Origin of the sequence: Kribbella sp. NBC_01505, from assembly GCF_045040285.1 — a bacterium.
Lineage (GTDB): Bacteria > Actinomycetota > Actinomycetes > Propionibacteriales > Kribbellaceae > Kribbella.
The window spans coordinates 6,476,193-6,532,975 of sequence record NZ_CP109425.1 but is presented as its reverse complement, the minus strand read 5'-3'; the positions used below and the strand labels follow the sequence as shown (position 1 = coordinate 6,532,975).

At 67.5% G+C, this 56,783-nt stretch carries 53 protein-coding genes (2 of these 53 cut by a window edge); 14 read left to right on the top strand and 39 right to left on the bottom strand.

The window, feature by feature from the left end:
* Positions 1 to 989, bottom strand: partial view of an ATP-binding protein gene (locus OG474_RS31040; RefSeq protein ID WP_405057149.1) — the 5' portion only. It extends 433 nt beyond the left edge of the window; only the first 989 of its 1,422 coding nucleotides appear in the window; it begins with the start codon at positions 987 to 989; its stop codon lies off the left edge, out of view.
* A 119-nt stretch (positions 990 to 1,108) separates the two neighbouring features.
* Between OG474_RS31040 and OG474_RS31035 the strand changes: the two genes are divergently transcribed.
* Positions 1,109 to 2,260 carry an AAA family ATPase gene (locus OG474_RS31035; protein ID WP_405057148.1) on the top strand — a complete coding sequence of 384 codons (1,152 nt, stop codon included), beginning with the start codon at positions 1,109 to 1,111 and terminating at the stop codon, positions 2,258 to 2,260.
* A 49-nt stretch (positions 2,261 to 2,309) separates the two neighbouring features.
* Here OG474_RS31035 and OG474_RS31030 read toward each other — a convergent pair whose 3' ends face one another.
* From OG474_RS31030 to OG474_RS30995, 8 genes are all read right to left on the bottom strand, one after another.
* Positions 2,310 to 2,882, bottom strand: a complete 573-nt coding sequence (locus tag OG474_RS31030; RefSeq protein WP_405057147.1) for a dihydrofolate reductase family protein — start codon at positions 2,880 to 2,882, stop codon at positions 2,310 to 2,312.
* Positions 2,883 to 2,979: 97 nt separating this feature from the next.
* Positions 2,980 to 3,312, bottom strand: a complete 333-nt coding sequence (locus OG474_RS31025; protein WP_405057146.1) for a Dabb family protein — start codon at positions 3,310 to 3,312, stop codon at positions 2,980 to 2,982.
* A gap of 105 nt (positions 3,313 to 3,417) precedes the next feature.
* Entirely contained in the window at positions 3,418 to 4,257 is an 840-nt protein-coding gene (locus tag OG474_RS31020) for a hypothetical protein (RefSeq protein ID WP_405057145.1), read from the bottom strand.
* Between the two features lies 1 nt (position 4,258).
* Positions 4,259 to 4,987, bottom strand: a complete 729-nt coding sequence (locus OG474_RS31015) for a CDP-alcohol phosphatidyltransferase family protein (protein ID WP_405057144.1) — start codon at positions 4,985 to 4,987, stop codon at positions 4,259 to 4,261.
* Between the two features lie 171 nt (positions 4,988 to 5,158).
* Positions 5,159 to 5,596: a nitroreductase family deazaflavin-dependent oxidoreductase gene (locus tag OG474_RS31010; RefSeq protein WP_405057143.1), complete on the bottom strand. Its 438-nt coding sequence runs from the start codon at positions 5,594 to 5,596 to the stop codon at positions 5,159 to 5,161.
* Positions 5,597 to 5,646: 50 nt separating this feature from the next.
* Complete coding sequence (locus OG474_RS31005; protein WP_405064632.1) at positions 5,647 to 6,078, bottom strand: hypothetical protein; 432 nt, start codon at positions 6,076 to 6,078, stop codon at positions 5,647 to 5,649.
* A gap of 41 nt (positions 6,079 to 6,119) precedes the next feature.
* Entirely contained in the window at positions 6,120 to 7,214 is a 1,095-nt protein-coding gene (locus OG474_RS31000; protein ID WP_405057142.1) for a PP2C family protein-serine/threonine phosphatase, read from the bottom strand.
* 62 nt (positions 7,215 to 7,276) lie between these two features.
* A complete protein-coding gene (locus tag OG474_RS30995) occupies positions 7,277 to 8,101 on the bottom strand; it encodes an Fpg/Nei family DNA glycosylase (RefSeq protein ID WP_405057141.1) in 825 nt (274 codons plus the stop codon).
* 10 nt (positions 8,102 to 8,111) lie between these two features.
* On the opposite strand from OG474_RS30995, the gene OG474_RS30990 reads away from it, so the two are divergent.
* Positions 8,112 to 8,327 carry a hypothetical protein gene (locus tag OG474_RS30990; protein ID WP_405057140.1) on the top strand — a complete coding sequence of 72 codons (216 nt, stop codon included), beginning with the start codon at positions 8,112 to 8,114 and terminating at the stop codon, positions 8,325 to 8,327.
* Here the strand turns inward: OG474_RS30990 and OG474_RS30985 are convergent.
* The 3 genes from OG474_RS30985 to OG474_RS30975 all read right to left on the bottom strand — a co-directional run bounded on the left by OG474_RS30985 (position 8,294) and on the right by OG474_RS30975 (position 10,515).
* The gene (locus OG474_RS30985) at positions 8,294 to 8,758 is read right to left on the bottom strand and encodes a ribose-5-phosphate isomerase (RefSeq protein ID WP_405057139.1); all 465 of its coding nucleotides are present in this window, start codon (positions 8,756 to 8,758) and stop codon (positions 8,294 to 8,296) included. The genes OG474_RS30990 and OG474_RS30985 overlap by 34 nt on opposite strands.
* 10 nt (positions 8,759 to 8,768) lie before the next feature.
* Entirely contained in the window at positions 8,769 to 9,803 is a 1,035-nt protein-coding gene (locus OG474_RS30980; protein WP_405057138.1) for a hypothetical protein, read from the bottom strand.
* A 115-nt stretch (positions 9,804 to 9,918) separates the two neighbouring features.
* Positions 9,919 to 10,515, bottom strand: a complete 597-nt coding sequence (locus tag OG474_RS30975; protein ID WP_405057137.1) for a DsbA family protein — start codon at positions 10,513 to 10,515, stop codon at positions 9,919 to 9,921.
* A 111-nt stretch (positions 10,516 to 10,626) separates the two neighbouring features.
* Between OG474_RS30975 and pepN the strand changes: the two genes are divergently transcribed.
* The 3 genes from pepN (at position 10,627) to OG474_RS30960 (ending at position 14,600) form a co-directional block, all read left to right on the top strand.
* Complete coding sequence (gene pepN / locus OG474_RS30970) at positions 10,627 to 13,197, top strand: aminopeptidase N (protein ID WP_405057136.1); 2,571 nt, start codon at positions 10,627 to 10,629, stop codon at positions 13,195 to 13,197.
* Between the two features lie 38 nt (positions 13,198 to 13,235).
* Complete coding sequence (locus OG474_RS30965) at positions 13,236 to 13,766, top strand: hypothetical protein (RefSeq protein ID WP_405057135.1); 531 nt, start codon at positions 13,236 to 13,238, stop codon at positions 13,764 to 13,766.
* Between the two features lie 228 nt (positions 13,767 to 13,994).
* The gene (locus OG474_RS30960; protein WP_405057134.1) at positions 13,995 to 14,600 is read left to right on the top strand and encodes a hypothetical protein; all 606 of its coding nucleotides are present in this window, start codon (positions 13,995 to 13,997) and stop codon (positions 14,598 to 14,600) included.
* Here OG474_RS30960 and OG474_RS30955 read toward each other — a convergent pair.
* From OG474_RS30955 to OG474_RS30925, 7 genes are all read right to left on the bottom strand, one after another.
* Positions 14,582 to 15,157, bottom strand: a complete 576-nt coding sequence (locus OG474_RS30955) for a GNAT family N-acetyltransferase (RefSeq protein WP_405057133.1) — start codon at positions 15,155 to 15,157, stop codon at positions 14,582 to 14,584. The two genes, OG474_RS30960 and OG474_RS30955, sit on opposite strands and share 19 nt — an antisense overlap.
* Positions 15,154 to 15,552, bottom strand: a complete 399-nt coding sequence (locus OG474_RS30950) for a DUF5130 family protein (RefSeq protein ID WP_405057132.1) — start codon at positions 15,550 to 15,552, stop codon at positions 15,154 to 15,156. Before OG474_RS30950 ends, OG474_RS30955 begins: the two co-directional genes overlap by 4 nt.
* Complete coding sequence (locus OG474_RS30945; RefSeq protein WP_405057131.1) at positions 15,539 to 15,820, bottom strand: hypothetical protein; 282 nt, start codon at positions 15,818 to 15,820, stop codon at positions 15,539 to 15,541. The genes OG474_RS30950 and OG474_RS30945 overlap by 14 nt, the downstream gene beginning before the upstream one ends.
* A gap of 65 nt (positions 15,821 to 15,885) precedes the next feature.
* Positions 15,886 to 16,389, bottom strand: coding sequence for a hypothetical protein (locus OG474_RS30940; protein ID WP_405057130.1), 504 nt, complete (start codon positions 16,387 to 16,389; stop codon positions 15,886 to 15,888).
* Positions 16,390 to 16,469: 80 nt separating this feature from the next.
* Positions 16,470 to 17,075 (bottom strand): lytic polysaccharide monooxygenase, encoded by a 606-nt coding sequence (locus tag OG474_RS30935; RefSeq protein WP_405057129.1) that lies wholly within the window; start codon positions 17,073 to 17,075, stop codon positions 16,470 to 16,472.
* Positions 17,076 to 17,203: 128 nt separating this feature from the next.
* A complete protein-coding gene (gene malQ / locus OG474_RS30930; protein WP_405057128.1) occupies positions 17,204 to 19,321 on the bottom strand; it encodes a 4-alpha-glucanotransferase in 2,118 nt (705 codons plus the stop codon).
* Positions 19,322 to 19,536: 215 nt separating this feature from the next.
* Entirely contained in the window at positions 19,537 to 20,529 is a 993-nt protein-coding gene (locus OG474_RS30925) for a hypothetical protein (RefSeq protein ID WP_405057127.1), read from the bottom strand.
* Between the two features lie 107 nt (positions 20,530 to 20,636).
* Here OG474_RS30925 and OG474_RS30920 point away from each other — a divergent pair, with 107 nt between their 5' ends.
* From OG474_RS30920 to OG474_RS30910, 3 genes are all read left to right on the top strand, one after another.
* Positions 20,637 to 21,323 carry a mechanosensitive ion channel family protein gene (locus tag OG474_RS30920; RefSeq protein ID WP_405057126.1) on the top strand — a complete coding sequence of 229 codons (687 nt, stop codon included), beginning with the start codon at positions 20,637 to 20,639 and terminating at the stop codon, positions 21,321 to 21,323.
* Positions 21,324 to 21,435: 112 nt separating this feature from the next.
* Entirely contained in the window at positions 21,436 to 26,802 is a 5,367-nt protein-coding gene (locus OG474_RS30915) for a glycoside hydrolase family 88 protein (protein WP_405057125.1), read from the top strand.
* Positions 26,803 to 26,866: 64 nt separating this feature from the next.
* On the top strand, positions 26,867 to 27,862 hold the full coding sequence (locus tag OG474_RS30910) for a chitinase (RefSeq protein WP_405057124.1): 996 nt from the start codon (positions 26,867 to 26,869) through the stop codon (positions 27,860 to 27,862).
* Between the two features lie 50 nt (positions 27,863 to 27,912).
* Here the strand turns inward: OG474_RS30910 and OG474_RS30905 are convergent, their stop codons facing one another.
* The 4 genes from OG474_RS30905 to OG474_RS30890 form a co-directional block, all read right to left on the bottom strand.
* Entirely contained in the window at positions 27,913 to 28,341 is a 429-nt protein-coding gene (locus OG474_RS30905) for an OsmC family peroxiredoxin (protein ID WP_396374988.1), read from the bottom strand.
* Between the two features lie 19 nt (positions 28,342 to 28,360).
* The gene (locus tag OG474_RS30900; RefSeq protein WP_405057123.1) at positions 28,361 to 28,780 is read right to left on the bottom strand and encodes a globin; all 420 of its coding nucleotides are present in this window, start codon (positions 28,778 to 28,780) and stop codon (positions 28,361 to 28,363) included.
* A gap of 15 nt (positions 28,781 to 28,795) precedes the next feature.
* Entirely contained in the window at positions 28,796 to 29,212 is a 417-nt protein-coding gene (locus tag OG474_RS30895) for an acyl-CoA thioesterase (protein WP_405057122.1), read from the bottom strand.
* A gap of 112 nt (positions 29,213 to 29,324) precedes the next feature.
* Positions 29,325 to 29,744: an acyl-CoA thioesterase gene (locus tag OG474_RS30890; protein WP_405057121.1), complete on the bottom strand. Its 420-nt coding sequence runs from the start codon at positions 29,742 to 29,744 to the stop codon at positions 29,325 to 29,327.
* 129 nt (positions 29,745 to 29,873) lie between these two features.
* Here OG474_RS30890 and OG474_RS30885 point away from each other — a divergent pair, with 129 nt between their 5' ends.
* Both OG474_RS30885 and OG474_RS30880 read left to right on the top strand, forming a co-directional pair.
* Positions 29,874 to 30,629, top strand: coding sequence for an SDR family oxidoreductase (locus OG474_RS30885; protein WP_405057120.1), 756 nt, complete (start codon positions 29,874 to 29,876; stop codon positions 30,627 to 30,629).
* A 13-nt stretch (positions 30,630 to 30,642) separates the two neighbouring features.
* Positions 30,643 to 31,098, top strand: coding sequence for a MaoC family dehydratase (locus OG474_RS30880; protein WP_405057119.1), 456 nt, complete (start codon positions 30,643 to 30,645; stop codon positions 31,096 to 31,098).
* On the opposite strand, the gene OG474_RS30875 is transcribed toward OG474_RS30880, so the two are convergent.
* From OG474_RS30875 to OG474_RS30860, 4 genes are all read right to left on the bottom strand, one after another.
* Positions 31,095 to 31,979, bottom strand: coding sequence for a GNAT family N-acetyltransferase (locus OG474_RS30875; protein ID WP_405057118.1), 885 nt, complete (start codon positions 31,977 to 31,979; stop codon positions 31,095 to 31,097). The two genes, OG474_RS30880 and OG474_RS30875, sit on opposite strands and share 4 nt — an antisense overlap.
* Positions 31,980 to 32,048: 69 nt before the next feature.
* Positions 32,049 to 32,951 (bottom strand): GNAT family N-acetyltransferase, encoded by a 903-nt coding sequence (locus OG474_RS30870; protein WP_405057117.1) that lies wholly within the window; start codon positions 32,949 to 32,951, stop codon positions 32,049 to 32,051.
* A gap of 3 nt (positions 32,952 to 32,954) precedes the next feature.
* Positions 32,955 to 33,857, bottom strand: a complete 903-nt coding sequence (locus tag OG474_RS30865; RefSeq protein ID WP_405057116.1) for a GNAT family N-acetyltransferase — start codon at positions 33,855 to 33,857, stop codon at positions 32,955 to 32,957.
* 384 nt (positions 33,858 to 34,241) lie between these two features.
* Positions 34,242 to 35,219 (bottom strand): helix-turn-helix transcriptional regulator, encoded by a 978-nt coding sequence (locus OG474_RS30860; RefSeq protein ID WP_405057115.1) that lies wholly within the window; start codon positions 35,217 to 35,219, stop codon positions 34,242 to 34,244.
* Between the two features lie 53 nt (positions 35,220 to 35,272).
* On the opposite strand from OG474_RS30860, the gene OG474_RS30855 reads away from it, so the two are divergent.
* Positions 35,273 to 35,839, top strand: coding sequence for a TIGR03086 family metal-binding protein (locus OG474_RS30855; protein ID WP_405057114.1), 567 nt, complete (start codon positions 35,273 to 35,275; stop codon positions 35,837 to 35,839).
* On the opposite strand, the gene OG474_RS30850 is transcribed toward OG474_RS30855, so the two are convergent.
* The 3 genes from OG474_RS30850 to OG474_RS30840 are packed head-to-tail and all read right to left on the bottom strand — an operon-like array spanning position 35,836 to position 38,990.
* On the bottom strand, positions 35,836 to 36,591 hold the full coding sequence (locus tag OG474_RS30850) for an SDR family oxidoreductase (RefSeq protein ID WP_405057113.1): 756 nt from the start codon (positions 36,589 to 36,591) through the stop codon (positions 35,836 to 35,838). The two genes, OG474_RS30855 and OG474_RS30850, sit on opposite strands and share 4 nt — an antisense overlap.
* Positions 36,591 to 37,811, bottom strand: coding sequence for an acetyl-CoA C-acetyltransferase (locus OG474_RS30845; protein WP_405057112.1), 1,221 nt, complete (start codon positions 37,809 to 37,811; stop codon positions 36,591 to 36,593). The genes OG474_RS30850 and OG474_RS30845 overlap by 1 nt, the downstream gene beginning before the upstream one ends.
* A gap of 33 nt (positions 37,812 to 37,844) precedes the next feature.
* Positions 37,845 to 38,990: an acyl-CoA dehydrogenase family protein gene (locus OG474_RS30840; protein WP_405057111.1), complete on the bottom strand. Its 1,146-nt coding sequence runs from the start codon at positions 38,988 to 38,990 to the stop codon at positions 37,845 to 37,847.
* A gap of 73 nt (positions 38,991 to 39,063) precedes the next feature.
* On the opposite strand from OG474_RS30840, the gene OG474_RS30835 reads away from it, so the two are divergent.
* Positions 39,064 to 39,663, top strand: a complete 600-nt coding sequence (locus tag OG474_RS30835) for a TetR/AcrR family transcriptional regulator (RefSeq protein ID WP_405057110.1) — start codon at positions 39,064 to 39,066, stop codon at positions 39,661 to 39,663.
* Between the two features lie 58 nt (positions 39,664 to 39,721).
* On the opposite strand, the gene OG474_RS30830 is transcribed toward OG474_RS30835, so the two are convergent.
* Positions 39,722 to 40,288: a YceI family protein gene (locus OG474_RS30830; protein WP_405057109.1), complete on the bottom strand. Its 567-nt coding sequence runs from the start codon at positions 40,286 to 40,288 to the stop codon at positions 39,722 to 39,724.
* Positions 40,289 to 40,423: 135 nt separating this feature from the next.
* Here OG474_RS30830 and OG474_RS30825 point away from each other — a divergent pair, with 135 nt between their 5' ends.
* Positions 40,424 to 40,891, top strand: coding sequence for a MarR family winged helix-turn-helix transcriptional regulator (locus OG474_RS30825; protein WP_405057108.1), 468 nt, complete (start codon positions 40,424 to 40,426; stop codon positions 40,889 to 40,891).
* Here the strand turns inward: OG474_RS30825 and OG474_RS30820 are convergent, their stop codons facing one another.
* Entirely contained in the window at positions 40,892 to 42,238 is a 1,347-nt protein-coding gene (locus tag OG474_RS30820; protein WP_405057107.1) for an FAD-dependent oxidoreductase, read from the bottom strand.
* A gap of 97 nt (positions 42,239 to 42,335) precedes the next feature.
* On the opposite strand from OG474_RS30820, the gene OG474_RS30815 reads away from it, so the two are divergent.
* Positions 42,336 to 42,770, top strand: a complete 435-nt coding sequence (locus OG474_RS30815) for a MarR family winged helix-turn-helix transcriptional regulator (protein WP_405057106.1) — start codon at positions 42,336 to 42,338, stop codon at positions 42,768 to 42,770.
* Between the two features lie 147 nt (positions 42,771 to 42,917).
* On the opposite strand, the gene OG474_RS30810 is transcribed toward OG474_RS30815, so the two are convergent.
* The 7 genes in view from OG474_RS30810 to OG474_RS30780 are tightly spaced (at most 59 nt apart) and all read right to left on the bottom strand, a layout consistent with a single transcriptional unit that may run on beyond the window.
* Positions 42,918 to 43,388, bottom strand: a complete 471-nt coding sequence (locus OG474_RS30810) for an SRPBCC domain-containing protein (protein WP_405057105.1) — start codon at positions 43,386 to 43,388, stop codon at positions 42,918 to 42,920.
* Positions 43,388 to 43,723, bottom strand: coding sequence for an ArsR/SmtB family transcription factor (locus tag OG474_RS30805; protein WP_405057104.1), 336 nt, complete (start codon positions 43,721 to 43,723; stop codon positions 43,388 to 43,390). Before OG474_RS30805 ends, OG474_RS30810 begins: the two co-directional genes overlap by 1 nt.
* 59 nt (positions 43,724 to 43,782) lie before the next feature.
* Positions 43,783 to 45,648 (bottom strand): hypothetical protein, encoded by a 1,866-nt coding sequence (locus tag OG474_RS30800; RefSeq protein ID WP_405057103.1) that lies wholly within the window; start codon positions 45,646 to 45,648, stop codon positions 43,783 to 43,785.
* Positions 45,641 to 50,791, bottom strand: coding sequence for a hypothetical protein (locus OG474_RS30795; protein ID WP_405057102.1), 5,151 nt, complete (start codon positions 50,789 to 50,791; stop codon positions 45,641 to 45,643). The genes OG474_RS30800 and OG474_RS30795 overlap by 8 nt, the downstream gene beginning before the upstream one ends.
* Entirely contained in the window at positions 50,788 to 54,093 is a 3,306-nt protein-coding gene (locus tag OG474_RS30790; protein WP_405057101.1) for a hypothetical protein, read from the bottom strand. Before OG474_RS30790 ends, OG474_RS30795 begins: the two co-directional genes overlap by 4 nt.
* On the bottom strand, positions 54,093 to 55,304 hold the full coding sequence (locus OG474_RS30785) for a Kelch repeat-containing protein (protein ID WP_405057100.1): 1,212 nt from the start codon (positions 55,302 to 55,304) through the stop codon (positions 54,093 to 54,095). Before OG474_RS30785 ends, OG474_RS30790 begins: the two co-directional genes overlap by 1 nt.
* 36 nt (positions 55,305 to 55,340) lie before the next feature.
* Positions 55,341 to 56,783, bottom strand: partial view of a DUF6603 domain-containing protein gene (locus tag OG474_RS30780; protein WP_405057099.1) — the 3' end only. The gene runs 3,252 nt beyond the window's last position; 1,443 of the gene's 4,695 nt are visible here — the last part of the coding sequence; the start codon falls outside the window, past its right edge; it ends in the stop codon at positions 55,341 to 55,343.

The window sequence follows — 56,783 nt, the reverse complement described above, 5'->3', positions numbered from 1 at the left end:
CCGACGAAGCTGAGCCAGAAGCGCAGGTAGGAGTCGTCGACGCGGTAGCGGGTTTCCTTGCTCGGTTTCGTCGACAGGGGCCGCTCTGCCGCGACCACACGGCGGCTGGTGAGCTCCTCGAGAGAGCGCTGCAAGGACGTGGCATGCAGGCCACCGGCGGCCCGGCCGATAGAGCCGAAGGTTCGCTCACCACATCCGATGGCCTGCAACACCTTCTGGGGCTGGGCCGCGGCGGGGAACTCCGCCGACAGCACCCGCTCACCGCTGACGAGCAATGCCGAGGTCGGGCTTCGCAGCGCGTGGTCGAGGTAGTCCCAGAGCCCGGCGCCACGTGGCCATTCTTCGAGGATCAGCGGGAGTCCGCCGGTCACCAGGAAGGCGTCGAAGGCATCAGCGGCCGGTAGGTCGAGCATGGCGGCGACGTCGGCCGGGCTGAGCGGGGGCACGACCAGCTCCGTGCCGCGCTGATAGAACGGCCTGCCGTAGGTGTTGAGCCGCTCCATCATGGCGACGTCGGACCCGATCAGGATCAGGAGGACCGGGAGCTTCGACAGCGTCCGGTCGAACGCCTTCTGCAGCGCACCCTCAACGGTCTCGTCCTCGCGGACGAGATACGGCAGTTCGTCGATGACCACCACACTGGGGCGATCGGCCGGCAACGCGGCAGCCAGCACCCCGAACGCCGCATCCCACGTCTGCGGCTCGGCGAAGCCGGCTACCTGGGCGGCCTCGGGGAGCGACGAGACCGCGACCTCGTGGACGAACCCGCTCAGGTCGTTCGCCATCGATGAACCGACCGCGGTGAAGTACACATGCGGTACGTCGGCCCGCTCGAGGAACTCTTCGACCAGCCGCGACTTACCGACGCGGCGACGACCCCGGACCGAGACCGCCCGCCCGGGGCGGCCTACTCGCCCACCCTCACGGACAGCCGCCAGCAGTTGCTCGAGAACGCCGAGCTCAATCCGTCGCCCAACAAAACCGTCCACGAAACCCACCCGATCAAAGACTATCTCCCATAAGACTAACACCAAAGATAGTATCCTTCGTGATACTAATCAGTCCAGTCGAGCCGAGGAGTGTCTGCGGGGGTCTGTACGTTGGCGGGATGTTGACGACGTTGGCGGTGGAGAACTATCGGTCGTTGCGGCGGGTGGTGATGCCTCTGCGGGGGTTGAACGTGGTGACGGGGGCCAACGGGACGGGGAAGTCGAGTTTGTACCGCGCTCTGCGGTTGCTGGCTGATGCTTCGCGGAACGGGGCGGTGGCGGCGCTGGCCAAGGAGGGTGGGCTGGGGTCGACGTTGTGGGCGGGGCCGGAGTTCGTGCGGAAGGGCCGGGCGGCGCAGGGGACGACGCGGAGCGGGCCGGTGACGTTGCGGATGGGGTTCGCGTCGGACGACTACGGCTATCTGATGGATCTCGGGTTGCCGATCCCGACGGGCGGAATGTTCGGGCGGGATCCGGAGATCAAGCGGGAGGCGTTGTGGGCCGGGCCGTTCCTGCGGCCGGCGGCGTTGCTGGTTGAGCGGGGCAACAGTCAGGTGCGGATCCGGGCCGAGAGCGGTGGATGGGAGCGCGGCGGGCCGGAGCTGCAGACGTTCGACAGCATGCTGAGTCAGTTCGCGGATCCGCAGCGGGCGCCGGAGCTGTTGCAGGTGCGGGAGCGGATGCGGTCGTGGCGGTTCTACGACCATCTGCGGACCGATGCCGATGCGCCGGCGCGGCAGGCGCAGATCGGTACGCGGACGCCGGTGCTCGGGCCGGAGGGCGCCGACCTGGCTGCGGCGTTGCAGACGATCCTGGAGATCGGGCCGTCGGGCGCGGTGGCCGAGGCTGTCGATCAGGCGTTTCCGGGGAGCAGTGTCGAGATCCACGAGAACGCGGGCCGCTTCGAGATCGCCTTTCGGCAATACGGATTGCTGCGACCGCTACAAGGAGCAGAGCTGTCGGACGGAACGCTCAGGTATCTGCTCTGGGTGGCCGCGTTGCTGTCACCGCGACCGCCGGAGCTGCTGGTGCTCAACGAGCCCGAGACCAGCCTGCATCCGGATCTCTTGCCCGCGTTGGCGAATCTCGTCGTCACCGCGGCGAAGGAGACGCAGGTGATCGTGGTGACACACTCGCGGCCCTTCGAGGTCTCGATGGGTGCCTTGGTCGACGACCTGCACACCATCGAGCTGGTCAAGGAGCAGGGCGCCACCTCGATCGCCGGCCAGCGTCCGCTCGACGAGCCGCCCTGGCAGTGGCCCAAACGCTAGGGCCCAAACGCTAGGGCCCAAACGCTAGGGGCCACCACCCAGGCGGGGTTCAGCGGATGACGTCGTACACGAGCTTCTGGATGCCGTTCGAGTAGGAGGCCTGGTCGACGAGCTCGAGGCTCTGCTTGTCCTTGTCGCTCCCGCTGAACAGCCGCTTGCCGGCGCCGAGCAGGACCGGGAAGACCAGCAGGCTGTACTGGTCGATCAGCCCGGCGTCGGCGAGGTTCTGGTTCAGCGTCGAGCTGCCGTGGATGGTGATGGGCCCACCCTCGGTCTCCTTCAGCGCGGCGACGTCGTCCAGCGACCGCAGGATGGTGGTGTCACCCCAGTTGGTGGCGAGCTCGTCGTCCTTCAGGCTGGTCGAGACGACGTACTTCGGCATCGCGTTGTACTTCGGGAACTCGGGGTGGCTCGGCCAGGCCGCGGAGAACGCCTGGTAGCTGACCCGGCCGAGCATCATCGCGCTGGACTCTTCCTGCTCGCGTCCCTTGAGCTCGTAGGCCGCCTCGTCGAACTCGATGTCCTTGAAGGTCCAGCCGGAGTTCCGGTAGCCCGGCTCGCCACCGGGCGAGTCGACGACGCCGTCGAGGGACACGAACGCGGCGGTGATCAGAGTGCGCATGAGAGGTGCTCCTTCAAGTATTTGCTGCTGACATCACTGCGTCGACCAGCCTCTCCCGAATACGACACAGCCCGTCAGAAGCTCAGTGTGACCCCGGTCACACGCTCCCGAAAAGCTCGGCGTAGATCGCGGCGAGCTCGTCAGCGACGGCCGGATCCGCGTCGTCGACCAGGTCGAACCCGACCTCCCGCTCGATCAGCGGGCGCGCGAACTGCTCCCCCTCGTGCAGGGCCGGCGCAGCGAGGAGCTCCCGGAACCCGGCGACATCCTTGAGCACGAACTGCGCGGACATGTCGAAGTCCGCGCCGACATCGCGCCCCACCGCGCAGCTCTGCACGGCCGGCACCTCCGCCCCGATCCGCCGCATGCCGTCCGCAACGCGCTGCCGATCGGCCGCCGACACATCGTCCTTGAAGGCAAACCGAACCATGTGGTGAATCATCAGTCTTCGCTCCGTCATTGAGTTGGGTTCCTAACCCGACCCACACTGCCGCAGCACCAACGCTCCCCGCGTCGGTGAAAACTACGTAGTTGCCTACTTCACCGATTCGAAGCGGACCAGGATGACGGAGCCGGCGGCCGAGAGAGCGAAGCCGAGCAGAGCCAGCGGCCACCAGCCGGCGCGGACGGCGTCGGACAGTACGACGACGCCAACGACTGCCGGGGTGATGGTCTGGAGCGCGATCATCGGGGTGGTGGCGAGGGTGACCGAGCCGCGCTGGAGGGCCAGCGAGTAGAGGATGAAGGCCAGGGCACCACTCAAAGGCAGCGTGTACGCCGTGGGGCTGCGGAGCAGTTCGCCGATCGAACCGTCTTGCAGCAGACGCGCGGAGATCGCGACACCGGCGTACCCAAGTCCTGCAAGCATGCCCAGCATCGCGGTGGCGAGGCCGTGCTGGGAGCGACTGGCGAGCGCGCCGAGGACGGCGATCGCGATCAGACCGACGACGACTCCGATGGTCAGGCCGTGGTGCTGCACGTTCGGGCCGGCGTCGCCAGCCGACACCGCCAACAGGCCGAGCCCGACGACCACTCCGATCACCGCGGACCACTCCGCGAGGCTCAGATGATCCGACATCAACCGGGTGGCGAGCAGGGCGGTGACGACCAGGCTGACCGCGATCCCGGCCTGGGCCAGGTAGAGCGGCAGCAACCGAAGCGCGACGAAGTGCAGCCCGAAGCCGGCCAGCTGGAGCGCCAGCGCGCCGAGGAAGGTGGGCTGCCGCAGCAAGGCGACCACGAAGGCGCCGAAGCGTCGCGGGTCGAACTCGGACTCCGTCGGCACCTTGCGGGAGCCGACGGCCTGCAGGATCGACGCGATACCGAACAGGACGGCGGCGGCGAGGGCCGCACCGAGACCGAGACCGAGCGTCAAGTCAGCCGGCCTTGCGGCGCGGCACCCAGAACGTCAGGTACAGACTGAGCGCCCCGTAGTACAGCAGGTAGGCCAGCGAGATCGCGACCACGATCGGGTTCGGGTTCGGCATCTGGGCCAGCAGGACGGCGTACGACGCCATCCAGATCGCGGTCGTGAGCAGGTTCAGCGACCGGAACACCTTGGTCCGCGACGGGTAGACGTACTTGACCGGGACGAAGACCAGGATCGAGCAGATCACCAGGATCAGGCCGGTGGTGGTCGGGCTGAGGCCGAGGATCACCACGTAGAAGGCGACCACGTTCCAGTAGCTCGGGAACCCGAGGAAGAAGTGGTCGTCGGTCTTCGCGTCGGTGCGGCAGAACTGGTAGCTCGACGCGAGCAACGGCAGGGCGGCCAGTACGGCGCCCCAGCCGCCGCCGGGCAGGTAGTGCCCGGTCCACAGCAGCACGATCGGCGCGAACGCATACGTCAGGTAGTCGACGATGTTGTCGAGCATCGCGCCGTCGAACCACGGGATCGTCTCCTTGACCCGCAGCCGGCGCGCGAGCATCCCGTCGGTGCCGTCGATGAAGAGCGCGGCCAGCCCGAGCCAGAGGGCCCGGACGGCGTCGCCGTCGATCGCCGCGATGACGATCAGCAGCGCGAGCACGGTTCCGCTCGCGGTATAGGCGTGCAGCGCGAATCCGGCCAGACGCAACCGCGTCGACCCGACGAACGGCTCCCGCACCGCGTCGTGTGTGGTCAGGACGACTCCCAGAATTCGGACGGCCCAAAAGTCGGCGCAGTGCGCCGGACCGGGTCGATACGACCCGGCCGCCGCCAGCGTCTCACAGTGCAGGTCCTGACCTTGTCACCGGCTGTGCACACACGCCGGTGACCACCCGGTGAACGCGGTGAACTACGCGACCGGCTCGAGCAGGAACAGCGGGATCTTCCGGTCGGTCTTGGTCTGGTACTCCTCGTACGGCGGGTAGGCGGCGACCGAGCGCACCCACCACTCGTCGTACTCCGCGCCCTCGATCTCGCGGGCCACGTAGTCCTTGGCGACGTCACCGTCGAGCAGGTTCACGTTCGGGTCGGCCTTGAGGTTGTAGTACCAGACCGGGTTCTTCGGGGCGCCGCCGAGCGAGGCGACCGCGGCGTACACACCGTCGTGCTCGACCCGCATCACCGGGGTCTTGCGGATCTTGCCGGACTTGGCGCCGGTCATCGTCAGCACGACGACCTTGAGGCCCATCACGTCGGCGACGTCGGTGCTGCCGGCCTCGAGGATCTGCTCGACGTGGCCGCGCGCGAAGTCTGAGGTGCTCGGGACGTATTCGTCATTGGTGGTCATAGCACCCATGCTAATGGTGACACATCAACATCCACAATCACGGTACGACGTCAGGGCGCACACGACTGTAGTTGCGTCGCCGTGGCGATCGTCGCCTCGATCCAGCGGCGGCGCAGGAAATGCGCCTTCAGCAGGCGGTGCACGCCGTCCAGCACGACCAGGCGGCCGCGGTAGGCGACCAGATTGATCGGGAAGTCGAGGTCCGCGTCCATCACCCGCTGGTAGTGCGGGCGGTAGTTCATCGGCGTCTCGGCGACCTGGTTCGGCGTCACCTTGAAGCGTTCCCCGTCGAGCTGCCACAGCGGCAGCTCGAACATCCAGACCAGGTCGGCGACCTCGACCGGCTCGACCTTGAGGTCGAGGGCCCACAGCTTCTCGAGCTGCCACCTGGCCGGCGGGAAGGCCTCCCGCAGCTCGTCCGGCATCATCGCGACCAGGTCGTCGAACGAGACGTCCGGCGCACTCCGATCAGCAGCATCCATCACGACGGAGCAGGCTACGCCATACCGGGCCCGAAACCGGGCTAGGAGTGCTCGAGGCGGTGGATGATCACGATCGCCGAGTCGTCGCCCGGTCCGCCGGCCGCGGCGACCAGCTCGGCCGCACCGCCCTGGAAGCCCTGTGCCACCAGGCGTTCCGCGGCTCCGGCGAGCCGGTCGGTACCGCGCCCGATGTCTCGGCGCGGCGTCTCGACCATGCCGTCGCTGTAGAGGAACAGCGCGTCGCCCGGCTTCAGTACGCCGTGGTTCGGCGCGAACTCCGGCGTCTCCATCAACCCGAGCAACGGCCCGTCCGCATCCCGGGTCCCCCACCGCCCCGACCACGCGTCGAACTGGATCGCCGGCGGATGCCCGGCCGTCCGGACACAGAACTCCCCGGACCCCAGTTGGACCGCGACATGGACGACGGTCGCGAAGTCGTCCTCCCAGTTCTGCCGCCGCAGATACCGATTGGCCGCCGGCAGGAAGTCCTCGACCGGTACGACGCCGAGCAGCCCGCCGAACGCACCGGACAGCAGCAGGGCCCGGGTCCCGGCGTCGACGCCCTTGCCCGAGACGTCGACCAGAGCGACCTCGAGAACGTTGTCACGTTCGGTCGAGACCACGAAGTCTCCGGAGAACTTCGACTTGCCTGCCGAGCGGATCGCCACCTCGGCCCGCCAGCCGCCCGGCAGCGGCGGCAGCTCGCCCTGGGCGGTCAACGTGTCGCGCAGCTCCATCAGCATCGACTCGCCGCGCGTGCCCGGCACCCCGAGCTGGTTGCGAACCTTCGCACCCGCGATGACGATCCAGCCGATCGTGCCGAGTACCAGCACGAACCCGGTCGTCGGTGTCGGTTGCTGCCGCGCGACGAGCACGAACGACGCGATCATCAAGGTCAGCAACGTGAGCACAACCAGTTGCCGGAAGCCCAGCACAAGCCCACCCAGCAGCAGCGGTATGACGACGCCGGAGGTCGGAACATACGTCGGCCAGGCCGCACTTGCCGACGCGATCAGGATGGTCAGCGACAGCAACGCGACTGCTGCCAGCGGGTGCAAACGACGGGCGCGTCTGACCAACGCGACGACCAGGCGGCCGACTCGTCGTATTACAGCGCGTCCGCCGCTTCTGATCATGCTGTGAAGAAGATAACGGCACTCATAGGTCCGTGCACCAAAAAACTTGATAACTGTTCAGACTATCTGCGGGTGAGGCCGGTGCGCTGGCACTTGGGGCACCAGAAAAGGTTGCGCTGGGCCAGGATCTCGGTGCGGATCACCGAGTGGCAGACATGGCAGCGCTGGCCCTGCCGGCGGTAGACGTAGACCTCGCCACCGTGGTCGTCCTGACGTGGGTCGCGGCCCATCGCCTCCGGAGTGTGGTCGTCGGCAACGGTGTCGATCCGGCCGGTCTCGACGCCGTACTTCATCAGCTCGAGCAGGTCGTCCCACATGCCTTGCCACTCACGCTTCTTGACCACCTGGCCGCGGGTCAGCGGGTGCAGCTTGGCGCGGAACAGCACCTCGGCGCGGTAGACGTTGCCGACACCGCTCAGCACCTCCTGGTCCATCAGCAGTTGCCCGATCGGCAGCTTGCTGCGATGGATCCGCTTCCACGCGAGCTCCGGGTCGGCGTCATCGCGCAGTGGGTCCGGACCGAGCCGTCCGATCAGCACCTCGCGTTCGCCGTCGGTCATCACCTCGCAGACGGTCGCACCGCGCAGATCGGCGTACGCCGTCTCGTTCTGAAGCCGCAGGCGAACCTGTCCGACCGGTAGCGGCACCGGCGCCGTACCGAAGCCGACCTTGCCGATCAGACCGAGGTGGATGTGCAGCCAGCCCGCTCCCTCGAAGTCGGCGAGGAAGTGCTTGCCGTGGGCCTCGGTGTGCCGCAGTACGCGACCGTCGAGCAGTGCGGCACCGTCGACGAACCGCCCCTGCGGACTGCTCGCTCGGACCGGCCGACCGCCGAACGCATCCCAGACGTCGTTCGCCAGCCGGTGCAGAGTGTGGCCTTCAGGCATGATTCCTCTTATGGGGATTGCAGGTGGTACGCCGAAAGGCCGGTCCGGACCGTCCACACCGGCCGTGGTGGGCGTCGGCCGGTCGATGCGGGCCCGCGACGTCTCCCGGCCGCGTGAGCCGTTCAAACGCCGCGGAGCACAGCCGCCGGAGAATCGGCCGCCGGCAGCGCCCGCCAACGATCAGACCGGCGATCAGACCGGCGGGAGCTCGCCCGTCGACTCGTAGGCACTCACCATGTCGAGCCGGCGGGTGTGCCGCTCCTCGCCGGAGTAGTCGGTGGCCAGGAACGTCTCCACGAACCCGGTCGCCTCTTCGGTCGAGTGCATCCGCGCCCCGACACTGATGACGTTCGCGTTGTTGTGCTCGCGCCCCAGCTTGGCGGTGTCGGTGCTCCAGGCCAGTACCGCCCGGACACCCTTCACCTTGTTCGCCGCGATCTGCTCCCCGTTGCCGGAGCCACCGATCACGATGCCCAGGCTGCCCGGGTCGCCGACGACCCCGACACCGGCACGCAGACAGTACGGCGGGTAGTCGTCCACCGCGTCGTACACGGCCGGACCGTGGTCGACGACGTCGTGTCCGGCAGCAGTGAGGTGCTGCACCAGGTGATTCTTGAGCTCGAAGCCGGCATGGTCAGAGCCGATGTGCACTCGCATGGACTGCAATCTACTGATACACCGGAACGCCAGGCAGCTTGGGTGCACCCGACCCGACGTACACGGTGGTCACATAGCCGCCGTACTTGGGCAGATAGGCCCACCAGTCGCTGGAGCGCGGCGGTGCGTCGATGAGCTCGCCCTGCTTCTGCCCACTGACCAGAACCTCGACTCCGGCCGGCAGCATGCCCAGCACTCCGCAGGAGGTGTTCGGAGCCGTCCGGACCCGCACTCCCTCGCCGGTGGTGACCAGCCAGCTCCCACTGGTCCGCACTCCACCCGGAACGATCAGCGACCGGGTCAGCCGGGTCACATCGGTGTACGCCTTCCCGTACCGCGTGCCGCGCGGATGCAACGTGTAGACGGACACGATGCACCGGTCGTCCTTCCCGACGGTCCCGGTGGTGTGCAGTGCGTCACTGACCAGATCCAGGGTATCCACCGGCTTAGACCGGTCGCTTCCGTAGCCGCTCGAACCGAAGAATCCGGACCAGCCCTGCTTGATGCTGAAATCAGGATCGAAGACGGACGCGATCCCGAAGTACTGGTCGAAGCCGTCGGTTCCGTACCGCGTCGGCTCGTGCAGCAGGTCCATCACGTAGCGGCGGACCGGCGACGGTGCGTGATCGAGTATGTATCGATAGATCCGGACCGTGTCGGCGGCGGTGATCGCCACGTAGCCCCAGAACCCCGGGTGCGTGGCCGGCGGGCCGTCCGTGTGCGTCAGGCCCAGCCGCCGCACCATCCGCTCGACGATGGCCGCGCCCCCGTTGTGGTCCCAGTAGTGACTCGCCGCGTCGTCGTCGCTACTGCGCAGCATCACCTCGAGCCGGGCCCGGTCCGCGGGCTCGACGGTGTACGTCGGGCCGCGGTCCCAGAGCAGGTCGAGGACGATCAGCAGCTTCACCACCGAGGCGGAGCGAAACCGGTGATCGGCGTTGGACTGCTGCACGAACAGCCCGGCCTGGCGGTCGAACACGGCGATACCGGCGGTCACACCGGCGGGGACGACATCGAGCTCGGTGCGCTCGTCACGTAACGTCATGTGATACCTACTCACCACTTGAAGAATTCCCGTTGGTGAGCAACCTTCACCGCCAGGGCACGCTCAGTTCAAGCCTTGAACCACAGACCGAATCATCTTTTCGGGCACCGGGCAATCATTCGAAGATCGGCTCGCGGTCACGGCTGCGCTTGATTTCGAAGAAGCCGTCGGTGCCGGCGACGAGCAGGACGCCGTCCCAGAGCTTGCCCGCGGCCTCACCTTTCGGCGCAGGTGTAACAACCGGCCCGAAGAACGCGGTGCCCGCGACCGAGATGACCGGCGTACCGACCTCCATCCCGACCTGGTCCATCCCGGCGTGGTGCGACTTGCGCAGCGCCTCGTCGTACCGGTCGTCGCCGAAGGCTTCGAGCAGCGAGGCCGGCAGACCGGCCTCGGTCAGCGCCTCGGGCAGGATCTGCTCGTCCTTGGTGCCGCGACCCTCGTTGTGGATCCGGCGGCCGAGCGCGGTGTACAGCGGCAGCAGCACCTCGTTGCCGTGCGCCTGCTCGGCGGCGATCAGCACCCGGACATAGCCGAGTTTGCGGTGCCAGTTGGCGTCGTGAACGTCTCGTTCTTCGTTCAGGACGGCGAGGCTCATCACGTGCCAGGTCGTCGTCACGTCGCGGACCTGCTCGACCTCGAGCATCCAGCGGGACGTCATCCAGGCCCAGGGGCAGGCCGGGTCGAACCAGAAATCGGCGGAGGCAGTCATGTTCTCGATCATACAAAATTGAAAGAACAGAGGTACCGGCTTGGTATCCATCGATGGATGTCGCGGGGAAACCCGCATCCAAGGCGGCGGTCAGGTGCATAGGATGCCGATATGCCTGGAACCAACCTGACGCGCGATGAGGCGCGTACCCGTGCCGGTGTGGTCAGCGATGTCAGCTACGCCATCGAGCTGGATCTGACCAACGCCCCGAGTGGAACGCCGACGTATCCGTCCGTGACCACGCTCACCTTCACGGCCACCGACGGCGCGAGCACGTTCGCCGATCTGATCGCGGACAAGGTCCGCGAGATCACGCTGAACGGCCGGTCGCTCGACCCCGACACGGTGTACGACGGCGCCCGCATCCAGCTGGACGGTCTGGCCGCCGGCAACGTTCTGCGCGTGGTCGCGGACTGTCTGTACTCGCGCACCGGTGAGGGACTGCACCGCTCGGTCGACCCGGCCGACAAGGAGACCTACCTCTACACGCAGTTCGAGGTGCCGGACGCCCGCCGGGTGTTCACCACCTTCGAGCAGCCGGACCTCAAGGCCGCTTTCACTTTCACCGTCTCCGCGCCGGCCCGCTGGGTCGTCATCTCGAACTCCCCCACGCCCGAGCCGACGACGTTCGCCGGTCCGAGCGGCGAGGAGTTCGCGCGCTGGGAGTTCGCGCCGACCGAGCGGATGTCGACGTACATCACCGCTGTGGTGGCCGGTCCGTACCACGTGGTGACCGACTCCTACGAGGGTCCGAACGGGACGTACCCGCTGTCGCTGCTCTGCCGTCCGTCGCTCAAGGACGCGCTGGACGCCGATGACCTGTTCGAGGTCACCAAGCAGGGCTTCGAGCTGTTCGAGAAGGCCTTCGGGGTTCCGTACCCGTTCCACAAGTACGACCAGGCGTTCGTGCCGGAGTACAACATGGGCGCGATGGAGAACGCCGGCTGTGTGACGATCCGGGACGAGTACATCTACCGCAGCCGCACCACGCACGCGGAGCTCGAGAGCCGCGCCAACACCGTGCTGCACGAGCTGGCGCACATGTGGTTCGGCGACCTGGTCACGATGACCTGGTGGGACGACCTGTGGCTGAACGAGTCCTTCGCCGAGTGGGCCTCGCACTGGGCGCAGGCGACGGCCACCACGAAGTACGCCGGTGCCTGGACGACGTTCTGCAACGCCCGGAAGAACTGGGCCTACCGGCAGGACCAGCTGCCCTCTACGCACCCGATCGCGGCCGACATGGTCGACTTCCACGCGGTCGAGGTGAACTTCGACGGCATCACCTACGCCAAGGGCGCATCCACGCTGCGGCAGCTGGTGGCGTTCGTCGGTGAGGACACCTTCATCACCGCACTGAAGGAGTACTTCGCCGATCACGCGTTCGGCAACACCGAGCTGACCGATCTGCTCAAGCCGCTCGAGAAGGCCTCCGGCCGCGACCTCGACGACTGGACCGAGCGCTGGCTGCGCACCGCTGGTGTGAACACGCTGCGGGCGGACTTCGCGGTGGACACCGACGGCAAGTTCACGTCGTTCGCGATAGAGCAGACTGCGATCGAGGCGTTCCCTGTACTGCGTCCGCACCGGCTGGCCGTCGGCCTGTACAGCCGGACCGACGAGGGCCTGGTCCGCACGGACCGGTTCGAGGTGGACATCGACGGCGCCCGGACCGAGCTGTCCGAGCTTGTCGGCGCGACGCAGCCGGATCTCGTGCTGCTGAACGACGACGACCTCACCTACGCGAAGATCCGGCTGGACGAGCGCTCCCGCGCCACTCTGGTCGAGTCGATCGACCAGCTGTCCGAGTCGCTGCCGCGTGCGCTCGCCTGGGGTGCGGCCTGGGACATGACCCGGGACGCCGAGATGCCGGCCAGCCAGTACGTCGACATGGTGCTGCGCGGGATCCGCACCGAGAGCGACCTGACCGGTGTGCGCTCGCTGCTGTCCCAGGTAACCAGTGCGATCAACCTGTACGCGGCTCCGGAGAAGCGGACCGCGCTGCGGGGCCAGTTCGAGGAGGCGCTCGCGAGCCTGGTCGATGGTGCCGAGGCGGGTAGCGACCACCAGCTCGCCTTCGTTCGGGCCTACACCAGTGCGGTCTTCTCCGACGCCGGTGCGGATCGGCTGGCCGCGTGGCTGGACGGGCGCGAGCTGCCCGCCGATCTGGCCGTCGACACCGACCTGCGCTGGACTCTGATCGTCGCACTCGCCCGGCTGGGCCGGATCGGTGCCGACGAGATCGAGGACGAGCTCACCCGCGACACCACCATCACCGGTGGCGAGCGGGCCGCTCAGGCCCGCGCGGCGCGGCCGACGGCGGAGGCCAAGGAAGAGGCCTGGCAGATCGCGGTCGAGTCCGGGGACACCCCGAACGAGACGCAGTTCCGGACCATCCTCGGCTTCCAGCAGCCCGGCCAGGAGGACCTGCTCCGCCCGTACGTCGAGAAGTACCTGACCGCGGCCAAGGACGTCTACACCCGGCTCGGTTCGTCGATGGGCGAGAACGTGCTGGTTTACCTGTCCCCGCGCAACCTGGCGGAGCAGCCGGCCCTGGACGCTCTCACCGACTGGCTGGCCGCGGAGTCGACGACCGTCGACGCCCCGACCCGCCGCTACGTCTCCGAGGCCCAGGCCGACCTGACCCGCGCCATCGCCGCACAGGTCCGCGACGCAAGCTAGGGCGACAAGCTGCACCCGGCCGGGGTAGAACAGAGCAGATGCCTGCTTCTGACCCCGCCCTGGCCGGTGCAGCCGCTGTAGCGCTGACTGGACTCGCTGAGGCGTACCGCCCACGTCCTGTCACCCCACTACTCCCCTGGCGTGATCCACATCGGCTGGTGAAGCCGTACATCGTCACGGCGCGCGGTCGGCAGTGGGACGACCAGATGGTCGGATTCGCTCGCACCGCAGCGAGCAGGCAGCTCGACTTCGATGATGCGATGGGTTCAGTCGGCCTGGCGGTCGCCGTACTGCATCTGAGCGACGACGGCGCCTACCTGGTGGTGCACAGCTGGACGAAGGACTACCAGTCCCGGCTGAGCAGGTTCAGCGGTCTCGACGTGGACGACCTGCGTCCGGTGCCCACCGGCGTCGCGCCTTCCGTGTGGGAGTTGGAGGTCCTCGGCCACGAACAGACGGCGTACGTCACGCACATTCTGAGCGGTGGCGTCGATGTGGACGCCTGGCTGGAGGACGCGCTCGACACACGCCCGCAGCCGAACCCCAACGGGATCCCTAGCGGCACCTGACATCGTCGTCCCCACCATCGCCCCAACCATCGCCCGCGGACCCGGACAGTGGTAGCGCGAACGCGACCCGTAGCCATCAAACGATTGCTGGTCGGCACACGGTGAACAGGCATGCGCGGACTGCGATTCCCTTGTCCAGAAGGAGATTCTCGCCACCTGAAGAACACTCATTTCCGGCCGGGATCGGTTTAGGCTCACGCACAGAGACCTGGGGAGGGGTCCTTTACCGTGACATCACATCGCCGGAAGCGACAGCCGCAGCGTTCGCGCAGCGCGGTCGGTGCCGCCATTGTGGCGACCGCCGCGATCGCCACCGTGTCCGCCTTCATCCTGACCAAGGGCGGATCCGAGCCCACGGGCGACGACACCGTCCGGGCGGCCGCCGTACCGGACAGCCCGGCGTCCACGCCGACGCCGAGCGCGCACCCGTCGGTCGCGTCGAAGGCCGATCGGAAGCCGCCGGCCAGTCGGTCGGCCGCGAAGCCGACAACCACGGCACCCGCTGACACCGGTCCGTCCTCACCCACCTTCAAGAACGGGCAGTGGATCGCGGTGCTCGAGAGGTACACCTCCGACAGCGGACTGGACGCGGGAGGGGCGGCGAAGGCCACAGCGGCCAAGATCGCCGCCGCAGGCGTCCCTGCGAAGGCCATGCTGGTCGACGGCCAGTACCCAGGCATTGCCAACAGCTCAGGCGAGGCGCTGCTCGGCACCTGGATCGTTTACCTCGGCCCCGGGGTGTCATCCGCCGAGATGCTCAACCTGTGCGCGGCGCCGCGGACGCAGCGCGCCTACAGCAGCCCGGCCTGCCCGACCTACGAACCAGCAGGCTGATCGGTCGCCAGCCGCGCGTGCAGGTGGGAGTCGTGCCGCTTGCCGCTCAGCTCGACGTAGTAGTCGCGCATGACGCCTTCGAGCTGGAAGCCTGCCCGGACGGCGACCCGGCAGGACCCCTCGTTGATCAGTGAATGGTCGAGGGAGATGCGGTGCAGCCCCAGACCGTCCGGTTCGAAGGCCCAGCGGGCCGCTGCGTCCAGCGCCCGAGCTCCGAGCGCTCGGCCCCGGGCAGCCGGGTGGACCCAGTACGCGGCGACAGCCTGGTCCGGGATCCGGTGCACATCCCGCAGGGCGACATTGCCGACCACTCGATCAGTCACCCGGTCCGCTACGGCAAACACTGCGTTGCCGTGCGCCCAGGCGTTCAGGCGCGGCTCCAGCCAGCGCTGGGCCCGCTGATCCGCCGGGGAGCCGATCACCGCACCCCCCGCGGTCCAGCGCAGGACACCAGGGTCCCGCAGCGCTTCAGCCACCGCCTCCTCGTCGGAGGGAACGAACGGACGCAGTACGAAGTCGTCCAGCTCCAGGCGCTGCGGCTGAAGGGCCCGGGTCACTGCTTGTGCGGCTCGTTGGCGTGCAGCAGGGGTGCCTGGTGCGCGTTCGAGCCCAGCTGCTGTACGCCGGTCACCAGACCGCCGGTGAGGTCACCGGTGGCGAACGACGTCTGCATCGTCAGCGCCGCCAGCCCGGCCGCGGTGTCCGACAGCTGCCGCTTGGCCTGCTCGCCGGTGACGATCTCCAGCCGGCGGCCGGCGGGATCGACGTACACCAGGACGGTGTGGTCCGGGTCCTCGAGCTCGTTCAGCAGCTCGATGGCGAACGGACGGGTCTCGGAGTCCGCACCGCCGACGTACACGGAGAAGTGCAGGCCGGACGCCTCCTCGGCGTGCCGGACCGCGCGCTCGATGTCGTAGAGCTGGTCGGGCGTGAACGCGTCACCAACTGGCACTTGCGCCTCCGGTCGAACGGGCGACGCCGGCACCGGCGGTCGCGAGGGTCCCCGGCGCGGCGGGCAGCTCGGGCAGGTTGGCAGGGTCGGGCTTCGTCGCGGTCGGTCCGTTGATCCAGACCGGCGGCGCCCACCAGGACAACCCCGGCCGGTACCGCGGCCCGCTCGCGATCGACGACGCGAACACCAGCAGCGCCAGCACCGCGACCACCAACAGAGGAATGCCGACGAACACCAAGACCGTGTGGCCGGACAGCTCAGCAATCACACCCGCAGCCTAGTACTCCACCGGCCGTGCCCGTCCCGGGGCCTCACCCGGGACGGGCGCGAGTCTCAGCAGCCGCCGCAGTTGTAGTAGGTGATGTCCCAGTGGTTGCCCTCGTTGGCGTAGATGTTGCCCGCACCGGAGCGCCACTGCTGAGCGCCGTCACCGCGGTCGGCGATCCGCGTGAAGGTGTTGCGGATGTAGTTGCTGACGCAGGTGTAGACCGAGATGTCGACCTTGTAGCCGTTGCGGTGGCTGTAGGTCCCGCCGGCGTGGCCGACCTCGGTACCGCCGGTGATGTTCACGGCACAGCCACTCGACTGCTTGAGCGTGCGAACGCCGTACACGGTGGTGTCGTTGATGTTGGTGAACGACGTGCAGCTGCCGTTGTTCCAGTCCGAGCAGTTGCCGGTGGACGACCAGGTGAGCCCGGCCGCGCTGAAGATGCCGGCGGCCTGGGAATGCGTCATCTTGGTCACCGCGGACGCCTGCTCGACCACCACGACGGCGGGCAGCAGACCGGCCACGACAGCGACCACGGGAACGAGGACACGACGGAGTAAAGCCTTCATGGGGACACTCCTTGAAATAGGGGCGGTTATTTCAAGGAGTGCAATGCCCAGGAAAGTTATTTACCAAACCTCAACTTGAATTAGAAACGAACATCCGAACACTGGTAGAAGGCGTTCGCCGTGTCCGCGATGGTCCAGACCGCCAGGATCATGTGCGGTCCGGAGCGGCTCGGCAGGCGGCCCGAGTGCGAGAGCGAACTGGGCGGCCGCTGGTTGTTGTAAGGGACGGTCAGGAACGGCGTCAACTCGAGGTCGCCCCGCGTGAGGGCGTGACTCCCGTTCCAGCCCGCCTTCGTCATGTAGTACTTGAAGTCGGTGGTCGCATGCGAGGCCGTGAAGGTCCAGCTGAAGGTGAAGTTGGCACCCATCGTCAGCTGGGTCGAGGGCCAGGCCTGCCCGTTCGGCTGCCTGGTCGCGTTCAGCTGGTCGAACTGCTGCAGGCCTGCCGAGCAGAGTTTCCCGTCCGCCGGGCCGGCGGACGGGAATCCCTTCGGGCCCTCGACGCTCTGCGGCTCCCACTGGATCTGGCCGCAGTTCTGCACGACGCCGCTCTGGCAGTTCTTCGCGCGACTGATCGGGGACGTCGTGTAGCCGTGACCGTAGGCCACCGGAACCATCGTGGTGCAGGTGAGGGCCAGGGCGCCGACGGCGATCCCGGCCATGCTGACTTTGCGTGATCGGAGCATGAAAAACTCCTTCAACTGTGGGGGCGGTGACAGTGAAGGAAGGCGCCTTCGTGGTGACCAATAGAAAACAACTCTTCAAATCTATTGTCAACAACTCGTGACCACAGAATCACGGAAAGGCAGAAAAGTTAGATTGTCAGAGCACCGATCAGCCGGCGCAGGCGGAGATTGTTCGGTAGGTCCTCAACGAGAACTGGTTCGCCGTCCGGGCCACCCAGCGGGACCCGCCAGTTCGGGTACTCGTCGGTGGTGCCCGGCTGGTTCTGGGTACGCCGCTCACCCACGGCATCGGTGAGCGCGACACCGACCAGCTTCGACGGGGTGTGCGCGACGTACTGGTGGAGCGCCTCCACGATGCGTTCGACGTCACCATCGGTGTAGCGGAGCAGGTGCCGCTCGCGCAGTGCGGTCAGCCAGGCATCCCGGTCCGCCTCGTCCACGGCCAGCTCTTCAGCGACCGGACGAGTCAGTAGACCGAGTCGGTTGCGCAGCTCGACGTGGTCACCGGCCAGGTAGCCGGCGGTCGGCGGCAGGTCGTGTGTGGTGACCGTGGCCAGGCACAGCTCGCGCCAGCGCTCAGGGGCGAGCGGCTTGCCATCTGCATCGCGCTCGAACCACAGCACCGACGTACCGAGGACTCCGCGTTCGGTGAGGTAGTCACGCACCCAGGGCTCGACTGTCCCCAGGTCCTCCCCCACCACCGTCACACCGGCCCGGGTGGCCTCCAGCACGAGGATGCCGATCAGCGCTTCGTGGTCATAGCGCACGTAGGTACCCTCGGTCGGCCGCTCCGGCGATGTCACCCACCAGAGGCGGAACATGCCGAGGATGTGGTCGATCCGGAGTCCACCGCCGTGGCGCATGACTGCTCGGACGAGGTCCCGCCACGCGGCGTACCCAGTCTCGGCCAGTGCGTCCGGCCGCCAAGGCGGCTGCGACCAGTCCTGACCCTGCTGGTTGAACGCGTCCGGCGGTGCGCCGACGTGGATGCCCTGCGCCAGCACGTGTTGCAGCGCCCAGGCGTCCGCACCATCCGGATGCACGCCGACTGCGAGGTCATGCACGATGCCCAGCGACATGCCTGCTGCTTTGGCTCTGGCCTGGGTCTGCGCGAGCTGATCGTCCATCTGCCACTGCAGCCAGCAGTGGAACTCCACAGCGTCCGGATTCTCGTTCCGGAACTCCGTGACGGCCGGACTGGTCGGGTCCTGCAGCTCCTCCGGCCACTTGCTGCACTCGGGCCCGTGAACGTCAGAGATCGCCGCCCAGGTCGCGAAGTCGACCAGACCCTGGTTCTCCCGGTCGCAGTAGGCGCCGTACTCCGCGATGCGCCCTATCGACGGCCGCACTCCGAACAGGAGCTGCAAGGCCTCCCGCTTGGCCGCCCAGACCGTGTCACGATCCAGAGCGTTCGCATCCTCACTCAAAGCCCGCGCCTGCAGGCTGAGCGTCCGGACGCGGTCCCGCTCCGCCGGTGCCAGATCGCCGTACTCGTCGATGTCCTCGATGCGCAGGTAGATCGGGTTCCCGAACCGCCGCGAGGCCGGCAGGTACGGCGAGGGCTCCATCCGCCCGGCCAGCTCTGCCGCATGCAGGGGGTTGATCAGCACGAACCCTGCACCCAGGTCGTTGGCGGACCAGGCAGCCAGGTCCGCGAGGTCGTGCAGGTCCCCGATGCCCCAGGAGCGCCGCGAGCGGACGGAGTACAACTGCAGCACCCAACCCCAGGTGCGGTTCAGCTTCTCCGGCTCCAGCTTGCTCGGCGTGACGATCAGAGTGCCGACCGAGATCTCCGGACTGCTACCGATCCGCGCACACAACCGGTGGTAGCCGAGCGGCAGATCACCAGGCAGCTGGTACGTCGCCTCGCCGGTCTGCACGCCGTCGACCCACTCCGGCTCGACCCAGTGCTCCTGCTGCGGGATGTCCCGGCGCTGGCCACCGTCCTCCAGGTCCACCCACACCTCGGCCGTGGACCCGTGCGGCAGGTGCACGGCGAACCATGGCGTCCAGCCCGCGCGCATCACCACAGTCCCCGGCAACGTACGACGCCAGCGCGCCAGCTGGTGCTCATCCAGCGCCTCGGCCGCCTTCTCCGGAGTGGACGCATCCACACCGAGCGCGGCGAGCACAGTGGAGACAATCTCGCTGGAGACGATCACATGCTCGCCTTGCCAGTTCCAGTACTCCGTCGCCACACCATGGGCAACCGCTAGCTCGACAAGGGCCGGGGTGGGAGCAGTCACCTCAGCGAGTCTGCCGCATCAAGGCCGCTGGTGCGTAACGCAGCGCCGTAGAGGGGGTCTGGGGGGTCCGCGCCGTAGCGAGCATGTGCTTGGTGCGGTAGCTCGGCGTGCTGGGGCGAGGTCCTCGATGCGGGGTTCATCGTGGACTTTGTGCCAGTGCGGCGAGGTGCCGTGCCAAGTGCAGCGCAGTAGGTGCGGAGCCCCCAGACCCCCTCCTAGCTAGCTGGTCGTCGTCTGCTCAGGAGGAGCACGGCGAAGAGGAGCGCCACACTGGCCACCACCAGCCCGATTGCCACCCCTGCGACGTTGTCGGTCAGTTGGTAGAGCGCGGTCGGCCAGATGACCAGCAGGATGGCGCATCCGACCACCGCGTACACCGAGGTGCGCCGACGGCCGTAGGCGACCAGCAATGCGGCCGGACCGGCGGTTCCGACGGCCAGCGCCATGATCTCGCCGCGTTCCTGGATCAGCCAGCAGATCGACGAGCTGAACATCGCCGCCCCGGCCAGCGACCAGGCAGTCGGCTGATCGCGGACCAGTCCGAGCATCGCCAGCGCGAAGGCGACCAGGATGAACCCGGTCCCGGCGATCCCGGCCGAGTTCGTGGCCGAGCCGTCATCCGGGGTCAGGACGTCGGCGGTGAGCACCAGGACACCCACGGCCAGGATGCCGAACGTTGCCACCAGCAACGACGACCCCGCCAGCCACCACAGTCCGAGACCGGCCAGCGTGAGCGCGACAGCCACCCCGACGACTCGACCCGTCTCACCCTCGATCGCGACGTACGTGGCAAAACCGGCCACACAACAGCCGAGCGAGGCCAAGGCGGAGGCGAGCTGGTCCCGGCGCCGGAAGAGCTTCAGCAGGACGGCTGAGCCGAGCAGGACGACCGCAGCGACGCTCCCGGTGCTGATTCGGGCCGCTCGGCCCATCTCGCCCCAGTTGGCGAGCGTGAGCAACGCCACGGCACCGAGCAGCAGCGCGCCACCGACGTACCCGAGCACTTCGACCAAGGCATTCGAGTGCGGCGCGGCCGGCGGGGTGCGGGGTTTCGGCGGCGGCGCAGGCTCCGGTTGACTCCGCTCCTGGGCGGCGACGGCCGCGTCGACCTCGGCGTCGGCCGCCGAACGGAGCGCTTCCGCCTGGTACTGGCGCAGCACGCCCGCGCTCACGAGCCGGAGCAGCTCGTCGTCCAAGCGGCTGGGCATGCGATCGTCTCTCCCTTGTCAGCGGTCACTATGATCGGGCGGCGATGATGCTTATTCTGACCAGTTACCTTACGTCCGCAGTCAGTCACCCCCTGCATGCCGTTCCGATGGAGCTCCCCACGTTCTTCCGCTGGGGCAACGACGGCAAACTCGAAGTGACCGACGAGATCATCACGGTCCCGGCGCGGATCATCGCGCTGGTCATCGGTTTCTTCGTGCTGCGCTGGATCCTGCACAAGGCCATCCGGCGGTTCGCCCGCCGGACCGGCAACGGCACGGTCGCCGGCGTGCTGTCGAAGTCGAAGCTCGGCCAGGACTTCGTCGAGAACAACCTCGCCACCGAGCGCCGGGCTCAGCGCGCCGAAACGATCGCTTCACTGCTGAGCAGCGTGGTGACGATCGTGCTCACCGCGGTCCTCGTGGTGATGCTGCTGGCCGAGCTCGGCTTCGACATCCTGCCGGTGCTCGCCACCGGCAGCATCCTCGGCGTCGCGCTCGGCTTCGGCGCCCAGACGCTGATCAAGGACTTCCTGGCCGGTGTCTTCATGATCTTCGAGGACCAGTACGGCGTCGGCGACCTGATCGACATGGAGAAGGCGACCGGCACCGTGCTGGCGGTCGGCCTGCGGATCACCACGCTGCGCGGCGAGGACGGCACCACCTGGTACGTCCGGAACGGCGAGGTGCTGCGGATCGGCAACCTGACCACCCGCGACCCGGGCTCCGCCGCGCCGTCAGGTGTCGGCAGCGCTACCGAGAAGGCCGAGGAAGACACTCACCTTCCGACGGAATAGAACATATTTCGCCATCACGCATCTTGACCGCACCACCACCGAGGGTCATCATCAGTGGTGATTAGGAAACCTTCCTAACCAAATCCGACCGCCCCCGGTTTTGGAGCTCGAGATGCGTGCACAGGTACTGCGCCGCGCCCTGGCGGCATTCCTTTCCCTCTTCGTCCTCATCACCTCACTGGTCGCGCTCCCTGCGGCCAACGCCGAGGTGCAGCACCCCCGGCAGCAGTTCCTCCGCGACTCGGTCGGCGGGCTGTTCCTGCACTGGGGGATGCGAACCTCCCCCGGCTACACCAGTTGCAGCGCCTGGGAGAGCGCCGTGAAATCCGGCGGCTGGGACCCGGCGTACTGGGTCCGCGAAGCCCAGAAGCTGCACACGCAGTACCTGGTACTGGCCACCTTCCACAGCCGGCTCGGCTACGCACGACCGTGGCCGAGCAACATCCCCGGCAGCTGCCACACCGGCCGCGACCTCGTCCGCGAGACCATCGACGCCGCGTCCGCGAAGGGCCTGAAGGTCGTCCTCTACATGACCGACGACCCGCAATGGCATGCCGAGGGACTACCCGCGGGCAAGGACTGGCTCGATTCCGCCGCCTATTCGAAGTACAAGGGTCACTCCGTCGACCTGACCACGCGGGACGGCTTCGGCGAGTTCAGCTACGACAACTTCGTCGAGGTGATGCAGCGCTACCCCGACCTCGGCGGCTTCTGGATCGACAACGACAACGCGTACTGGGAACGCAACGGCCTGTACGAGCGGATCCGGCGCGAGCGGCCGTCGTACACGCTGAGCAACAACAACGAGGACACGCCGATCATGGACATGATCAGCAACGAGCAGAAGACCGGCATGTCCCCGGACTACGACTATCCGCAGGCCGTCTACACCGCGGCGCCGCGGCTGATCGAGGCCGACTTCAAGCTCCCGTCGACCGGAGCCTGGTGGTACGGCGGCTCCGACCCGGCCGTCGATCCGAAGCTGACGATCGGCCGGCTGGTCAGCAACGCCGGGTCGTCAATCAAGGCGCTGATGGCCGAGACGGCGATGGTCAACGGCCGCTTTCCCCCTCGACAGGAGAGTTTTAACAACCTTCTTGACAAATTTCTGCAGCCGATTTGGCCGGCCCTCAACGGCACCGAAGGCGGCGGTTACGCGTACGGCGGTCTGCAGCCCGGCTTCTGGAACGACGGCGCGCACGGCGTCACCACGATCAGCCGCACCAACCCCGACGAGCAGTACATCCACGTCCTCACCCGGCCGTCGACGAACACCCTGCGGATCCGCGACAACGGCTACCGGGTCGCTCGGGTGACCGATCTCCGGACGGGTGCGGTGATCCCGCACACGCAGGCATCCGGTGTCCTCACCCTGACCGGCATCGCCAACTGGAACCCGTACGACACCGTCTTCAAGGTGGAGACCGATGGCCGCGAAGGCACCCTCCGGGCGACGACGAGCGCACCTGCCGCGGCGGACGGCAGCTATCTGACCTTCTGGTACACCAACAAGACCACTCCGGTCTCGCTGCGCTACGACCTCGGCTCAGCCAAGCCAGTGCGGTACCTCGGGATCAACCAGCGCGAGGACTCCGTCGCCTACGCGCGTTCGGCGACCGAACAGTCCGCACGTATCAAGGACTACCGCGTCTACGCCAGCACGGACGGCACAAACTGGGGATCGCCGATCAAGACCGGCACTCTGCCCAGCCGCCGCGGAGTCGCGTTCATCGACCTCCCCGCGACCACTACGCGCTACCTCCGGCTGGAGGTGCGCAACACCCACGCCGCCTCCAGCGACACCACCCGGTACAAGCGCCTGCGCATCGACGAGACCTGGGTCGGTACGTCGTACCCCCAATCCGCTCGGCCAGCAGCCGTTGCCGAGTTCAACGTGAAGAACTACGGAGCCAAGGGCGATGGCAACGCCAACGACACTGCGGCGATCAACAAGGCCATCACCGCGGCGGCCAATGCAGGTGGCGGCACGGTCCGCTTCCCGTCCGGCACCTACAAGAGCGCCAACTCGATCCATCTGAAGAGCAAGATCACCTACCAGCTCGACTCCGGCGCGACCATCCTCGGCGCGAGCAACGACACCTACGACGCGGCCGAGCCGAATCCGAACGACGACTACCAGGACTACGGGCACAGCCACTTCCACAACGCGATGCTGTGGGGTGACCAGCTCACCGACATCGCCTTCACGGGCACCGGCACGATCGACGGCGGCGGGCACCTGATCACCGGCAACCCCAAAGCCGGCGAGGCGGACAAGATCATCTCGCTCACCCGCTGCACCGGACTCCGGGTGGACGGCATCCGGCTGCGCCGCGGCGGACACTTCGCGATGCTCACCAACGGCTGCGACAACATCAGCTCGGACAACCTGCGGATCGAGACCGCCGACAACCGCGACGGCTGGAACGTGATCAACGCGAAGAACGTGACGATCACGCACGCGAAGATCGCCGCGAACGACGACGCGCTCTCCTTCAAGAGCGACTGGGCACTGGGCCGCACGATCGACAACGGCCACGTCCGGGTCTCCGACTCCGAGCTGTCGGCCGGCTGCTGCAACGCACTGATGTTCGGCTCGGAGACCTGCGGCGACTTCACCGACTACGCCTTCGAGCGGATCAAGATCACCGGTGCGAGCAAGTCCGGCCTCGGACTGGTCTCGATGGACGGCAGCAACATCTCCGACGTGCACTACCGCGACATCACCATGACCGGCACCCGCGGGCACATCATGCAGAAGGTCGGCACCCGGAAACGCTGCGGCGACAACCCGGGGGTCGGTTCGATCAGCAACATCACCTACCAGAACGTCACCGGCTCGTACGACGGCTCCCGGGGTACGGCGTACAGCCCGACGCTGTGGGGCGAGTCAGGGCACCGGATCCGCGATATCACCTTCGACAACGTGCACCTGACCGTTCCGGGCGGCAACGGGACCATGAGTACCGGCGTACCGACCAATGACCCCGGCAACTACAACCCGAACAGCATCGGCACCAGACCGTCGTACGGGTGGTATGCGCGCCAGGTGGAGGGCGTTCACTTCACCAACAGCTCAGTGCGGTTCAGCAAGAACGACGGTCGGCCCGCAGTGATCGCCAACAACTCCGCTGACGTCGGACTGACCGACTTCGACGCACAGCGCGGTACGGCGAGTCCGTTCGACCTGGGCTTCCAGACTGTGGCCGGGTACTGCGCACCCGGCGACCTGCGAGTGAAGGCGACGGACTCCTCGTCGAACTGCCCGAAACCCTTACTGGACAACGGTCTGGCGCTGACGCCTCCGATGGGCTTCAACAACTGGAACTCGACCAAGTGCTCCACCACGTTCAACGAGGCGATGATCAAGAGCATCGCCGACCTGTTCGTCAGCCACGGCCTCAAGGACGCCGGCTACCAGTACGTCAACATCGACGACTGCTGGGCGCTCCCCCAGCGCAACGCCCAAGGCAACCTGGTCCCGGACCCGGCGCGCTTTCCGAACGGCATCAAGAGCCTCGCGGACTACGTGCACGGCAAGGGGCTCAAGTTCGGCATCTACACCAGCGCCGGGACCAAGACCTGCAACACCGCAGGCTTCCCCGGCGGACTCGGGCACGAGCAGCAGGACGCGAACCTGTTCGCCTCCTGGGGTGTCGACTACCTCAAGTACGACAACTGCAACAACCAGGGTGTGGACGCTCAGCAGCGCTACAAGGCCATGCGGGACGCACTGCTCAACACTGGCCGCCCGATCACCTACTCGATCTGCGAGTGGGGCCGCACCGGTCCGCCGCGGGTGTGGCAGTGGGGCAAGGACGTGGGCAACCTGTGGCGCACCACGGGTGACATCAGCGACAACTGGAACAGCATGATCGGCAAGGCTCAGGCCAATCGCGTCCTGGCCGAGTACGCCGGACCGGGGCACTGGAACGACCCGGACATGCTCGAAGTCGGCAATGGCGGCATGACAGCGACCGAGTACCGCACGCACCTGAGCCTGTGGGCGATGATGTCCGCTCCCCTGCTGATCGGCACCGATCTGCGCAAGGCCTCGGCCGAGACCTTCGACATCCTGACCAACCACGACGTGATCGCGATCGACCAGGACACGCTGGGCCGCCAGGCCACTGTGGTCAGCTCGTCAGGCGGATTGGTTGTCTACGGCAAGACTCTGGCCAACGGCGACCGCGCAGTCGCCCTGTCCAACGAGACGACGTCCGCCGCCACCATCTCGACCACTGCGGCAGCACTCGGCCTCGGTGGATCTTCGTCGTACACGCTGAAAGACCTGTGGAGCAAGGCAAGCCGGACGACCTCAGGTGCGATCAGCGCCTCAGTCCCAGCACACGGCACTGTGCTGTACCGCGTCACACCGCCGGACTGGTCGGTGGCGATGGTCGACTCGACCATGTCGCGCTACAAGCCGACGACGATCGGTGGCTGGTCCTATCCGGTCGGCCTCTACCTCTACGGGCAGTACCTGGTCTACCAACGGACGCATGACCCGAAGTACCTGGCCTACATCAAGTCCTGGGTCGACAGGTTCGTGGACTCCAACGGCAATATCAACAACAGCTTCAACAACCTCGACAGCATGCTCTCCGGCCGCCTGCTCGTTCTGCTGCACCATGAGACCGGCGACAACCGCTACCAGGTAGCGGCGACCAAGATCCGCACCCGGCTCAACAGCTACCCGCGCACGGCCGACGGCGGCTTCTGGCACGCCACTAGCCGGCAACACCAGCTCTGGGGCGACGGCGTGTTCATGGTCGACCCGTTCCTCGCGGAGTACGGCCGCGAGTTCGGCGACTCGACGTACACGAGTAAGGAGACAGTTGATCAGCTGCTGACCTACGCGAGCCACCTGCAACGCCCCAACGGCCTACTAAGGCACGCGTACGACGAGGCGCGCGCCCAGACCTGGGCGGATCCGAAGACCGGGCTGGCGCCGGAGGTCTGGTGCCGGGCCGAGGGCTGGTACGGGATGGCGGTCATCGACGTACTCGAAGCCGTTCCGGCGAACCAGCCGCGGCGGGCCGAGCTGATCGACGTACTGCGGAAGCTGGTGGCCGGGTACGCGCAGTATCAGGACCCCAAGACCGGACGGTGGTTCCAGGTCGTCGACAAGGGCAGCCGGGCCGACAACTGGACCGAGACCTCCTGCTCGTCGATGTACACCTTCGTCATCTCCCGGGCGGTGCAGCGCGGGTATGTCGCCGCGTCGTACAAGGCAGTCGCTGATCAGGGCTATCAAGGCGTGCTGGCCAAGATCTCGCTCGGCAGCGACGGGCGGACCAATCTGAAGGACATCAGCATCGGGACCAACGTCGGCGACTACAAGTACTACATCGACCGGGAGCGGGCCACGAACGACTTCCACGGCCTCGGCGCCTTCCTGGTCATGAGCGAGCAGCTAAAAACATCGGTCACCGATATTGACCAGCCGCGGACCGCGCGTCATGATCATCCGCAATGATTAGGAAACTTTCCTAACTTTAGTTCGGCTGCACTCTTGCCCGCCCCCAGGATTGGAGTTCGAGATGCGCTCCCGCACGCTCAAAATCGCCGCCTCCGTGGTCGCCACCGGGTCCCTGCTGCTCGGTGCCACCGCTGCCGCCCAGGCCGCGCCCCACGCCGTCCAGGCCGACCCCGGCTCGATCGGCGCGGCGCCGTACCTGTACCTCGGCTGGGGTAGTCCGCAGAAGGCGACCGACATCATGAAGGCCGCCGGCAACCAGTGGTTCACGATGGCCTTCGTGCTGTCCGACGGCGGCTGCAACCCGAAGTGGGACGGCAGCCGCAACCTGACCGGCGGCAACGACCAGTCGGTGATCAACAGCATCCGCGGCGCCGGCGGCGACATCATCCCGTCGTTCGGCGGCTGGGACGGCAACAAGCTCGGCGTCAAGTGCACCTCGGCCTCCGCCCTGGCCGGCGCGTACCAGAAGGTGATCAACGCCTTCGGCCTGAAGGCGATCGACATCGACATCGAGAACACCGAGTTCCAGAACAACACCGTTCAGCAGCGGGTCGTGGACGCGCTGAAGATCATCCGCACCAACAACTCCGGCGTGAAGATCTACATCACGATGGGCACCGAGAAGACCGGCCCGGACACCTGGGGCAGCGGTCTGATCACCAAGGCGAAGAACTCCGGCTTCACCCCGGACGGCTGGGTCCTGATGCCGTTCGACTTCGGCGGCGGCTCGGCCAACATGGCCACGCTGACCCAGCAGGCCTCCGAGGGCCTGAAGGGCAAGCTGAAGAGCGCCTACGGCTGGAGCGACGACACGGCGTACCGGCACATGGGTATCTCGTCGATGAACGGCAAGACCGACGACGGTGAGACCGTGACGGTCGCCAACTACCAGGCGATGCTGAGTTACGCACAGCAGCACCACCTGGCGCGGTTCACCTACTGGGCCATCAACCGGGACCGGCAGTGTGGCGGCGGCGGTGACGCGGGCTCCGACTGCAGTGGGATCTCGCAGAGCGCCTACGCCTTCACGAAGATCGCCGCCCAGTTCCACGGCTGAGCAAACAGCGGCGCCCCAGGCTGGTCCTGGGGCGCCGCTGCACGAATGGCTCAGGCAGTGAAGGTGACGTCCAGCGTGATCGTCGTACCGGCCAGGGCCTTGGAGACCGGGCAGTTCTCCTTCGCGCCCTGCGCGAACTCCGCGAACTCGTCGGCGGTCAGGCCCGGCACCTTGCCGTTGACCGACAGCACGATCCCAGTGATGCCCTCACCCGGCTGGAAGGTGACGTCGGCCTTGGTGTCCAGGGCCTCCGGCGCGTTGCCGCCCTCGGTCAGGGCGTGCGACAGCGCCATCGAGAAGCAGGCCGAGTGCGCGGCCGCGATCAGCTCTTCCGGGCTGGTCTTGCCGTTGGCGTCGTTGGCGCGCGACGCCCACGAGACATCGAAGGTGCCGACGCCGGAGGACTCCAGGGCGACCTGCCCGGCGCCCTCGATCAGCGAGCCTTCCCAGTGCGTCTTGGCCGTACGAACGGTTGCCATGGTTCTCCTTGCGAGACTCTTAGTTCCCGGACACGTCGATCGCGCCCGGGTAGTTCGGTTCGTCGGTGTTCACCATGCTCTGCGCGGCCATCACCATGTACCGCCAGATCTCCTCGTCCCGTTCCGGGTCGAGGGCGATCTCGTCCAGGGCGGCCCGCATGTGCCGGAGCCAGTTGTCCCGCTGGCGGGGAGTGACCGCGAACGGCATGTGCCGCATCCGCAGCCGCGGATGCCCCCGCTCCTCGGAGTAGGTGCGCGGTCCGCCCCAGTACTGCTCCAGGAACATCCGGAACCGCACCTCGGCCGGACCGAGGTCCTCCTCCGGGTACATCGGCCGTAGCTCGGGATCGGCGGCGACACCGCGGTAGAAGGCCGCCACCAGCCGGTGGAAAGTGTCCGCCCCACCGACGGCGTCGTAGAAGCTCTCTGCGTCACTCATTCTGGGACCAGTGTCTCAAGTCGTCCTGAGCTGCTGTTCGAGGGCTGCCCGTTCGGGGCCGAAGAGCTCCCGCTTGGCGTGGGTGACACCGTCCACAGCGACCAGCACCGACACTGCCTTCGCGTACACGTCCTCGGTCTCACCGCTGCGGTCGACGATCCGCGAGCCGATCGTGTACGACGTCGTACCGACTGCCTCGATCCACACGTCCACGTCGTACGGCGGGTGCCGGAGCAGGATCGGCCGGAGGTAGTCGACCGTCTGACTGACCAGGACGACCGGGTACTGCCCGAAGTAGTCGCGGGAGTCGGCCACGTGGCTCAGGAACGCGATCCGGGCTTCCTGCAGGTAGTCGAAGTACCGGACGTTGTTGACGTGGTCGTAGGAGTCGATGTCCGACCAGCGCACCAGGACAGGGTGGGTGAAGGTCATGGGGCCTCCTGACCTGGACTGAGGAGCGGAGGGAGCGAAGCGACTGGAGTGACGAGGGAAGGGCTGGAGTTGAAGCCCCATGGCCGCCGCGCGGAGCGTGGCATATAGAGAGTCATGCGCCCACCAGCCTCTCCAGTACGACGCGTTCCTCCGGAGTGATCCGGCGCAGCCGATTGGCCGCGAAGTCGAACGGGACGAGCTTGGTCCGCGCCTCGACGTACGTCTTCCTGGTCGGCTCCGGATCGAAGATCTCGTAGTCGACGGTGAACTGGGCCGCCCTGATCTCACTGATCCACAGCTCGATCCGCACCGGCTCCGGGCGGAAGTGCAACGGCGCGCGGTACTGGACCTCGTGCCGGGCCACCAGCAGACCGGTCTCGAGCGCGTCCGCGCCCAGGTCGGCGGCGGTCCGGAACAGGAAGTCGACCCGGGCGTCCTGGAGGTAGTCGACGTACTTCCCGTTGTTCACGTGACCGAACGCATCCATGTCGCCCCACCGCAGCGGACACTCGTACACATGTCTGTTGCTCATACTTTTCCCACCCCACCACCCCGGTCTGTGATGATCCACACGGCGATCATCGCATCCTGGGTGGTCCGGCTGTGACACACCGTGGGTAATGTCATCCTCGGCAGTAATACCTACCGGTAGGGAGCGGCGATGACGCAGCAGCGAGTGGCGATCGTGACCGGGGCAGCCCGGGGAATCGGCGCGGCTGTCGCGCTCCGGCTGGCCAACGACGGGAACGCGGTCGCGGTCCTCGACCTGGACGAGGGCGCCTGCGCGGGCACCGTCAAGACGATCACCGACGCCGGCGGCAAGGCCGTCGCGATCGGCTGCGACGTGAGCAAGGCCGACCAGGTCGCGACCGCGATCGAGCGCGTGGTCGCCGAGCTGGGCGCCCCGACGATCCTGGTGAACAACGCGGGCGTGCTGCGCGACAACCTGCTCTTCAAGATGTCCGAGGACGACTGGGACACCGTGATGTCGGTGCACCTCAAGGGCAGCTTCCTGATGTCGAAGGCCGTCCAGTCCCACATGGTCGAGGCCAAGTACGGCCGGATGGTCTTCCTCTCGTCGACCTCGGCGCTCGGCAACCGCGGCCAGGCGAACTACGCCTCCGCCAAGGCCGGTCTGCAGGGTCTCGCGAAGACGCTGGCCTTCGAGCTGGGCAAGTTCGGCGTCACCGCGAACGCGATCGCCCCGGGGTTCATCGAGACCGACATGACGGCTGCCACCGCGGCCCGGGTCGGCGTGGACTTCGAGGAGTTCAAGAAGGCGACCGCGGCCTCGATCCCGGTGCAGCGCACCGGCACCCCCGAGGACATCGCCGCCGCTGCCTCCTTCTTCTGCGCCGAGGAGAACGGCTTCGTCTCCGGCCAGGTCCTGTACGTCGCCGGCGGACCCCGGAACTGAGGCGGAGCAGATCATGGCGCAGTCCTTCACCGGTGTCGACGAGGTCGTGCACGCGGTCGGTACGTCGCTGGGCGAGACCGAATGGCTCGAGATCACCCAGGAGCAGGTGAACCAGTTCGCCGAGGCGACCGGTGACCACCAGTGGATCCACGTCGACGTCGAGCGGGCGAGCAAGGGCCCGTACGGCGGCACGATCGCGCACGGCTATCTCACCCTCAGCCTGATCGCCCGCTTCGGCGACGAGCTGTTCTCGGTCTCGGGAGTGACGGCCAAGCTGAACTACGGCGTGAACAAGGTCCGCTTCCCCACGCCGGTCCCGGTCGGCGCCCGAGTCCGGGCAGGTGCCTCGATCGCGAACACCGCCGAGACCGCGGCCGGCGTCCAGGTGTCGCTGAACTGGGTGATCGAGCTGGAGAACTCCACAAAGCCGGCTTGCGTCGCGGAGACCGTCGTACTGCTCGTTCCTTAAAGCGGGCAGACCAGCACTGAGTGTGTGGCGACGCGGTAGTAGCCGAGCCACTCGTTCACGGCGAGCATCGGCGCGTTGCCGTCGTAGTTGGCGGTGTAGCAGTTCTGCACCCCGGCCGCGGCGGCACGGTGCAGGGCGGCCGCTTTGATCAGCTTGGCCAGCCCACGCCCCCGGTACTCCGGCATCGTCGCGGTCATCTTCGACCAGATCCGGGTCCGGTCACCGATACCGAGCGTGAAGCCGACGACCTCGTCGTCGAGCACGGCGGCCACACTCAGGTCCAGCACCGTCGTCGGCGAGGCCCAGACCTCCTGCACCCATTCCTCGTAGGGCTGCGAGGCGATCTTGGCATCGCCCGGTTTGGTGCGCTGGGCAACCTCGTTGGCAGCGTGGAGCTTGCGCGGGTCCGCCTGGTTCATCGCCACCAGCTCGACCCCGGTCGGCACGCCGGGAAGGTCGGGCGCCTTGCGCGGATCGATGCCCGCGTAGTGCACCTGCCTGGTCTGCGCGTATCCCCAGCGCGCTGCCCAGACAGCCGACGACGGCTCGGCGAACACCCGCACACTGGTCGCACCGGCACTACGCAGCTCCGCGTGCGCCGCATCGAGCAGCTGCGTCCCCAACCCGCGCCCGCGCCAATCGGGCCGCACCAAAATCCGCAGCTCACCTGCCAGTGGATCGGAGCCGGAAGTCAGCGCCGTACTCCCCCAGCCCACGACCTCGTCGCCGTCCACCGCCGCGAACGTGGCCTGTCCCGAGCTCGGCGGTCCCGTCAACCGTCCGCTCAGATTGGCCCGGGTGACCACGAGGTACGGCGCGAGCGCGTCGTGGAATGCGAGCGCGCTCTCGAGGTCCCGCACTTCAGCAGCCCTGATCTCCATGAGAACTCCTTCACCGAAGTTCCCCGGAAGATAACCTGATCCGCGCCCGATAGCGCAGACATTGTCACGTTACAGGTCGGTATCACCACGCCAGGTAATCGTTGTACCGGTCGCCGCGAGGCTGTAGCCGAACCAGTCGTTCACCGCCAGCATCGGCGCGTTCTGCGCGCTGTTCGCCGTGTAGGCCATCGTGCATCCGGCCTCGGCCGCCCTGGCGAGCGAAGACCACTTGACCAGCTTGGCCAGCCCCCGCCCACGGTGCGAGGTCGAGGTGGCGGTCAGATTGGTCCACAGGCTCTCGTCACCGCGCATCACCAAGGTCATCGCCGCGACCGTGTCGTCGACCAGCGCAGCCACCCCCAGGTCAAGGCAGTTGCCGGTGCCCACCTCCCAGGTGCTGGTCAGGAACGAGTCGTACGAGACGTCGCTCTGCTCGAACCCGGGAATCTGACGGAGCGTCTCCGCGAACACCGGATATGCGTCGCGAGGATCCACCTCGGTCAGCGGAACAACCGACGTGCCGGCCGGTACGGCGGGTTGCGGCGGAAGGGCATCGAGCCGCAGCCCGGCCACGCGGGTCACATCGCCCGCAACACCGCCCAGGAAGGCCGCGAAGGCCAGGCCGTCGCCCTCGGCAACGGCCTGGACGCGCCGCACCTCACGGCCGGCGAGGTGCTGTCTGATCAGATCGACCAGTGCAGCGCCGATGCCCTGCCGACGATGATCGGGGTGGACGCTCACTGACACGGAGTACTCGCCCGGATCGGCCTGATGCCGAGCAGGAGCTACCCGCGCCCACCCGACCACCTCTCCGTCGCTCTCCGCCACCCAGTCCGCGGCGCGGTCGTCGGCCAGGACCTTCTCCAGCCGGCTCCGGGTGGCGCCCGGCGGCATCACGACGTACGGGCGCAGGGTCTGCAGGAAGGCACCGATCTGGTCGGCATCGGCGAGCTCGCTCGGGCGGATCAGCATGTCTCAGAGCGTACGCAGCAGGCCCAGCTCGGTCTGGACGCGGCGGTAGCCGAGCCAGTTGTTGATGGCAAGCATCGGGCCGTTCTCGTCGTCGTTCGACGTGTAGGCCGCGGTGACGCCGGCGGCGGCGCAGCGACGGAGCGCGACCGACTTCACCAGCTTGGCGAGACCACGTCCCCGGTACGCCGGGATGGTGCCGGTCGATCCCGACCAGGACCGATCGCCGTCGACCTCGACCGCGGTGAAACAGACCACCTCGTCACCGACCATCGCCGCGACGCTGAGCGACTTGTCCAGACCGGGTGCCGTCCAGATCTCGTCCAGCCACTCGTCGTAGTCGGCGGCATCCATCGGAACATCACTCGGCTCGTCGAGCGAGGTGGCCGAGTCGGCGATGAAGACCGGGCGCGGATCGAGGGTGTCCATCGTGACCAGCACGATGTCCTCCGGCGTCGGCGGCTGCGGCGGCAGTGCGCCGGTGTCGACACCGGCGAAGTGCATCTGCCGGCTGCCGTCGTACCCACGGTTGCGGGCGAACTCCAGACCGTCGGGCTGGGCGAACGTGCGCACCTTGGTCGCACCGACCTCGGTCAGGTGCTGGTGCAGCCGGTCGGCGAGTGCGCTGCCGATGCCCTGCTTGCGGTGCTCCGGATGCACGTAGATCGAGATGTTGCTCTGGCCTTCTTCACTGGTCCAGTTGTTCAGCCCGGCCGAGCCCCAGCCGACCAGCTGACCGTCCACCTCGGCCACCAGCGCCAGGAACCGCTCGGCCGGCGAGAAGACCGTGATCATGTGATGTGCCGCCTCCGGCGACATGACCTTGTAGCTGTAGACAGCCCGGCGCAGAGCCGACACCGCCTCCGCGTCATCGCCGGTCGCCGGCCGGATCCGCACCTCTGTCGTCATGCCCGGACCATAGCCAGCGGCACGCGCGCCACGCCACGGAATTAGGGGGTGGCGCGTTGCTCCGCGCCGTAGCGAGCATGTGCTCGGTGCGGTAGCTCGGTGTGCGGGAGCGGAGGGTTAGATGCGGAGCATCTTGCCCTTTGCGCCCGTGCGGCGAGATGCCGTGCCGAGTGCAGCGCAGTAGGCGGGGAGCGACGCGCCACCCCCTAGGCTTCCGTACCCAACAGCAATGTGATCGCAACCAGTGCGAGCCGACTGTGATTCGGTCGTGTAGCCCCGAAGCATTAGAGTTACCCGGTGCTGTTGGACTGAACGCCCCGACCGCCGGAAGCGCCATCGTGCTGGGACACGACGTGGTCACCGGCGGCGGGGAGTCCGCAGGAACTAGCTGTAGAGCTCGACGGCGCCTCTCGCCAGCTCCAGCATCTGGTCTCGCAGGTCACTCGGCCCGAGCACCTCTACCCCAGCTCCAAGGCCGAGCAGCATGCCGCACGCAGCCTCCCGGACCCGGAAGTCCAGACGCAGATGCGGCCAGTCGTCGTCGCTAGGAATCTCTTGGGCGACTGCACCTTTGGCCAGGAACGGTGAGACCACCCGGCGCAGCATGTCGACGCGATCGGGATGCACCCGCACCTCGGCCTGTACGCCGATCGGTCCGCCACCAGGCTGTTCCAGATTGGCGCGTAGCCGCTCCCACTCCGCCCGCACATCCAGACCGGCCGGTCGGTCCGCCGCCTCTTCCAGTACGTCGACCTGCTCGATCCGCGACACCCTGTACATCCGCGGCGCTCCACGGTGTGCCGCCACCAGGTACCAGCGCCCCGCCTGCTCGACCAGCCCCCACGGATCGACGGTACGGCGTTGCAGCCCGCTGCTCGCTGATGCGTACCGCAGTCGCACTCGCCGCTCGGCCACCACGGCCTGACGCAGTACCGGCAAGGCGCCGTGGTCCTCGGCCTCGGCGAACCAGCGTCGGCGATCCACCACGATCGCCCCGGACAAGGCGGTGGCGTCACTCTGCAGCTCTACCGGCAGAGTCGCCGACAGCTTGCCCATAGCCGACTTGAGACTCCCCCGCAGTCCCAGCTCGTCCGACAGCTCGGACCGGCCGGACCACGCGAACAGCGCCTGCGCCTCCCGCGGTGTCAGCGCACTCACGTCGGCGCGATACCCCGGTAGCAACACGCAGCCACCGTTGCGCCCGCGCTCGGCGTACACCGGGACGCCCGCTGTCGACAGCGCCTCCATGTCCCGCAGCACCGTGCGCTTCGACACCTCGAGCCGCTCGGCCAGCTCCCGCGTACTCAGCCGCGCATGCCTTTGCAGCAACAGAATGATCTGCAACAACCGGTCGGCTCGCATCTCCCCAGAATAGGCGACAGCAGATGTCACCTATAGAGCCCGAGGCTAGGGCTATGACAAACACAGACCCACGACCGCTGTTCATCCGCGCACTCGACCAGACCCAAGGCCTCATCGACACCATCGGCCCCGACGAACTCTCACGGCCGACGCCGTGCCCGGAGTACGACGTCCGCACGCTGCAGGCGCACCTGCTGTCGGTCGTCGCCCGCATCAACCTCGCTCTGACCGGAGGTGATCCGCTGAGCATCCCGAAGGTGACCGACAGCCCCGACATCGCCGGCACCTGGAAAGAGCACCGGACAGCGCTCGACGTGACGCTGGCCGACGACTCCATCCTCGGCCGGATCTGCAAGCTACCGTTCGGCACCTTGCCGGGCGCGGCCGCGATCGGCGCCTACACCGGTGAGCTCACCACGCACTCGTGGGATCTCGCGAAGGCGACCGGGCGGCTCGACCAGCTCGACGACGAGCTGGCGAACCAGGTGCTGCCGATGGTCAGCCAGTTCCTTCCGGCTGAACCGCGGGGCGGCGACATCCCGTTCGGCCCGGTCGTACCGGTCGCCGACGACGCGTCGCCGTACGACCGGCTTGCCGCTTGGCAAGGGCGTCAGCCCTAGCCGACCATGCCGCCCTTGAGGGTGAGGCCGCCGTCGATGGTGATGGTCTGACCGGTGATCCAGGACGCCTCGTCGGACAGCAGGAACCACACCAGCGAGGCGACATCCTCCGGGCGGCCGAGGCGGGCCATCGGGTACGTCCCGGCGACCTCTTCCTCACGCCCCTCGTAGAGGGCTCCGGCGAACTTGGTCTTCACCACCGCCGGAGCCACGGCGTTGACCCGGATCTCGGGCGAGAGCTCCAGCGCGAGCTCGGCCGTGACCCGGGACAGCATCGCCTTGGTCGCGCCGTACCAGCCGATCCCCGGCGACGGCGAGAGCGCCGCCAGCGAGGACACGTTCACCACCGCGCCGCCGTGGTTGCCCATCCACGCGTCCCGGCAGGCCTTCACCCAGGAGATCGTCGCCAGCACGTTGGTGTCGACCATCTTGGCGGCGACACCGGCCTCGATGTCGAGCAGGTCGCCGTAGATCGGATTGATCCCGGTGTTGTTCACCAGCAGGTCGAGCGATCCGTACGTCGCCACCGCGGCAGCCACCACCGCGCCGCGATGAGCGCCGTCCGCGGCGTTCCCGGCCAGGCCGAGGGCGTGCTCGCGCCCACCCAGCAGCTTGACGGCCTCGTCGAGAGCTTCCTGCTTGCGCCCGGTGATGACGACGCGCGCACCATCGGCGACCAGGCGCTGGGCGATCGCCAGTCCGATGCCCCGTGAGGCTCCGGTGACGATCGCCGTACGGTTGTCGAGACTCATCAGCTGAGCCGCTCCAGGACGATGGCCATGCCCTGGCCGCCGCCGACACACATCGTCTCCAAGCCGAACTGCTTGTCCTCGAACTGCAGACCGTTCACCAGCGTGGTCATGATGCGCGCACCGGTCGAGCCGAACGGGTGGCCGAGCGCGATCGCGCCGCCGTGCACGTTCAGCCGGTCCTCGGCGATGCCGAGCTCACGGGCCGAACCGATCACCTGGACCGCGAAGGCCTCGTTGATCTCGACCAGGTCGATGTCGTTGATGCTCATCCCGGCCCGGGCCAGCGCCTGCTTCGACGCCTCGACCGGACCGAGGCCCATGATCTCCGGCGACAGACCGCTCACGCCGGTGGAGACGATCCGCGCCAGCGGGGTCAGTCCGAGCTCGCGAGCCTTGGTGTCGCTCATGATCACGACCGCGGCCGCGCCGTCGTTCAGGGGGCAGCAGTTGCCGGCCGTGACGGTGCCGTCGGGACGGAAGACCGGCTTCAGGCCGCTGACGCCTTCCAGCGTCGTACCGGCTCGCGGGCCGTCGTCCTTGCTGACCACAGTGCCGTCCGGCAGCGTCACCGGCACGATCTCGCGCTCGAAGAAGCCGTTGTTGATCGCCTTCTCGGCCAGGTTCTGCGAGCGGACCCCGAAGGCGTCCTGGTCGGCGCGGGTGATCCCCTTGAGCGTCGCCACGTTCTCCGCGGTCTGGCCCATCGAGATGTAGATGTCCGGCAGGTAGCCGTCCACGCGCGGGTCGTGCCAGGTCTCGTTGGTCTCCGCGTACTTCGCCGTCCGGGCGACCGCGTCGGTGAACTGCTCGTTGAACGAGCTCGGGTCGCCCACCCCGGCGGAGCCGAAGTTCTTGTACCGCGACACGCACTCGACGCCGGCGCTGACGAAGATGTCGCCCTCACCGGACTTGATCGCGTGGAACGCCATCCGCGCGGTCTGGGTCGACGACGCGCAGAACCGGTTGACCGTGGTCGCCGGCGCGTTGTCCCAGCCGAGCTGCACCGCGACCCGGCGGGCCATGTTGCCGCCGTGCTCGTCGTGCGGCTCCGCGCACCCGAGCATCAGGTCCTCGATCTGATCACCGGTCAGACCGATCTTGTCGGTCGCCGCCTTGATCATCTGTACGGCGAGGTCGTCGGGCCGGATGGTGGTCAGCGACCCCTTGTTCGCCCGCCCGATCGGCGAACGCGCCGTGGACACGATGACTGCTTCAGGCATTTCGCAGATCCCCTATCGCTGAGAACGACACAGTCAGAGGCCGAGGTCGCGGCCGATGAGTTCCTTCATGATCTCGTTCGAGCCGGCCCAGATCTTGGTGACGCGCGCGTCGCGCCAGGCGCGGGCGACGCGGTACTCGTTCATGTAGCCGTAGCCGCCGTGCAGCTGCACGCAGGCGTCCAGGACCTCGTTCTGCACGTGGGCGCTCCACCACTTGGTCTTGGCGGCGTCGACGGCGGTCAGCCGGTCCTCGTCGTGCGCGACCACGCCGTTGTCGACGTACGCCTGGGTGACCTCGACCTTGGTGACCAGCTCGGCGATCAGGAACTTGTTGTACTGGAACGATCCGACCGCCTGACCGAAGGCCTTACGCTGCTTCACGTACTCGATCGTCTCTTCCAGGATCTGGGTGGCATGCGCGATGTTCGACACCGCGGCGCCGATCCGCTCCTGGGCCAGCCGCTCCATCATGTGGATGAAGCCGCGGTCCAGCTCACCGAGAACGTTGTCATCAGCAACGAAGAGGTCCTCGAAGAAGAGCTCCGAGGTACCGGACTCGGTCTGGCCGACCTTGTCCAGCTTGCGCCCGCGGGCGAAGCCCTCCATGCCTTCCTCGACGACGAACAGCGTGATGCCCTTCGCGCCCTTCTCCGGCGTCGTCCGGGCAGCCACGATGACGAGGTCGGCCATGTCGCCGTTGGTGATGAAGGTCTTGGAGCCGTTCAGCACCCAGCCGCCGTCGGCCTTCTTCGCGGTCGTCTTCAGCGCGGCCAGGTCGGACCCGCCGGACGGCTCGGTCATCCCGATCGCGGCGACGTACTCACCGGAGCAGAACTTCGGCAGCCAGCGCTGCTTCTGCTCCTCGGTGCCGAGGTCGACGAAGTACGGCGCGGCGCAGTCGTAGTGGATCCCGAAGCAGCTCGACAGCGCGGCGGAGACCTTCGAGACCTCCTCGGCGAACACCTGGTTGAACCGGTAGTCGCCGACGCTGGAACCGCCGTACTGCTCGGGGACGTCGAGCCCGAGGAAGCCCTGCTTGCCGGCCTCGAGCCAAGCGGCCCGCTCGATCGTCTTCTCCTCGAGGAACTGCTCCATCCGCGGCACCAGCGAGCGGTCGCAGTACTCCTTGGCACTGGCCCGGAAGGCGTGGTGATCCTCGTTGAAGATGACGCGGTCCATCGTGCGGCCTCCCACTGTGAGATTGCTGGCTAAGCGCTTGCTTAGCTTCACGCTTTTGGTGCAGGGTGTCAACGTGTCCGCAGTCACCGATTCCCTCGAATGGGAGCACGTCGAGCCCGCCGCCGCCCGCCGGCTGCTCCGCGGCGCCATCGACGCGTTCGCCGAGCGCGGCTTCCAGGCCACGACCACGCGGGACATCGCCTCGCGGGCCGGGATGAGCCCGGCGGCGCTGTACGTGCACTACCCGTCGAAGGAGCGGCTGCTCTTCGAGATCAGCCTGCACGGCCACAACGCGGCTCTTGAGGTACTGCGCTCCGCTGACCAGGACGGTGCCCCGGCGGACCGGTTGCGCGCACTGGTCGCGGCCTTCACCGCTTGGCACGCCCGCCACCACACCATCGCGCACGTGGTGCAGTACGAGCTGGGCGCACTCGCTCCGGAGCACCTGGCCGAGGTCGCGACGATCCGCCGGGCCATTTCCACGCAGATCGAGCAGGTGCTGGCCGACGGCGTACAGGATGGTTCGTTCGCCGTACCGGACCTGCCTGGCACGACGCTCGCCGTACTGTCACTGGCTATCGATGTGGCGCGCTGGTACACGCCGCATCGCGGGGATCCGGACGCGCTGGGCAAGCTCTACGCGGACCTGGCGCACCGGATGGTCCAGGCATGAGAAGGCCCCGCATCCCACCTGGATGCGGGGCCTCTTTCAGAAGCTCAGTCGCAGCAGATCAGGCCTGCAGTGCGGCCTGGACGTCGAGGTGGATCTCCACCTTGTCACCGATCAGGAGCTTGCCGCCCTCGAGCGGGATGTTGAAGTCGATGCCCCAGTCCTTGCGGCTGATCGAGGCGGAGGCCTCGAAGCCGATGATGGTCTGGCCGTAGGCGTTCTGGTCGACACCCAGGAACTCGAAGGCGAGCTCGATCGGCTTGCTGACGTCCTTGATGGTCAGCTCGCCGGCCAGGATGTAGTCCTCGCCCTCCGCCTTCAGCGCGGTGCTGGTGAAGGTCATCTTCGGGGTGTTCTCGGCGTCGAAGAAGTCGCCGGAGCGCAGGTGCCCGTCGCGCTGGTCGTTGCGGGTGTGGACCGAGGCCAGCTCGACCGTGACGTTCGCGGTGGAGTCCTCGAGGGAGTCCTTGACGACGATCTCGCCGCTGAACTCGCGGAAGGTGCCGCGCACCTTGGTCATCAGGTGGCGGACCGTGAAGCCGATCTCGGTGTGCGCCGTGTCGAGGGAGTAGGTCCCCGAAACCAGGCCGGGGATGCTGGTGGTCGGGGTGCTGACGGTCTCAGTCATGAGGTCCTCTCAGGGAAGTGCAGGTCTGTATCGGGGGGCGCCTGGTCAGGCTCAGGTTGTTGTGTCAACCTGTTGACCACGACGCTACGGACCAACGGTTTAAAAGTCAATTACATTCCCGGTACACTGGTTCACGTGACGACGACGAAGACTGAGACGCACTGGCTGAACGCAGAGCAGCAGGTGGCGTGGCGCGCGTATCTGCTGGGCACGGCGCGCCTGATGGCGAAGCTGGACGACGAGCTCCGGCGCTTCGGCATCGGTATCAACGACTACGAGATCCTGGTCCGCCTGTCGGAGTCGCCCGATCGGCGACTGCGGATGGCGGATCTGGCCGACCGGCTGCACCAGAGCCGCTCCCGGCTGACGCACACGATCGGCCGGCTGGAAGCGGCCGAGCTGGTACGGCGGACGTCGTGCACGAGCGACAAGCGTGGCGTCTGGGCCGAGCTGACCGAGGCGGGCCACAACCTGCTGGTCGAGGCGGCGCCGACCCATGTGGAGAGCGTCCGGGAGAATCTGGTCGGCCTGGCGAGCCCCGAGGACTTCGCGGCGATCGGGCGGGTCTTCGACGCCGTCGCCGAGCACGTGGGTCAGCACTGATCAGAGATTGAGCTCCAGCTCTTCACGGTCGGCACCGCGGTAGGCCAGCATCGAGTCGCGCATGCGGCGCTTCAGTGGCGGCACGTTGTTGACCGTCCGCATCACCGTGCGCATGCCGGCCAGCGCGACCCGGCCGATGACCGGCTTGTGCGCCGGGTCGTCGGAGGTCATCTGGGCACGCGACTTGAGCACCGCGTCGAAGCCGTAGTCGATCATCTTCGCCTCGTACTCGCGCACCGCCGGGATGAGCTCACTGCGACCGTCCCGGACCTCAACGAGCTGGCGACAGAGGTTCACCGCATCCCGTAGCGCCGTGTTCGCGCCCACTCCACGACCCGGGGTCATGGTGTGGATCGCATCGCCGATCAGCGTGACATTGGTGGTTTCCCACGGCTCGAGAGGCACCGAGGTCCGGATGTTCACCGGGAAGCACGTGCCCGGATCGGTCAGCTCGAACAGCCGGCGCAGATTCTGATGCCAGCCCGGCGTCAGCTCGAGTGCCGCATCCATCAGGTCGCGGCCGGTCAGCTCCATGATGTTGGCCGGAATCTTCTCCTTGGTCGCCGACAGACCCCAGTTGATGTAGTCGCGGGTGTTGTCGAACTGCAGACCGGGCCACTGCCGGATCAGCTCCTCGGTGTTCCCGCCGATGCCACTCTTCAGGTGCCCGTCGCGATCCCACTGGAACTCCATCACGTGCACGATGCAGCCCACGCCCCGCGGAGCCTGAATCAGGCTGATCCCCTCGAACACCTTCGGCGGAACGAGGGCAGTGCTCTCGGCGGTGATCGGTAGCTTCCCGGCGATCGCGATGATCCCGGTCTCCTCCATCTTCGCCTGTGGGAGGTATTGCCGCCGTACCCGGGAACCCGCCCCGTCGGCGGCAACGAGCAGGTCGCCGGTGGCCGTCGTACCGTCGGCGAAGTAGGCCGTCACCTCGTCGCCGCGCTGCTCGAAGCGGGTGAACTCCTTGCCATAGCGCACGACGTCGTCCAGCCCGGTCAGCAGCACCTGTCGCATCGTCATCCGGCTGATCGACTTCTCACTCGCGATCGGGTCGGTGACCGGCGGCAGCTCCATCGACAGGACCTCCTTGAGGTCCTCGGTGAGCATGTTGAAGTACTTCGGATCGCGAGCCCGGGTCGCCACGAACGTGTCGTACAGCTCCGTCGGCAGCAGCGCGTGCAGCGCCCGGCTCCCGTCGGGATCGATGCCGACCCGATAGCCGTGCAGACCGTCCGTGCGCAGCGCGTCGCGCTCGAACACCGCGACCTCGATCCCCGCCCGCAGCAGTCCGTGCGCCAGGGCGAGCCCGCCGGTCCCGCCGCCGATCACCAGCACCTTCATGATCCTTCTCCTCATATCTCAGATCTTCAAGTATCTTGTTAATCCGAGTATCTTGGAGATCCGAGATAAAAGCAAGCCCGATAAGGTGAGGCGGACCATGACCAATGCCAGCGAAGAGCTCGCCGCGGGGATCCAGCAGCAGATGATCCGGTTCATCGCGGACGTGATCCTGTTCAACCACTCCGTCTCCGCCAAGCTCGGGCTCGGCGCCAGCGACTCGCAGTTCATGACGCTGCTGCAGACCCACGGCCCGCTCACGCCGCGGCAGCTCGCGGACTACAGCGGCCTGACATCGGGCACGGTCACCGGCGTGATCGATCGGCTCGAGTCCCACGGCTTCGTGACCCGCCGGGCCGACCCCTCCGATCGCCGCAAGGTGGTCGTGTCGCCGTCGTTCGAGGCGATCCAGAACACCTTCACGCCCCTGTACGCCGAGCAGGGCGCCCGGATGCAGGCGGTGCTGGCGACCCGCACCGCCGAAGAGCTGCGGACGATCCTCGCGTTCCTCACCGACTCTTTGGCCACCGACTAAACCGTTAGCCCGGTTTGCCTCACCCCGGGGGCGTGAACAGGAACCGGTGGGCGTGAACAAGGTATTCCCTGTTCGCAGCCCCCACCAGGTGTGCGGGCCCTCGGGTTGCGGCCGGCGCGCCGACGTCGACGACCGTCCGCACGAGCTTCATCGCGCCGCCTCCACCAGCTCGGCGAGCTGCCTCGTCACAGTCCCCCAGCCATCCGCGAACCCCAGTTCCGCATGGCGTTTCCGCGACGCCGGATCGGCATGCCGGACGACAGCCCGGTACACCGTTCCGTCCGCATGATCGGCCAACGTGATCTCGGCCGCCATCGTGATCGGCTCGGGATTCGCCGGCCGCCAGGCACTGTCGATCGCATTCGTGAACACGATCCGCTCGAGCTCGTCGACGACCAGGAAGGTCGCGTCGAGCTGCGGCGCGAAGTCCACCCCGTCCTCACTCATCCGCGTCACCAGCGCACCACCGGGCCGCGCCTCGAAGCGCTCGACGCGGCAGACCATCGGCGCGGGGACCCACCACTTGGCGAACTTGGCCGGATCGGTCCACGCACTCCACACCGCCGAGCGGGGCGCGCGGATGATCCGCTCCAGGGTCAGGTCCAGATCGGGATTCATTACTGCTCCTCCATCGATTCGGTGACGAACTGCTCGAGCCGATCGGTGCGGTCCTCCCAGATCCGCCGCTGCTCGGCGAGCCAGCCGTCCACGAGCGCCAACCGCTCGCGATTGAGCACACAGGTCCGCACCCGGCCGGTCTTGACCGTCCGGATCAGCCCGTTCGACTCCAGCGTCCGGACATGCTTCATGAACGAGGGCAGCGTCATCGGAAACTCCGCCGCCAACTCCCCCACACTGGTCGGCCCGCGACCCAGCCGCCGGATCACATCCCGCCGCGTCGGGTCCGCGAGCGCGACGAAGACCCCGTCGACCTCGAGCGAATACTGTGCCATGAGGCTAAGTATTACCCCGGCCCGACACTTAGCGCAAGGGCTAAGTATTGGTCGCCGGGTCAGGCCGTGGGCTTCTTCTCCGAGGCGTCGACGAGATGGTCGAACGCCAGGCCGCTGGAGCCCTCACCCCGGCCGCTGCTGCGCTTCGCGCTCAACCAGACCACCGCTCTGCCGTCGCGCCAGCGCGTCCGGTTGTAGGCGACGGTGAGCCGCGTCCCGGCCTGTGTCACCTCTTCCTCGTTGATGAAATAGGTCCGCTTCGGACCGTCCAGGTTCTCCCGCAGCAGATCGGTCTGTGGTTCCGCATTACCACCGGCCAGGCTGGTCATGACCGCACGCTGCAACCGGATCGCCCGGTCCTCGTTCGGCACGTGCACCGCGATGAACGGGATCCAGTTCTCCGGCACCGTGCTCATCACCTCGTACACGACCGGCGCCGTCGGCACCGGTTCGTCCGTCGGGTCGCCCAGAAGGTTCAGCCGATAGGTGAGGCGTTCGGACACGACCTCGCTGCCCCGCCGGCTGTCACCGGTCGCGAGCGCGATGGTCTTCTCGATTCCCCAGACCATGTTGGCGTTCTCGTCGCGGATCAGCGCGACCTCCTCCAGGGCCGGTCCCTCCGCGACCTTCGGCACACTCGACGGCAGGAACAGATCCGTGTCCGCCGGGACGTGCTCGTTGCCAATCGTGTCCAGGGTGAACATCGCCCAGCGCTGCCAGTCCTCATCGTCCCCGCTTCCGGCTGGTGCGATCGTCTGCTGGATGCCGAACACATCCGTGACGACCAGCGACTGCACCGACGCCAGCGTGCCGGCCGGTAGATCACACGGCACCTGGAACCAGTCGTTGCTGTAGACCAGCGCGAACTCCAGAAAGATCAGCCGGGCGAGGTCGGTACTGTCCGGACGCACGGCGGCGAAGTTCGTCTTACCGTCCTCGACCGCCCACCACCGCGGCAGCGGCATCCCGGAGAACCGCACCGGCGCCGGGAAAACGGTCCGGTTCCGCGGCGCCGGGATGGTCACCGATGACCCACCGATCGGCCCATCGGGGTCGACCGAGAAGGCGTGCCAGTCCAGCGTGCCACCGGGGTACTCCTGCGCGGTGAGCACCTTCTCCGGTACGCCGGGCGGCGCCGCCGCCACCGAGAAGCGGTGCTCGAGCCGGACCGGATCCCAGCCACTGTTGCCGTTCGGCCGCTGGTCGGTCACCTGGCCCGGCTGGTCGATCAGGTTGTCGAACCACTTCACCAGGCTGTCGCCGAGCTCGGCCAGCTTCGTCTTCGGATCCAGCAGCCCTTCGGCGACGCCCTTCCAGGCCGGGTTGCCGGCCTTGACGAAGCGATACAGCTTGTAGCCGTCCATCGCCCGGCCGGCCATCGCCTGCATCGAGGACCAGACCGCGGGGTGCGCGACCTGCGCGTCATCGGCCGCGGCCTTCGGGTCCGGCAGCTCGATCTTGTACTTGTCGATGTACTTGTCCCGGTAGAGCAGGAGCAGCCCGAGCAGACTCTTCTGGCTCAGCAGCTTGATCCACTGCCGGCCGATCGCCAACCGCAGATCGAACGAGACCTCGTCCGGGCCGATGTCGAACGGCACCACCCGCCGCTCCGCGATCGCTTCCAGCGGCGCCCGGTTCGGGATCGGCTCCACAACCCCACCCGGTGGCCGGTACGACGTCGGTTCCGCAAGCCGCACGCTGTACTGCGCTGTGACCGGCGAACCCCCGTCCGATCCCTGGAACTCGCCCAGCTGCCACTGCCGGGTCAGCATCCAGAGCGGATCGCGAACCTCGGCCCGCAGCGCCTCCCCGAACTCGGTCGTCCGCGGCCGGCCCTCCAGCCGGTTCCACAGGCCGACGCCCGGAACCGCCCGGTCGTGCAGTTCCTTCGCGAACGTGTCGACCGGATTGTCCTGCTCAGGCATCGGCCCTCCCCCGAAGATTGTTGGCGGCCAGATCGGTGCTGATCGTGATCGGCGGATTCGTCGCCGCCAGGACGGTTGCCGGGAGCAACTGCGCGTACGCCGTACCGTCGAGGTGCTGTGGTTCGACCGCGCGGGACTTCGCGAGGTCGTAGGTCTCGTGGATCGCGGCGACGAGATCGTTCCATCGCCACCCCTTGTCCGGCTGCGGCGGCACGACCAGCAGCATCACCTGCGGTGGCTCGGAATCCGGGCGGTCGTAGTGGAACGTGAGGCCGGTCGTCTCTTCCGCGGCCGGCAGCAACTCGGTCCACTCGTCGAGCAACAGCCCGCAGTGCGCCTTGGTCCCGAGCAACGGCTCGTCCGCGTAGTGCGCGGTGAACAGCACCCGGTCCTCGTCGAGGTCGTAGCCGGGCACGATCTCCAAGGCCAGCCAGGTGTCTTTGGTCCGGTACGGCAACTGGATCGGCGTCAGCTCCGGCTCCACCGGAGGCGTCAGACTGCCCAGCAGGCCGGGCTTGCGGAGCGTGGCGCTGAGCGCGACGCTCTGTTCCCACAGCCGCGGCTTCTCCCGCACTCTGGCCATGCCGTGCAGCCAGTCGTCGACCGGGAAGTCGTGGTTGTACGGCTTCGGCTGGAGGTGCGCCACCAGCCGAGTACTGTCCGCCCGGGCCTTGCGCCACTCGTCGGCCACCTGGTCCGGCGGCGTGAACTCCGGCACGACCAGCACGTCCTCGCCGAGCAAGGCCTTCAGAGCATCGATCCCGGCCTCGACCTTCTCCGGTCCGAGCACAGCAGCGTCGTACGCCTTCAGCGCCAGGGCGTAGACCGCGATCCGGGCATCGATATCGGCCTGCAACGACTTGGCCCGGGTGAGCAGTTCGGTCGCGTAGGCAACGATCGCATCCCCGTACGGCGTCAGGTCCAGACCGCTCGGGTCGAAGTCGCCGACCGGTCGCCCGGCCGATGCTTCGGCCAGCAAACCGCTCAGCGTGGTCTCCGTCGAGGTGGCCAGGTCAGTCACTGCTTCAAGCTTGTCCGCGAAGTCACGACGTCGCGTGGTGATGATCTGCCGGAGCTTCTGCGGTGTCTCGGGACGTGGCGTGGTCGGCTTGGTCGTGAGCAGTCGCTCGATCTGCTGCAGTCGCCGGTACCGTTCCTCGGCCGCGGTGGTCGACGGCAGGCCGTCGTACTGGGTGATGAGGGTGGTGGCGGTGCCGAGGGTGGTGTTCATCCGCTCGGCCACAACCTTTGCGGACCTGAGGATCGCGACGCACTGCCCGCGGCGCCAAGCGGCGAGCTCACCCCAGCTGCTTCTGGTCATGCCGAACGCACCGGCCTGGAGCGCGAGTCCGGCGTACCCTGCGAGGTATGTGTCGATCTCGGCCAGAATCTCCGGCCGCATCGGTCCGGCGGGCGGCGCCGGGAAGACCGAGACGAGGTCGCCGATGTAGTCGGTGACAGCGTCTCGGAGATCCCCGAGCTGGGCCCGAACGGCCAGCGGCCGATCTTTGTCCAGGGCAACTACCGCGTCCATCGACCGGTCCACCGAGGCGGTGCCCGCGGCCGGGACCAGGTCGGTGGCCCGCAGCGTACGGGAGGTCGTCAGCAGCGACCGGAAGGTAGCGATCAACGACGACAACTCGAAGAGCGTCACCTTGTTCGGGACGCGTGTCGTGTACTCGATCTTCAGCTCGGTATCCGGCCGCGGGTGGTCCCGGTCCAGGACGACACCGACGATCCGGTCGTCGAGGTCGCTCATCGCCGCCTCGTCCTGCGGACGCAGCGCCCAGAGCAGGTCGATCGGCTGCAACTCCAGGTCGAACAAGGTGACCACGCGCCGGCGCGGCTCCTTGCGGACCGGATCGGTCCAGGTGACCAGGACCACGATGTCGAGCTGGGCCGGCAACTGCTTGGCGAGCCAGGCGTTGAGGGCCGGCTCGGCCTTGGCCCGCGGGCCGGAACCGCGAAAAGTCGTCGCCGTGTTCGGCTTCAGGCTCGGCGTCAGCTGCAGGGCGAACCGGTGCGTCAGCGTGACCCCGCTGCGCGGCGTCTGCACCACGGCGGGCTCGGGCGGGAAGCCGTCCTTGGCGTAGGCGTCCAGCGTGGCGGAGGCCCGCTCGGTGTTGCCCATCAGCGCCTGATGGGTGCCTTCGGCAACGGCCAGGTCGGCCAGCGCGTCGTGCAGGTCGAGCAGCCGCTCGACCTCCTTGCCGATGGCCGCCTTCTCCGGATCACTCGCGGACGGCATGCCGTTGAGACCGAACGGGTACTCGAGCACCTCGGTGCTGGATCGGGTGACGAACTGCAGCAGCGCCAGGCCGTCGATCACGTTCCGGGCCTCGATCTCCTCGACCGCGTTGCTCGGAACCGCACCGAGCTTCCCGGCCCGCAACGGGAACTGGCCACGCAGCGGATCGATGAACTGATCCAGCTCCACCGGGTCTTCGAGGTAGCGGTCGTGCAGACCACGCTCGAACCGGTACCCCAGCAGCGCGCTGAGCGACTGACCCTGCCGCAGACCGTCCAGCAGGTTGAGGGCCAGCCGGACGCGTTCCGAGGTCAGGTTCACTGCGAACGCGCCCGGCGTCTCGGGCTTCCCGTTGGCCATGTATCCGGCCCGAAGGACCGCCGCGGTCGTGGCGTGGTTCGGCGACGGCGCGTGGATGTAGCCGCCGTTCGGTGCGGGAGGCTTCGGTTTGACGTTCTCGAGCCAGCCATAAGCACCAAGGTGGACGCCGGTCTTGGCCGCTGCGGTCCCGTCGGTCCCGAACCGCATCTGGGCCAGCCGCTCGTTCACCAGGCCGAGCCGCCAGGAATCAAGCCGGTACGTCGCAGTGTCCAGGTGCTCGGCCACCAGCCGACCCAGTCGTGCCGTCGGTAGGCCGGTCAGCACGTCCAGTGCCTCGAGCTGCTCCCGCAGCCGGACCGTGGCCGGGCTGGTCGCAAGAACCGTGGGAATGTACTCGACCAGCTTCTTCGTCGGATCCGAGGTGATGTCCGGGTCCGGCGAGTACAGCTGCCGGAGCCTGCTCTCACTGGGCAGACCCGCGCCCTGGGAGATGTGGATGAACAGCGGGTCGCTGGTGGGCAGCGGCGACCGGCCCTTGGCCTCGGAGAGCTTGCGGCCGGCCTCCTCCCAACCGAGCATCACAGCGTGACGTGCCAGCAGGTACAGCAACGCGGCGGGCTTCTTGATGAGCCCGTCCTCCCGGCGGATGCTGTCGAAGTCCGTCCGGGCCTTCGACGCCAGCCAGGCCAGATAGTCCTGCCCCTTGATCGGATCCGTCTCCGACAGCGGGCGGTCGTCGACCAGCGCTCCGGTCAGCGGAAACTGGTCGCCGAGGAACAGGCGCCGTACCAGGTCCGGATCGATGGATCCGACGTAGCCGAGCTCGGTGAGCAACGCAAGGATCGGCTGCGGCATCTGCAGGACCTCAGCGAGCCGCTGGATCACCAGCGGCCCACCACCCATCAGGTTGCGCCGGTTGTAGATGTCCTCGACGCTCTGCGCGTAGCGCTGGTAGTACTCGGCCGACGTCGGATGCAGCGCCAGGATGTCCAGCAGCACCTGATGCGGATCGCCGCTGGAGCCCAGGTGCGACACGTGAGTCTCGGCCGCCGATTGCCAGTCCGCAGCCGCAACCTCGAGCAGGCTGTGGAGTTTGGCCCGCGACGCCTGGCCGGCCGGCCAGGTCATCGTCTTGAAGGATGTGGTCGGCAGAATCCCGTACGGCTGCCGGCCGACCTTGAACGCCGGGATCGGCCCCCGACCGCTCACGTGGTGCTGGAAGAAGTCCCGGGTGTCCTCGACCACCGACGCCGGCACGATCGGGTACAGCGTCGTCTGCAGGAAGTTGCCCCAGGTCGCCGGCCACAGCACAGTGTTGGCGGCGCGGGCCTCGCGCTGGTCGGTCCCGTCGGCATTCGGCGCGCCGGTGAGCTTCTGCGGGTCGATGCCGAGCAGCTCGGCGAACGTCTGGCCGTCGGTCTTGGTCTTCCAGTCGTTGGGCCCGAGCGCTTTCCGGAGACCGAACGCGGTCCGCAGACTCGTCGCGGCCTCGTCCTCCTTGGGCTGCCCGGCCGGAGCCTCGTCGCTGTTGTTGGTCGCCGTGCCCTGCGGAACCAGGCCGAATCCATCGGTGCTGCGGAGCTGGTCCCAGATCAGCTCACCAAGCTCGCCGGCCGCGACGGCCGGTGCGGATTGCAGACGCAGGCCGAGGACGACCAGGCGATCGACGCCACCCTTGTTCTTCTCGTTCAGCGTGATGCGAAGGCCCATCCCTTTTTCGACAGCCTTGCCGAAGTTGGTCAGCCAGTCCAGGTCCGCCGGGATGCGGAGCTCGCCGGTCTTCTCGTTGACGACCTTGAGCTGTTCGTCCTCGGACAAACTCGGGTCCGGGCTCACCGCCAGTCCGGCGGCGGTGAGCTCACAGTTGTCGTCGATGACGAGCTCCGTGCCCTTCCAGCCGAAGACGTAGAACCGTTGCGGCAGCAGGTTGACCTTGGCCTTGGTCGTCCACGAATGCGGCGCAATCACTGCCGGCCGGACCGGAAGCACCAGGAAGGCAACCCGTACGGCGTCGCCCGCACCGGCCGGTACCGAGTCGAGACCCGACGGGCGGCGGCGCCGGATCGCATCCGCCCGGGCCGCACCGACGGCCGTCAGCAACGCGAGGTCGGCGGACCGGATCCGGTCGCGATCTCCATGCGCCTGCCAGACCGAGGTCCAGTACGTCGTCGTCGGCCCACGATCGTTCGCCGGCAGCGCGGCCGGACTGACGACCACCAGGACCGTGGTCCCAGCCGGTACGCCGCTCGGCCGGTCCGCCGGGTTGGCCGCGGGGTGCTCGGTCAGCATCCAGGCAGCGCGGCCGACCGCCATCCGCCCGACAAGCTCGTTCCACGCGGCCTGCTCGGCGGCCTGGTTCCCACCGGCGCGCCAGATCGCCGTCCAGTAGGCGTCGATGGCGGTCAGCTCGGCAGCGGTCGGGTGCTCCTCGAACTTGTCGATCGCCCACTCGTCGGGGAAGATCCGGATCAGCAGCTCGGTCGCGGTGAACCGGGTCTCGATCCGGACCGGCCCCAGCAGCACCGGGACACCGACATCCAGCCTGCTGATGTCAGGAACGGGCACTTTGGTCATGTCGGCCTCACTGGTGATTTCTTCGGCAGCATCTCTTGCGCGTGCACGGCCATCAGCACCGGCGCCTGGAACAGCATGTAGGCGATGTCGGCCGAGCCCAGCTTCTGGTTCCAGGTCTCCAGCAGGTCGTCCTCGAGTCGCTGGACGACCTTCTCCTGGTCCGGTCCCGACTTCCCGTCCGGACCGAGTTCGAGTGGATCAAGGCTGATCGTCGGGGTGTGCTCGTCCAGCCGCAGGAATCCCGAGTCGCCCGGGTCGAGGACCTTCCAGGTGAGGTCGTTCCAGACCTCCACCTCGACATCGGCCGGGCCGTCGTCGACGCCGAACCGCGGATCGCCGGGGCGCTCCTTGATCACGAAGAACCAGCCCGCGCCGTCCGGGTCGTCGGCACCCTTCACACCGCGAACCTGGTCCTCGGTCAGGTCGAAGCCGAGCAGGTAGATGTCCGGTTGGACCAGCGCCTCGTAGATCGGCATCTGGACCTCGTTCGGCGCCGGGTCGGCCGGATCCCGGAAGGTGCAGAGATCACGCTCGTGGGCAGGAACCGGCGTACCGTCCTTCTCCCGGAACGTGACGGCCTTGTGCGCGTAGACGACGGCGTTCGGGTACTTGCGCAGCAACTCGCCCCGGATCACCAGCACCACCTCGGTGCCCTGGACCGTGTCCCGGTCCCGGTTGTCGTGCTCCCCGAGCTTGCTCTCCGGCTTCCACAGGTGGAGCGGCTCCACGTCGTACAGGCGTTTCCGTCGGTCTTCGGCGCTCTCGTCGTCCAGGGGCAGCATCGACTTGACGTCCCAGAACTGACGGAACGGCGTACCGCGCTGGTCGGTCGGGTACTCGCGCCACAGGAGCTCACGGGCCATCTCGTGGTTCAGGCCGGTCATGTAGGCCTCGATGAACGGCTGGTTGACGTTCATCAAGGTCACGCTGTTCGGCGGCACCAGGTTGATGTTGGGGACGAACAGCTCGTCCCCTTGGTCGAGGAGCGCCTGGTACATCGGAGTGTCGAAGACCGGGTATGCCATCACCTCGGCCAGCTGACCGGTCGCTTGGCTGAGTCGCGGCGGCAGCGTCACCCTGCTCTGCAGGTTCTTCGGCACTGTGAGCTTCGGACTGAGCTCTGCGACCACTCCGGTCCCGACGGCGTCCGCACCGAGGATTTCGCGCGGCTTCACATACCCACCGATCGCTGCGTCGTTCCAACCGCCATGCAGGGTTCGAAGGGCGTCCTTGAAGATCCGTGCCTCGTCGCTGTCCTGTCCCGGGGTCGCGTCGAAGGTCTGATTCTCCTCGGGCAGCGTGATGCGGAAGGTGATACTGAAGGGCAGATCGTTGACCGGGTCGCCGCTCGTACCCGGCAGCGGCGGCAGATGCGCATCCAGCTTCTGCGGGGTGACGACCGCGGGCGGGGTCACTTTCGGCGCTGCTGCGGTCGGACTGGCCGGGTCGTCGCTGTCCATCCTCGGCACCAGGGTCTCCGGCGGAGTCGCCGGCGGAAAGGTCAGTGACTTGATCAGCCGCGCACCCGGCCTGGTGATCCGGCGCATCGTCGGCGAGAGCGGCGCCGCGGCCACCACGCTCTCGGCAACGCGGAATCCGACAGCGAGCCGCTCACCCAGGACCGGGTCAGCACCGTCGAGCTTCGCAGTCGGCGGACCCGTGGTGGTGACGCGGGTGTTCGCCGGAGCGGTCAATGCGAGTATGCGGCCGGAACGAACCGCCTGCACGGTCGCCTGCGCTGCTGCGGACCGTGAAGTCTTCTTCGGCTTCGGCGTGATGTGTTTGTCGTTGAGCGCCGTACCGACCTCGAGCTGCACCTGGGCGGCGCGGATCTTGGCGTTCGCCTCGACGATGTCACCGACCTGCTTCCAGGCGGCAGCCATCAGATCTTCCTGCTGGGCCTGGATGACGTTCGTACCGAAGTTGGCCGCCACCCGGAAGCGGGGGTCCAGATTCAGCTTGTGCACCCAGTTGTCCCGGTTCTGGACCGGGCTGCCGTCTCTGTTGTTCAGCAACCTGTTGGTGAGCGCATGCCACCGCCCGTACAGCGGCGGTGTGATCACCGGGTCGGTGTCTTGGGCAACACCCACGGCGGCGTTGGCTACCGCGGGCCCGGTGTGCGCATAGTCGTCGGCCAGGTTGATGTACTTGGCCAACGCCTCCTGGAACACGTGCGGGTACGTCGCGGGCGGCAGCCGGTCCCACAGCTCGTACTTGTCATTCAGCGGCTGGGACGGCGCCCGCAACGCACCGCCCAGCAACAGCACCCCGTCGACCGGATCCGTGATCCCGGGGAGCATCGGTGGCGTCTTGTTGTGTACGTCGATCTCGCGCCGGCCGACGCGCTTGTCCACCTCCTGCGGCTTCAGCAGCCGGACCAGCGCCTCGAAGTCACCAGTGCTGCCGGTGCTGAAGAACCAGCGGTGGTAGTACGGCAGCCTGCCCGCTTGTTCCCGCTCCCCAGGCTCTCCCCAGCTGTAGGTAGGCCTCGCCTTGTCGGGGTCGAACGTGATGCCGAGACCGGACAGGCGCCCGGTCTCGAAGGCCGGCACCAGGAAGGCGTGGTACGTCGTATTGGGCAGCAGGTGCCGCGGACAGATCAGCCGGCAGCTCGCGTTGTCCGGATTGTCAGCCAGGACCTTCCGGAACGCAGCGAGACCGGCAGCGTCGTCCGTTGATCGCGCGAGGGCTGCGAGGGAGCCGTTGACGTGGACATGCGCCCAGGCGCCGAGCTGATCGTGCGGGGGCAACGCAGCGGGTTCAAGGACGTCGATGAACGGCAGTGGCCGGTCCGGCAGCACACCTTCCTTGAACTCGGCTCCGGTCACCGGACCTGGTTCAGTGACAGCCTGTGGGTCCTTCGGTGCGGCCAGAACGATCAGGGCCAACCAGGGATGCAGCCGATTGGTGTCGTTGTCGCGTGGAGCCGGGCTGTAGCGCCAGAGGAAGTCCTCGTCGTAGAACTCGATGTGGGCCAGGTAGTTCGGCTCCACGTTCGTGATCCACGGCCGGGGCTCGGTGCGGACGATGGCTCGCGGGTCCACCCCGACCACGTCGCCCGGCCCGTAGATCTGGATCGGCTGCTCGACGAAGTCCTCGATCTCGTCGGGCCCGGTGACCGGCTCACCGCTCAGTCGCAGACGCACCGGCACCGTTGCGCGTCCCGTCGTACTGGCGGCTCTGCTTTCGGGGCTGTCGATCTTGGTGGCGATACCGGTACGCAGCCAGGACAGGAAGGAGTAGGTGGAGTCCTTCACCGTGTCGAGCGTGGCGCCTTCGTCCACCACCACCTGAGGGTCCATCACGGTGTGACTCCGGCAGGCAGCTTGTAGAACTCCGCAGTGTTCGTCAGAACAGTGACGCCCTGTACGGCGGTTGCGCTGCCGGACTGTACGACGCCACCGACGACCAGCACGCGGTCACCCGACAGCGCGACCGCGCCGAAGCCCCAGCGGCCGGTGGTCAGGGGAGCCTCCGCAGCCCAGTCGGAGGTCAGCAGCGTCGCACTCTGGTAGCCGGCATCGCCGTTGACGTTCTGATAGCCACCGCTCGCGGAACTGTCGGTGCCGCCGGCTACCAGCAGCTTGCCCGCTTTCACCTCGACAACGCGGTGTGAGCTTCGGCCGATGCCCATTGCGTTCAGCGGGGACCAGGTGCCTGGACCCGGGTCGTAGCGCTCTACTGTGGCCAGGCTGAACGGCTGGAAGGTGCCACCGGCCGAGCTGCCCGGTGCAGCGCCACCAACGACGACGACCTTCCCATCTGTGAGCTGTACGGCGTGATGTCCACGACGTGGAGCGGCCAGACTCGCGGTGGACGTCCACCCCTTGCTCGTCGGGTCGTAGATCTCGCAGTAGGCCAGGGCGGTGTCCTGCTGCGGGCCGACCGCCGTACCGCCACCGACGACCAGGACCTGGTTGTTGACGGCGAATGCCGAGTGACCGGAGCGGGCGTCGAGCATGGGGACAGCGTCGGCCCAGGTGTCGTTCTTGACGTCGTAGATCTCAGCCGAGGACAGCGTCCGGATCGAGTTGCCCACTCGCTGCGTACTGCCGCCGGTGATGAGCACCTTGTCGTCCGGCAGCACAGTCGCTGTGTGTCCCCAGCGGCCCTGCTTCATCGTGGTGGCGGTTGCCGTCCAGGTGCCGGCAGCGATGTCGTAGATCTCTGCAGTGTTCAGCCCGGCGGCCGCAGGCTGGAACGAACCAGTCGCACCGCCGGTGACGAGAACCTTCTTGCCGCTGTCGATCACGGTGACCGTGTGCATACGGCGCGCACTCACCATCTTCTTGTCGGCGACAGCCCAAGCCGGCGTGGCCGCGTTCGGATCGAAGAGGAAGCACTCGTTGACGGCAGTGCCGGAGCTGTCCGCGCCACCGGCGAGCAGGACCATCTCCTTGGAGTCCTTCTTCACCACGACCGGACCGTCCTGCTGGCCGAGCCAGCTCCGGGCAGCAGGCAGCGTTCCGGCGGTAGTCCAAGTGCCGGTGGCCAGCAGCGTCTCACTCGTCATGTGTGCGGACCTCCGTGGTCGCGTTCAGATTCGGTGTCATGGGAGGTAGACCTCCGCGGTAGCGGTGAGGACTCCGGTACCGGGCTGAGGGGACGCCGTACCGGATAGGGCGGTACCGCCGACGGTCAGGATCCGGCCGTCGGTCAGCTCGACGACCACATGGCCCCAGCGGCCTACGGACAGGCCACCTGTCTCTGTCCAGGTATCGGCGGCAGGGTCGTAGAGCAGTGCGCCTTGGAAGCCCGCGGTGAAGCCGGGACCGCTGGTGCCACCCAGTACCAGCACCTTGCCGGTCCGCAGCAGCACCGCCTGGTGCCGGCTCCGGCCGGACGGCAGCGCCGCCACCTGCTTCCACGAGCCGCCCAGCTCGAAGACCTCCGCCGAGCCACGGCTGTGTGGGTCGTAGGTCCCGTCCACCAGATACGACGTTGCGTCGCCGCCGGTGACCAGAACCCGCTTGGCGTCCAGCGCGGTGACCTGATGTCCGGAGCGCGGGGCCGTCATCCCCTCTGCCGCGGTCCAGATGCCGGTCGTGACGTCGTACAGCTCGCAGTAGCTCGACGGCACCTCGGTACCAGTGCCAGTCGGGACCGCACCACCGATCACCAGCACCTTGGTCTGATCGAGCAGCACCGCCTGATGCCCGGCGCGAGCATCGATCATCGGCTCGGCCTCGCTCCAAGTGCCGTCCGCGGGGTTGAAGATCTCCACGGAGCTCAGCAAGGAGTCGGCCCGCCCGCCGCGCGTTCCTTTGCCTCCGGCAACCAAAACTCGACCATCGGGCAGCACCGTCGCGCTGTGCGCGAACCGGCCGGCCTTCAGCTTCTTCGGCTGGGTCTTCCAGGTCTTGGCCAGCGGGTCGTAGAGCTCGCAGGTGTCCAGTCCCCCGACCGGATCGGACGTGCCGCCGACCAGGAGGACCTTGCCACCATCGAGCCTGCTCATCGTGTGCAGATGCCGGCTCGTCGGCAGCGCGGTCAGCGCCTCCCAGGTGTTGGCCACCGCGTCGAAGAGCGCCGTACCGGCCAGGGCTTTGCCGGTCCCGTCCTCACCACCCGCGGTGAGGACCTTGCCACCGTTGAGCCGGACCGCCGCCGCACCAGAGGCTCCTGCAGGCAGCAGACCCACCGGCGCCCAGGCGCCAGGGATCGCCAGCGGTGCGCCCGCTTCATCCTCCGGTACGACGTGCAGCGTGCCGTCCAGACTGGGCTCGTCAGCGACCCACCGGGCAAGCGCTTCGGCCGCGGCGGACTGGCTGCGGAAAGTGCCCGCCGACTCCTGACTGCTCGGCGGGAAGGCCTGCAGGTTGTTCCGTACGTAGGCCACGACGAACTTCTTGTCGGACACCTGCACGGTGTCGGCGCCGCCGTACGGCTGCTTCTGCTCCGCCTGCCGCTGTGACATCGCCGACCGGCTGGTGCTGCTGCCCGCAAGGAACTGGTTGAAGAGCACCGGGCTGATGTTCTGGAACCGCCTGCG

Bases quoted from the DNA above. Each gene is read 5' to 3' on its own strand.
- OG474_RS30805 (WP_405057104.1), bottom strand. From the start codon at position 43,723: ATGGCACAGTATTCGCTCGAGGTCGACGGGGTCTTCGTCGCGCTCGCG.
- OG474_RS30790 (WP_405057101.1), bottom strand. From the start codon at position 54,093: ATGGACCCTCAGGTGGTGGTGGACGAAGGCGCCACGCTCGACACGGTG.
- OG474_RS30900 (WP_405057123.1), bottom strand. From the start codon at position 28,780: ATGAGTGACGCAGAGAGCTTCTACGACGCCGTCGGTGGGGCGGACACT.
- OG474_RS30815 (WP_405057106.1), top strand. From the start codon at position 42,336: ATGACCAATGCCAGCGAAGAGCTCGCCGCGGGGATCCAGCAGCAGATG.
- OG474_RS30860 (WP_405057115.1), bottom strand. From the start codon at position 35,219: ATGCGAGCCGACCGGTTGTTGCAGATCATTCTGTTGCTGCAAAGGCAT.
- OG474_RS30830 (WP_405057109.1), bottom strand. From the start codon at position 40,288: ATGACTGAGACCGTCAGCACCCCGACCACCAGCATCCCCGGCCTGGTT.
- OG474_RS30845 (WP_405057112.1), bottom strand. From the start codon at position 37,811: ATGCCTGAAGCAGTCATCGTGTCCACGGCGCGTTCGCCGATCGGGCGG.
- OG474_RS30965 (WP_405057135.1), top strand. From the start codon at position 13,236: ATGCCTGCTTCTGACCCCGCCCTGGCCGGTGCAGCCGCTGTAGCGCTG.
- pepN (WP_405057136.1), top strand. From the start codon at position 10,627: ATGCCTGGAACCAACCTGACGCGCGATGAGGCGCGTACCCGTGCCGGT.
- OG474_RS30850 (WP_405057113.1), bottom strand. From the start codon at position 36,591: ATGAGTCTCGACAACCGTACGGCGATCGTCACCGGAGCCTCACGGGGC.
- OG474_RS31035 (WP_405057148.1), top strand. From the start codon at position 1,109: ATGTTGACGACGTTGGCGGTGGAGAACTATCGGTCGTTGCGGCGGGTG.
- OG474_RS31000 (WP_405057142.1), bottom strand. From the start codon at position 7,214: ATGATCAGAAGCGGCGGACGCGCTGTAATACGACGAGTCGGCCGCCTG.
- OG474_RS30990 (WP_405057140.1), top strand. From the start codon at position 8,112: ATGGGGATTGCAGGTGGTACGCCGAAAGGCCGGTCCGGACCGTCCACA.
- OG474_RS30980 (WP_405057138.1), bottom strand. From the start codon at position 9,803: ATGACGTTACGTGACGAGCGCACCGAGCTCGATGTCGTCCCCGCCGGT.
- OG474_RS30910 (WP_405057124.1), top strand. From the start codon at position 26,867: ATGCGCTCCCGCACGCTCAAAATCGCCGCCTCCGTGGTCGCCACCGGG.
- OG474_RS30995 (WP_405057141.1), bottom strand. From the start codon at position 8,101: ATGCCTGAAGGCCACACTCTGCACCGGCTGGCGAACGACGTCTGGGAT.
- OG474_RS30880 (WP_405057119.1), top strand. From the start codon at position 30,643: ATGGCGCAGTCCTTCACCGGTGTCGACGAGGTCGTGCACGCGGTCGGT.
- OG474_RS30795 (WP_405057102.1), bottom strand. From the start codon at position 50,791: ATGACCAAAGTGCCCGTTCCTGACATCAGCAGGCTGGATGTCGGTGTC.
- OG474_RS30785 (WP_405057100.1), bottom strand. From the start codon at position 55,304: ATGACGAGTGAGACGCTGCTGGCCACCGGCACTTGGACTACCGCCGGA.
- OG474_RS30875 (WP_405057118.1), bottom strand. From the start codon at position 31,979: ATGGAGATCAGGGCTGCTGAAGTGCGGGACCTCGAGAGCGCGCTCGCA.
- OG474_RS30975 (WP_405057137.1), bottom strand. From the start codon at position 10,515: ATGACTGCCTCCGCCGATTTCTGGTTCGACCCGGCCTGCCCCTGGGCC.
- OG474_RS30890 (WP_405057121.1), bottom strand. From the start codon at position 29,744: ATGAGCAACAGACATGTGTACGAGTGTCCGCTGCGGTGGGGCGACATG.
- OG474_RS30920 (WP_405057126.1), top strand. From the start codon at position 20,637: ATGGAGCTCCCCACGTTCTTCCGCTGGGGCAACGACGGCAAACTCGAA.
- OG474_RS30940 (WP_405057130.1), bottom strand. From the start codon at position 16,389: ATGAAGGCTTTACTCCGTCGTGTCCTCGTTCCCGTGGTCGCTGTCGTG.
- OG474_RS30895 (WP_405057122.1), bottom strand. From the start codon at position 29,212: ATGACCTTCACCCACCCTGTCCTGGTGCGCTGGTCGGACATCGACTCC.
- OG474_RS30915 (WP_405057125.1), top strand. From the start codon at position 21,436: ATGCGTGCACAGGTACTGCGCCGCGCCCTGGCGGCATTCCTTTCCCTC.
- OG474_RS30800 (WP_405057103.1), bottom strand. From the start codon at position 45,648: ATGCCTGAGCAGGACAATCCGGTCGACACGTTCGCGAAGGAACTGCAC.
- OG474_RS30925 (WP_405057127.1), bottom strand. From the start codon at position 20,529: ATGCCCAGCCGCTTGGACGACGAGCTGCTCCGGCTCGTGAGCGCGGGC.
- OG474_RS30855 (WP_405057114.1), top strand. From the start codon at position 35,273: ATGACAAACACAGACCCACGACCGCTGTTCATCCGCGCACTCGACCAG.
- OG474_RS30985 (WP_405057139.1), bottom strand. From the start codon at position 8,758: ATGCGAGTGCACATCGGCTCTGACCATGCCGGCTTCGAGCTCAAGAAT.
- OG474_RS30820 (WP_405057107.1), bottom strand. From the start codon at position 42,238: ATGAAGGTGCTGGTGATCGGCGGCGGGACCGGCGGGCTCGCCCTGGCG.
- OG474_RS30840 (WP_405057111.1), bottom strand. From the start codon at position 38,990: ATGGACCGCGTCATCTTCAACGAGGATCACCACGCCTTCCGGGCCAGT.
- OG474_RS30935 (WP_405057129.1), bottom strand. From the start codon at position 17,075: ATGCTCCGATCACGCAAAGTCAGCATGGCCGGGATCGCCGTCGGCGCC.
- OG474_RS30885 (WP_405057120.1), top strand. From the start codon at position 29,874: ATGACGCAGCAGCGAGTGGCGATCGTGACCGGGGCAGCCCGGGGAATC.
- OG474_RS31005 (WP_405064632.1), bottom strand. From the start codon at position 6,078: ATGGATGCTGCTGATCGGAGTGCGCCGGACGTCTCGTTCGACGACCTG.
- OG474_RS31025 (WP_405057146.1), bottom strand. From the start codon at position 3,312: ATGGTTCGGTTTGCCTTCAAGGACGATGTGTCGGCGGCCGATCGGCAG.
- OG474_RS31010 (WP_405057143.1), bottom strand. From the start codon at position 5,596: ATGACCACCAATGACGAATACGTCCCGAGCACCTCAGACTTCGCGCGC.
- OG474_RS30810 (WP_405057105.1), bottom strand. From the start codon at position 43,388: ATGAATCCCGATCTGGACCTGACCCTGGAGCGGATCATCCGCGCGCCC.
- OG474_RS30865 (WP_405057116.1), bottom strand. From the start codon at position 33,857: ATGACGACAGAGGTGCGGATCCGGCCGGCGACCGGCGATGACGCGGAG.
- OG474_RS30870 (WP_405057117.1), bottom strand. From the start codon at position 32,951: ATGCTGATCCGCCCGAGCGAGCTCGCCGATGCCGACCAGATCGGTGCC.
- OG474_RS30905 (WP_396374988.1), bottom strand. From the start codon at position 28,341: ATGGCAACCGTTCGTACGGCCAAGACGCACTGGGAAGGCTCGCTGATC.
- OG474_RS31030 (WP_405057147.1), bottom strand. From the start codon at position 2,882: ATGCGCACTCTGATCACCGCCGCGTTCGTGTCCCTCGACGGCGTCGTC.